The organism is Lutibacter sp. HS1-25 (assembly GCF_004121075.1).
GTDB lineage: Bacteria > Bacteroidota > Bacteroidia > Flavobacteriales > Flavobacteriaceae > Lutibacter.
In genome coordinates this window covers 57672-108240 of sequence record NZ_RHLN01000005.1, presented here as the reverse complement: position 1 = coordinate 108240, position 50569 = coordinate 57672, and the positions used below count along the sequence as shown (strand labels likewise).

47 protein-coding genes (1 of these 47 running past the window's edge) are annotated in these 50569 nt (G+C 30.4%); 28 read left to right on the top strand and 19 right to left on the bottom strand.

Annotation, left to right across the window (positions count from 1 at the left end; translation table 11 throughout):
• Positions 1-1078 precede the first annotated feature (1078 nt).
• From EC396_RS03765 to EC396_RS03755, 3 genes are all read right to left on the bottom strand, one after another.
• On the bottom strand, positions 1079-2092 hold the full coding sequence (locus tag EC396_RS03765; protein WP_129365371.1) for an aldo/keto reductase: 1014 nt from the start codon (positions 2090-2092) through the stop codon (positions 1079-1081).
• 2 nt (positions 2093-2094) lie between these two features.
• Positions 2095-4983, bottom strand: coding sequence for an FAD-binding and (Fe-S)-binding domain-containing protein (locus EC396_RS03760; RefSeq protein WP_129365373.1), 2889 nt, complete (start codon positions 4981-4983; stop codon positions 2095-2097).
• A 215-nt stretch (positions 4984-5198) separates the two neighbouring features.
• Entirely contained in the window at positions 5199-8093 is a 2895-nt protein-coding gene (locus EC396_RS03755; protein WP_129365370.1) for an OmpA family protein, read from the bottom strand.
• Between the two features lie 246 nt (positions 8094-8339).
• Between EC396_RS03755 and EC396_RS03750 the strand changes: the two genes are divergently transcribed.
• The 7 genes from EC396_RS03750 to EC396_RS03720 all read left to right on the top strand — a co-directional run bounded on the left by EC396_RS03750 (position 8340) and on the right by EC396_RS03720 (position 14999).
• The gene (locus tag EC396_RS03750; RefSeq protein WP_129365369.1) at positions 8340-9239 is read left to right on the top strand and encodes a MerR family transcriptional regulator; all 900 of its coding nucleotides are present in this window, start codon (positions 8340-8342) and stop codon (positions 9237-9239) included.
• 62 nt (positions 9240-9301) lie between these two features.
• Positions 9302-10765 carry an NAD(P)/FAD-dependent oxidoreductase gene (locus tag EC396_RS03745; RefSeq protein ID WP_129365368.1) on the top strand — a complete coding sequence of 488 codons (1464 nt, stop codon included), beginning with the start codon at positions 9302-9304 and terminating at the stop codon, positions 10763-10765.
• A 33-nt stretch (positions 10766-10798) separates the two neighbouring features.
• Positions 10799-11638, top strand: coding sequence for a phytoene/squalene synthase family protein (locus EC396_RS03740; protein WP_129365367.1), 840 nt, complete (start codon positions 10799-10801; stop codon positions 11636-11638).
• Positions 11638-12138, top strand: coding sequence for a hypothetical protein (locus EC396_RS03735; RefSeq protein WP_129365366.1), 501 nt, complete (start codon positions 11638-11640; stop codon positions 12136-12138). The genes EC396_RS03740 and EC396_RS03735 overlap by 1 nt, the downstream gene beginning before the upstream one ends.
• Positions 12135-12575, top strand: coding sequence for a sterol desaturase family protein (locus tag EC396_RS03730; RefSeq protein ID WP_129365365.1), 441 nt, complete (start codon positions 12135-12137; stop codon positions 12573-12575). The genes EC396_RS03735 and EC396_RS03730 overlap by 4 nt, the downstream gene beginning before the upstream one ends.
• Positions 12572-13264 carry a lycopene cyclase domain-containing protein gene (locus tag EC396_RS03725; protein WP_129365364.1) on the top strand — a complete coding sequence of 231 codons (693 nt, stop codon included), beginning with the start codon at positions 12572-12574 and terminating at the stop codon, positions 13262-13264. The genes EC396_RS03730 and EC396_RS03725 overlap by 4 nt, the downstream gene beginning before the upstream one ends.
• 448 nt (positions 13265-13712) lie before the next feature.
• Positions 13713-14999, top strand: a complete 1287-nt coding sequence (locus EC396_RS03720) for a deoxyribodipyrimidine photo-lyase (RefSeq protein WP_129365363.1) — start codon at positions 13713-13715, stop codon at positions 14997-14999.
• Positions 15000-15001: 2 nt separating this feature from the next.
• Here the strand turns inward: EC396_RS03720 and EC396_RS03715 are convergent, their stop codons facing one another.
• From EC396_RS03715 to EC396_RS03700, 4 genes are read right to left on the bottom strand one after another with little or no spacing between them, the layout of a single operon-like run.
• A complete protein-coding gene (locus EC396_RS03715) occupies positions 15002-16417 on the bottom strand; it encodes an SDR family oxidoreductase (protein WP_129365362.1) in 1416 nt (471 codons plus the stop codon).
• Between the two features lie 5 nt (positions 16418-16422).
• Entirely contained in the window at positions 16423-17040 is a 618-nt protein-coding gene (locus EC396_RS03710; protein ID WP_129365361.1) for a flavin reductase family protein, read from the bottom strand.
• Positions 17037-18350 (bottom strand): AarF/ABC1/UbiB kinase family protein, encoded by a 1314-nt coding sequence (locus EC396_RS03705; RefSeq protein ID WP_129365360.1) that lies wholly within the window; start codon positions 18348-18350, stop codon positions 17037-17039. The genes EC396_RS03710 and EC396_RS03705 overlap by 4 nt, the downstream gene beginning before the upstream one ends.
• Before the next feature lie 8 nt (positions 18351-18358).
• Positions 18359-19015, bottom strand: coding sequence for a TetR/AcrR family transcriptional regulator (locus tag EC396_RS03700; protein WP_129365359.1), 657 nt, complete (start codon positions 19013-19015; stop codon positions 18359-18361).
• 167 nt (positions 19016-19182) lie between these two features.
• Here EC396_RS03700 and EC396_RS03695 point away from each other — a divergent pair, with 167 nt between their 5' ends.
• The 8 genes from EC396_RS03695 to EC396_RS03660 are packed head-to-tail and all read left to right on the top strand — an operon-like array spanning position 19183 to position 23213.
• Complete coding sequence (locus EC396_RS03695) at positions 19183-19596, top strand: 6-carboxytetrahydropterin synthase (RefSeq protein WP_129365358.1); 414 nt, start codon at positions 19183-19185, stop codon at positions 19594-19596.
• Positions 19559-20260: a GTP cyclohydrolase I FolE gene (gene folE, locus EC396_RS03690; protein WP_129365357.1), complete on the top strand. Its 702-nt coding sequence runs from the start codon at positions 19559-19561 to the stop codon at positions 20258-20260. Before EC396_RS03695 ends, folE begins: the two co-directional genes overlap by 38 nt.
• 3 nt (positions 20261-20263) lie before the next feature.
• The gene (locus EC396_RS03685) at positions 20264-20485 is read left to right on the top strand and encodes a hypothetical protein (protein ID WP_129365356.1); all 222 of its coding nucleotides are present in this window, start codon (positions 20264-20266) and stop codon (positions 20483-20485) included.
• Positions 20486-20487: 2 nt separating this feature from the next.
• Positions 20488-21171: an SDR family NAD(P)-dependent oxidoreductase gene (locus tag EC396_RS03680; protein WP_129365355.1), complete on the top strand. Its 684-nt coding sequence runs from the start codon at positions 20488-20490 to the stop codon at positions 21169-21171.
• Between the two features lie 5 nt (positions 21172-21176).
• On the top strand, positions 21177-21728 hold the full coding sequence (locus EC396_RS03675; RefSeq protein ID WP_164975199.1) for a glutathione peroxidase: 552 nt from the start codon (positions 21177-21179) through the stop codon (positions 21726-21728).
• A 4-nt stretch (positions 21729-21732) separates the two neighbouring features.
• Entirely contained in the window at positions 21733-22194 is a 462-nt protein-coding gene (locus EC396_RS03670) for a TspO/MBR family protein (RefSeq protein ID WP_129365354.1), read from the top strand.
• Positions 22195-22198: 4 nt separating this feature from the next.
• Positions 22199-22681 (top strand): SRPBCC family protein, encoded by a 483-nt coding sequence (locus EC396_RS03665; RefSeq protein ID WP_129365353.1) that lies wholly within the window; start codon positions 22199-22201, stop codon positions 22679-22681.
• Between the two features lie 25 nt (positions 22682-22706).
• Positions 22707-23213, top strand: coding sequence for a CIA30 family protein (locus EC396_RS03660; RefSeq protein WP_240665626.1), 507 nt, complete (start codon positions 22707-22709; stop codon positions 23211-23213).
• Positions 23214-23223: 10 nt separating this feature from the next.
• Here the strand turns inward: EC396_RS03660 and EC396_RS03655 are convergent, their stop codons facing one another.
• The 7 genes from EC396_RS03655 to EC396_RS03625 form a co-directional block, all read right to left on the bottom strand.
• Entirely contained in the window at positions 23224-23841 is a 618-nt protein-coding gene (locus EC396_RS03655; protein ID WP_129365351.1) for an outer membrane beta-barrel protein, read from the bottom strand.
• 105 nt (positions 23842-23946) lie between these two features.
• Positions 23947-24900, bottom strand: coding sequence for a transketolase family protein (locus EC396_RS03650; RefSeq protein WP_129365350.1), 954 nt, complete (start codon positions 24898-24900; stop codon positions 23947-23949).
• A 56-nt stretch (positions 24901-24956) separates the two neighbouring features.
• A complete protein-coding gene (locus EC396_RS03645; protein WP_129365349.1) occupies positions 24957-25538 on the bottom strand; it encodes a Maf-like protein in 582 nt (193 codons plus the stop codon).
• A 1-nt stretch (position 25539) separates the two neighbouring features.
• Entirely contained in the window at positions 25540-26448 is a 909-nt protein-coding gene (locus tag EC396_RS03640; RefSeq protein ID WP_129365348.1) for a geranylgeranylglycerol-phosphate geranylgeranyltransferase, read from the bottom strand.
• Between the two features lie 3 nt (positions 26449-26451).
• On the bottom strand, positions 26452-26910 hold the full coding sequence (gene smpB, locus EC396_RS03635; protein ID WP_205757903.1) for an SsrA-binding protein SmpB: 459 nt from the start codon (positions 26908-26910) through the stop codon (positions 26452-26454).
• A gap of 119 nt (positions 26911-27029) precedes the next feature.
• The gene (locus tag EC396_RS03630) at positions 27030-27353 is read right to left on the bottom strand and encodes a hypothetical protein (protein WP_129365346.1); all 324 of its coding nucleotides are present in this window, start codon (positions 27351-27353) and stop codon (positions 27030-27032) included.
• A gap of 163 nt (positions 27354-27516) precedes the next feature.
• Complete coding sequence (locus EC396_RS03625) at positions 27517-27849, bottom strand: hypothetical protein (RefSeq protein WP_129365345.1); 333 nt, start codon at positions 27847-27849, stop codon at positions 27517-27519.
• Positions 27850-28074: 225 nt separating this feature from the next.
• Here EC396_RS03625 and EC396_RS03620 point away from each other — a divergent pair, with 225 nt between their 5' ends.
• The 10 genes from EC396_RS03620 to EC396_RS03575 all read left to right on the top strand — a co-directional run bounded on the left by EC396_RS03620 (position 28075) and on the right by EC396_RS03575 (position 41861).
• Positions 28075-31068, top strand: a complete 2994-nt coding sequence (locus EC396_RS03620) for a two-component regulator propeller domain-containing protein (RefSeq protein ID WP_129365344.1) — start codon at positions 28075-28077, stop codon at positions 31066-31068.
• A gap of 80 nt (positions 31069-31148) precedes the next feature.
• Positions 31149-31784, top strand: a complete 636-nt coding sequence (locus EC396_RS03615) for a response regulator transcription factor (RefSeq protein WP_129365343.1) — start codon at positions 31149-31151, stop codon at positions 31782-31784.
• A gap of 152 nt (positions 31785-31936) precedes the next feature.
• Complete coding sequence (locus EC396_RS03610) at positions 31937-33241, top strand: nitrate/nitrite transporter (RefSeq protein ID WP_129365342.1); 1305 nt, start codon at positions 31937-31939, stop codon at positions 33239-33241.
• Between the two features lie 63 nt (positions 33242-33304).
• Positions 33305-34642, top strand: coding sequence for a DEAD/DEAH box helicase (locus tag EC396_RS03605; RefSeq protein ID WP_129365341.1), 1338 nt, complete (start codon positions 33305-33307; stop codon positions 34640-34642).
• A gap of 9 nt (positions 34643-34651) precedes the next feature.
• Positions 34652-35965 carry a DEAD/DEAH box helicase gene (locus EC396_RS03600; protein WP_129365340.1) on the top strand — a complete coding sequence of 438 codons (1314 nt, stop codon included), beginning with the start codon at positions 34652-34654 and terminating at the stop codon, positions 35963-35965.
• Positions 35966-36115: 150 nt separating this feature from the next.
• The gene (locus EC396_RS03595; RefSeq protein ID WP_129365339.1) at positions 36116-36832 is read left to right on the top strand and encodes a 3-ketoacyl-ACP reductase; all 717 of its coding nucleotides are present in this window, start codon (positions 36116-36118) and stop codon (positions 36830-36832) included.
• Between the two features lie 500 nt (positions 36833-37332).
• The gene (locus tag EC396_RS03590; protein WP_129365338.1) at positions 37333-38883 is read left to right on the top strand and encodes an SDR family NAD(P)-dependent oxidoreductase; all 1551 of its coding nucleotides are present in this window, start codon (positions 37333-37335) and stop codon (positions 38881-38883) included.
• A gap of 168 nt (positions 38884-39051) precedes the next feature.
• A complete protein-coding gene (locus EC396_RS03585; RefSeq protein ID WP_129365337.1) occupies positions 39052-39939 on the top strand; it encodes a carbon-nitrogen hydrolase in 888 nt (295 codons plus the stop codon).
• A 1-nt stretch (position 39940) separates the two neighbouring features.
• Positions 39941-40981 (top strand): agmatine/peptidylarginine deiminase, encoded by a 1041-nt coding sequence (locus EC396_RS03580; protein ID WP_129365336.1) that lies wholly within the window; start codon positions 39941-39943, stop codon positions 40979-40981.
• A 31-nt stretch (positions 40982-41012) separates the two neighbouring features.
• Positions 41013-41861 carry a DMT family transporter gene (locus tag EC396_RS03575; protein ID WP_129365335.1) on the top strand — a complete coding sequence of 283 codons (849 nt, stop codon included), beginning with the start codon at positions 41013-41015 and terminating at the stop codon, positions 41859-41861.
• Between the two features lie 276 nt (positions 41862-42137).
• Here the strand turns inward: EC396_RS03575 and EC396_RS03570 are convergent, their stop codons facing one another.
• Positions 42138-42707, bottom strand: coding sequence for an acetate uptake transporter family protein (locus EC396_RS03570; protein ID WP_129365334.1), 570 nt, complete (start codon positions 42705-42707; stop codon positions 42138-42140).
• Between the two features lie 170 nt (positions 42708-42877).
• Here EC396_RS03570 and EC396_RS03565 point away from each other — a divergent pair, with 170 nt between their 5' ends.
• Positions 42878-43834 (top strand): aldo/keto reductase, encoded by a 957-nt coding sequence (locus EC396_RS03565; RefSeq protein ID WP_129365333.1) that lies wholly within the window; start codon positions 42878-42880, stop codon positions 43832-43834.
• A gap of 172 nt (positions 43835-44006) precedes the next feature.
• Here the strand turns inward: EC396_RS03565 and EC396_RS03560 are convergent, their stop codons facing one another.
• The 4 genes from EC396_RS03560 to EC396_RS03545 are packed head-to-tail and all read right to left on the bottom strand — an operon-like array spanning position 44007 to position 49094.
• Complete coding sequence (locus tag EC396_RS03560) at positions 44007-45389, bottom strand: TolC family protein (protein WP_129365332.1); 1383 nt, start codon at positions 45387-45389, stop codon at positions 44007-44009.
• Between the two features lie 8 nt (positions 45390-45397).
• A complete protein-coding gene (locus EC396_RS03555; RefSeq protein ID WP_129365331.1) occupies positions 45398-46750 on the bottom strand; it encodes an HlyD family secretion protein in 1353 nt (450 codons plus the stop codon).
• Positions 46751-46753: 3 nt separating this feature from the next.
• The gene (locus EC396_RS03550) at positions 46754-48424 is read right to left on the bottom strand and encodes a peptidase domain-containing ABC transporter (RefSeq protein WP_129365330.1); all 1671 of its coding nucleotides are present in this window, start codon (positions 48422-48424) and stop codon (positions 46754-46756) included.
• On the bottom strand, positions 48414-49094 hold the full coding sequence (locus EC396_RS03545) for a TetR/AcrR family transcriptional regulator (protein ID WP_129365329.1): 681 nt from the start codon (positions 49092-49094) through the stop codon (positions 48414-48416). Before EC396_RS03545 ends, EC396_RS03550 begins: the two co-directional genes overlap by 11 nt.
• Before the next feature lie 254 nt (positions 49095-49348).
• Between EC396_RS03545 and EC396_RS03540 the strand changes: the two genes are divergently transcribed.
• The gene (locus EC396_RS03540; protein WP_129365328.1) at positions 49349-49651 is read left to right on the top strand and encodes a hypothetical protein; all 303 of its coding nucleotides are present in this window, start codon (positions 49349-49351) and stop codon (positions 49649-49651) included.
• 88 nt (positions 49652-49739) lie between these two features.
• On the top strand, positions 49740-50569 hold the 5' portion of the coding sequence (locus tag EC396_RS03535) for a SulP family inorganic anion transporter (RefSeq protein WP_129365327.1). It continues 763 nt past the right edge of the window; 830 of the gene's 1593 nt are visible here — the first part of the coding sequence; its start codon is at positions 49740-49742; its stop codon lies beyond the right edge, outside the window.

Below are 50569 nucleotides of genomic sequence, written 5' to 3'. Positions count from 1 at the left end.
TATGCGGGGATCTGTTGCTACAAATACTAAAAAGTATCTTTGAACTACACAATTAACAGATTACATTTAATTAACTCTATTATTCTTTTTTTACTCACTTTTTTTTATTGTTTTTTATGTGTTCGTGATGTGCTTCGCAGTTCATCGATAAAATAGAAATCGACTTTAGGAGATTCACGAACACTTAATAAAATAACAAATGGGTGAGCTAACCAAAAAAATCTAGTCTGATGTTATTTTTCTATAAAATTATCAAATACTTTTAACCATCACGCCCAGGCTCCCGGCGCCAGCTGGCTCTATCACTAAAAATGTTCACTGAACATTTTTTTAACGCTCTGCCCTTCTTTGGACGCTGCTCCGCCCAACACTAAAGAATTTGATATTTTATAACGAAAAATTCCATAGGACGGGTGTTTTATCAATACAAAAGCCAATAACCAGTTTTAAGTTTTAAGTCTAAAGTTGAAAGTCGAAAGCTAGTTTTCAGTAGCAGTATTCAGTAACAGTTTTAAGTTTTAAGTTTTAAGTCTAAAGTTGAAAGTCAGTTTTCAGTAGCAGTATTCAGTAACAGTTTTAAGTTGAAAGTCTAAAGTTAAAAGTCTAAAGTCAAAAGCAATTATTCAACTATAATATTCCCCTCTTGAGAGGGGTTAGGGGTGTGTAATTATAAATTAGTTTAATTATTAACAAAACTAAACACTAGCGAAAAATTGCTTTTCCCCAACCCTAAAGGGAGTCAATTTTTCAACAGGGAAGTATTCTGCATCTAGCTACCGACAGATTTCCAGTCAAGCTGAAAATGACGTATTGCCACGTCACTTAGCCCTAGCGCCATCAGGCTCTATCGCTAAAAATGTTCACAGAACATTTTTTTAACGCTCAGCCCTCTCCTTGAGGAGGGCAGGGAGGTGTATTTTTTAAACAAAATAGCAATAATTGAAGTATTCAGTAACAGTTCTAAGTTTTAAGTTTTAAGTCAATACTAAGTATTAATTATTAATTTTTCATTATTAACTTTTCATTATTAATTATTCATTATTAATTATTCATTATTTAGCTAACAGCCAGTTTTAATCTAAAGAACACTTTCAATTTTCTCTAATTCTTCTTTTGAAAATTCGGTATTGTCAATGGCTTTTAAACTGTCTAAAATTTGAGCGGTTTTACTAGCGCCAATCAATACTGAGGTAATGCGTTGGTCTTTTAAAATCCACGCAATTGCCATTTGAGCCAAACTTTGACCTCTTTCTAAAGCAATGGTGTTTAGTTTTTTAATTTTTGAAAGTTTTTCGTTGATTTGTGCTGTTTTTAAATAACGACCATCTTTTACGGCTCTTGAATCTTCTGGGAAACCATTCAGGTATTTATCGGTTAAAGTACCTTGTGCCAAAGGCGAAAAAGCAATTGCGCCAACTCCTTCTTTTTCAATTAAATCAAGTAAGCCATCTTCAACCCAACGATCCATCATACTGTAACGTGGTTGGTGAATCAAGCAAGGTGTTCCTAAATCTTTCAATATTTTGAAGGCTTCAGCAGCTCTTTCTGGCTGGTAATTTGAAATTCCTACATACAAAGCTTTTCCTTGTCTTACCATCAAATCTAGTGTGACCATTGTTTCTTCCAAAGGAGTCTCGTAATCTGGTCGGTGGTGGTAAAAAATATCAACATAGTCTAAATTCATACGTTTTAAACTATCATCTAAGCTTGAAACCAGGTATTTTTTAGAACCAAAATCACCATAAGGTCCAGGCCACATATCGTAACCTGCTTTTGATGAAATGATCAATTCGTTTCTATATTTTTTAAAATCCTTTTTTAGAATTTTTCCAAAAGTAGTTTCTGCAGAACCATAAGGAGGTCCGTAATTATTGGCCAAATCAAAATGGGTAATACCATTGTCAAAAGCACATTTTAGTAGATTTCGTGCATTCTCAAAATCATCATTTAAACCAAAGTTATGCCACAATCCCAACGACAATTCGGGTAATAACAAACCACTTTTACCAGTACGTCTGTATTTCATTTTTTCATATCTATCGGCATTTGCAATATAATTTTGCTTGTCTTGAGGGCGGTATATTTTGCTCATAATTAATTAAGTGCTTCTTTAAGTATTGTTATTGGATGTTTGCTTTCTCTTTTTGTACCATCTTTTATTTGATGTCTACAACTGGTTCCTGACGCTGAAATTACAATATTTTTAGCAGTATTTCTAACTTTTGGAAATAAGGTATCTTCACCAACTTGCATTGAAATTTGGTAATGCTCTTTTTCGTAACCAAAAGAACCTGCCATACCGCAGCAACCTGAATTTAAGATGGTTGGCTTGTAATTTTTAGGGATGTTTAACATGCTAAAAGTTGCTTCAGAAGTGCTTAATGATTTTTGATGACAATGTACGTGAATTTTTATTTCTTGCGAATTGACTGTGAAATCATCACTTTTGATATGGCCATTTTCAAATTCTTTTTTGATGAATTCTTCAAAAGTAAAAGTGTTTTTTGAAATTTTTTCAGCAGCAATTTTATCTGAAGCCAAACGTAAATAATCGTCTCTAAAACCTAAAATCGCCGAAGGTTCAATACCAATTAAAGGTATTTCATTAGTAACAAGGTCTTTAAATATGGCTATATTTTTATCAATAACAGTTTTTGCAAGGTCTAAAAATCCTTTTGAAATGGCACTTCTACCACTTTCTTCGTGCTTAACAATACGCACTTTATAGCCTAGTTTTGTTAGCAATTCAATAGCATCAATCCCTATATTAACATCGTAATAATTGGTAAATTCGTCACAAAATAAATAAACTTCACCATTTTTAAAAGTCCCTTTTTGAAGCTTGTTTAAATTGTTTTTAATCCATTTTTTTAAAGTGAACTGATGCAATTTAGGAATGCTTCTTTCTGTTGCAATACCGATAACTTTTTTAGTTAAATGGTTGTTTAATAAGATGTTTGTGATTGCAGGAACGATACTTCCCAATTTGTTATAAGCTACATTTTTGGCAAATAACTGCGTTCTTAATGAGGGTTTGTTTGCCTTTTGGTATTGGTATAAAAACTCTGCTTTTAAGGCTGCAATATCTACATTGCTAGGACATTCACTAGCACAGGCTTTGCAACTTAAACAAAGGTCGAAAACATCTTTTAATTCGGCATAATCAAATTTATTGATTTTATCGGCATTGGTTAAAAATTCGCGCAAAGCATTGGCACGCGCACGTGTGGTATCTTTTTCGTTTTTAGTAGCTCGGTAACTTGGACACATTGTACCACTTGCAGAAACAGGTTTTCTACAATCGCCCGAACCATTGCATTTTTCGGCAACTTTTAAAATACCTTCACTATCTGAAAAATCCTGAATGGTTTCAATATGAGGTTCAATTCTATCTTTTTGATAGCGCAGATTTTGATCCATAGGAAAAGCATCTACAATTTTACCTTGGTTAAAAATATTGTTGGGATCAAAAGCAGTTTTAATGCGTTTTAGCAGTTGGTAATTTTTAGAGCCAATCATAAATTCAATAAACTCAGCGCGCACAATACCATCTCCGTGCTCACCACTTAGCGACCCTTTGTATTTTTTAACCAATTGCGCTACTGCGGTGGTAATGGTTCTAAACAATACAACATCATCAGATTTTTTAAGATTTAAAATAGGACGGAGGTGTATTTCTCCTGCACCAGCATGTGCATAATACACAGCATCTTGTCCGAAATTTTTCATCATTTCGGTAAATTCGGCAATATAATTTGGCAAATCGCTCATTTCAACAGCCGTATCTTCAATACAGGCAACCGCTTTTTTATCGCCAATAATATTACCCAATAAGCCCAAACCTGCTTTTCGCAAATTGATAGCTTTATTGATGTCTTCTCCGGCTAAAATTGGATAAGCATACCCAAATTGATGCTGTTTTAAATCAGCTACCAAATTTTCAGCCAACAACCAGGTTTCATCTGGATTGTCAGATTTTACTTCGAGCATTAAAATGGCTTTGGGATCGCCTTCAATAAAAAGCCTGTTTTTAGCTTGTTCACGGTTATTTTTTGTACAATCTAAAATGGTTTTATCCATTAATTCGCACATATACAAATTGTGTTTCATCGCCACAACAACGGCTTCCATACTTTTTTGAATGCTTGTAAAATGCGCTGCCACCATCATACTATGCTGTGGTGGTAAATCGTCTAATTGTAGGGTGATTTCGGTTGTAAAAGCCAAAGTTCCTTCGCTTCCACATAACAATTTAGCAATGTTTATAGGCGTTTCAGTATTGCTAAAAACAGCAGTATTTAACAAAGCATCAATTGCATAACCTGTATTTCGCCTGTGGATTGTAGGTTTTGGAAATTCATTTTTAATTTCCTGTTGTGTTGCTGCATCACTCAATTCATTATAAATAGTGTTGTAAATGTTGCTTTCCAGGCTATTTCCATTTTTTTTCTGAAGAAATTCATCTTTAGTTAAGTCGTTAAAAACAACTTCAGAACCATCACTTAAAATGGTTTTCAATGCCAAAACTTTATCACGTGTTACACCATATTTTATGGAAGTTGTGCCAGATGAATTGTTGCCAACCATACCACCAATCATACAGCGATTGCTGGTGGAAGTATCTGGACTAAAAAACAATCCGTGAGGTTTTAAATACAAATTAAGTGCGTCTCTAACAATTCCAGGTTGAACGGTAATTGTTTTATTTTCGACATTCAACTTTAAAATTTGCGTAAAATGTTTAGAAACATCAACAACAATACCATCGCCAACACATTGCCCGGCCAGTGAAGTACCAGCCGTTCTGGGAATTAAAGAAATATGGTTACTGCTTGCAAAAGCAATCAATAGTTTGATATCTGCCGAATTTTTAGGAAAGGCAACTGCTAACGGAATTTTTCGATATACAGAGGCATCAGTAGCATAGATACTTGTGTGCAATTTATCAAAAAATAATTCGCCATTTAATGCTTCAGAAAGCATTGTAAGTTTTTGAATATTCACTAAATTAACTTGTTTGAGTAGCCAAATATAAAAAATAAGACCGACAAAAATCACACATTTACAAAACGTTGGTGAACAATTTTAGGTGTCTGTTGAATAGGAGGCAGGTGTTTTAAATTTTGATTTGTGTTTGTGATAAAAAAACAACCGCTCAAAAAATAAACGGTTGTTTTTAAAATGAAGTAAGCTAATAATTACTCTTGAATTATTACAAATTCAGTTCTTCTGTTAAGTTCGTGTTCTGCATTTGTACAAGGTACTCCGTTAGCACATTTGTTGATTAATTTGGTTTCACCATAACCTTTGGCTTTTATTCTGTTAGCATCTATACCTTGTTCAATCATATAGTTAGAAGTAGAACTCGCTCTTTTTTCTGATAAAATTAAATTGTAATTATCAGGTGCTCTACTATCGGTATGAGAAGCAATTTCAATTTTCATAGTTGGATATTTTTTAAGAATACCAATTACTTTATTGATTTCTATTTCAGCAGCTTCACTAATTTCGTCACTATCCAAATCAAAATAAATAACATCTGTCTTGATCATTTTCTCGTTATTGACAGCTATAAATTCAACAACTGGCTCTAAATTGATATTTTTAACATTGTTAAAGTTGTTTTTGTTATTGGTATTTAAAACGATTGTTGAATTTGTAAAGCCTTCTTTTGTAGCCATTATTTTGTAAGCAGTTTCACAATCTACATTAAAAGTATAGGCATTATTTGAAGTGATTTGCGTTTCGGTTAATACGTCATTTACATACAAACTGATTTTTACATTGTTTAGTTTTTCATTGTTTTTGCTGTTAAAAACAGCACCAGCAATGGTTTGGTTACATTCAATAGGATTTAGATTGATATTGATAGCATTTTCAAAATTGGCGTTGTTGTTGGTTAAAAGAACAACTTCAGCAGGCAAATAACCTTCTTTTTGAGCCATTATTTTGTAAGAAGTTTCACAATTTACATTAAAAGTATGCGTGTTATTTGAAGTAATTTGCGTTTCGGTCAATACGTCATTAACAAATAAACTGAATTGCACATTGCTTAATTGTTGCTTAGTTTTATCGTCAATAACCAGAGCAACAATGGTTTGTTTGCATTCAACAGGGCTTAAATTAATATTGATAGCATTTTCAAAATTTGCGTTGTTGTTGGTTAAAAGAACAACTTCAGCAGGTAAATAACCTTCTTTTTGAGCCATTATTTTGTAAGCAGTTTCACAATCTACATTAAAAGTATGCGTGTTATTTGAAGTGATTTGCGTATCAGTCAATACATCATTTACAAACAAACTAAATTGCACATTGCTTAGTTGTTGTTTTGTTTTTTGGTCAATTACCTGTGCTACAATGGTTTGTTTGCATTCAACAGGAACTAAATAAAGGTCTGTATTGTTTTTAAATTCGGGTTTGTTGCTGGTTAATATATTGGCTTCAGCAGGTAAATAACCCTCTTTTTCAGCTAATATTTTATAGGTAGTTTCGCAATCGATATCAATTAAATAATTGCTATCCTTTAAAAGTAGCGTTTCAGTTAATACATCATTTACAAACAAACTAATTTGAACATTTGTAAGCTGTTGTTTTGTTTTTTGGTCAAATAGTTGTCCTGCAATGGTTTGATTGCAATCTTTTGGAGTTAAAAATAAATTGATATCCTCTAAAAAGTAAGGTTTGTTATTGGTAATTACATCGATTTCAGAAGGCAAGAAACCATCTTTTTCAGCAACAATTTTATAATTATCTTCACATTTAATTATAAAACTAAATTTAGATCCCACTTGTGTAAGTTGCGAAGTTTCCAAAACACCATTTAAAAATAAATTTACGGTTACCTGAGCAAGTTGTTTGTTGCTTTTTTCATTAAATACAAATCCGGAAATACTGTGATAACAATGAATAGGCGTAAGTGCAATATTTTGAATATTTATTTCATTTGATGTATTATTTGCAAGTAAATTGATTTCAATAGGTTTGAATTCTTCTTTTTCAACTACTAATTTATAAGCTTCATTACAAGGTACCTTAAAGTTGTATTTCGAATCGGTTTTAACAATTTGAGATTCAATAAGTTCATTTTTAACATACAAGCTAACGGTGGCTTCTGTAATAGGATTGTTATCCGATTCATTAGAAACTATGCCCGAAATGTTTTGCATACATTGTTCGTCTATTATTTTAAAAGCGTAAATATCTACATCGCCTTTACCTTCTTTTCTGTTTGAAGAAAAATAGCCAGTATTTGTTAAATTGTTGATAATGTAATTAAAATCGTCGTATTTACTATTAATTGGTGCAGGTAAATTTTCAACAGATTGGTATTTTCCTTCAACAAAATCACTTTTAAAAATATCGTAATTACCCAAACCATTATGACCATATGAGGCAAAATAAAGTGCGTTGTTTTGATCTATAAAAGGAAAAATTTCATCTTCTTTGGTATTGATATTGCTTCCTAAATTTTTAGGTTCACTATAGGTGTTATTAGGCAAAATATCAACTACATAAATATCGTTTCCGCCAAAACCTCCGGGCATATCTGAAGCAAAAAATAATTGTTTACCATTTTTGCCAATTGCTGGATATCTTAAAGAATAACTATTGTTGTTAAATGGTAAAAATGAAATGTTAGAAATCTCAAAACGTTCGTTAATACTAGCTTTTGCAAGTTTTAAAGACTGAAATCTGGCTGAATCCCTTCTTGAGATATCGTTGTTGTAAAAATTATTCCAGGTAAAATAAATTGTTTTTCCATCGGGTGTAAAGGCAATATCTGATTCAAAAATTTCAGATTTACTATTTGCTGAAATCTTACCATTTTCAATAATATCGCCATTTGAAGTAATGGTACCTTGGTAAAATTCTAAAAACATTTGATGGTTACGTGCTCGTCTGTCTTTTGAAAAAACTTTGTCATTTTCAACCTTTTTTGAAGAAACGTAAATCACTGTATTGGAATTTAAATAAGTGATTCCAAACTCAGCATCTACCGTGTTTACAGCAGTATTGAATATTTTAACTTCCTGTTTTTGGGCAAACAAAGAAAGTGTAAAAAGCATAAAAAATACAAGATATTTACTATTCATTATAAGGTGATATTGCTTTGAATTAACGATTAAGGTTACTAATAAAGGTAAATAATATGAAAAATAATAATTAACACATAAAATTTTTGATTACAATGGCTTTTTAGTGTCGGTAAAGGTAAAAACGATTTAGATGAAATGGCAAATTTAAAAAATTAAACAGTTAATTTTTTTTTGATGATTTTAAGAAGCCTATTGTATATTTAAATTATTACACTATATTTGTTGAATAAAAACAGATATACATTGAACAATATTAAAACTGAATTCACGATAAAAGACTTAGAAAGTTTTTCGGGTATCAAAGCGCATACCATCCGTATTTGGGAAAAAAGATACAATCTTTTAGAACCAAATAGGACAGATTCTAATATTCGTTATTACGATATTTTAAATTTGCAGAAGCTTTTAAATGTATCATTGTTAAACAATCACGGCATTAAAATTTCTAAAATTGCTGATTTGTCAGATTCTCAAATACTTGCAAATGTAAGAGAGGTGATTTCAAAAAATGGTGTAGAAAGCCAAAGCTCAAATATGTTAAAATTGGCGATGCTTAATTTTGATGAAGCTTTATTTGTAAAAACTTATAACGGCTTGTTAACCAAGTTGTCGTTTAGAGAAATTGTTAAAAAAGTGTTTTTACCTTTTTTAAATGAAATTGGTATGTTATGGCAGATTAGTTCTATTACGCCAGCACACGAGCACTTTATTACCAATTTAATAAAGCAAAAATTTTATACAAATATTGAGTCGGTACAATTATCTGAACCTTCAAGTAATAGTAGACTATTTGCTTTGTATCTGCCTTTAAACGAAATACATGAGTTAGGACTATTGTATTTGCATTACGAATTGTTATTACACGGTTATAAATCTATTTATTTAGGTCAAAGTGTGCCAATTAGCAATTTGGCTGATGTGCTTAAAGTGCATGAAACTTGTTGTTTTGTTTCTTTTTTAACTGTTGAACCTTCTAAAATAACTGTTGATGAATATATAGATGCTGTATCAAATGAGGTGCTAAATAGCTCAAATAGTGAATTGTGGTTATTGGGACTAAAATCATCTGAAGCTTCAAAATCTAAGTTAAATTCAAATATTAAAGTGTTTTCTAAAATAGATGATTTGATAAAATTGTTGTAATTTTTTTTAAATAATTTGTTTTTGTTTAAAATATTACTATATTTATTAAACAATGTAAAAAAATGAAAGAAAAAGTAATTATTATTGGCTCTGGGTTCTCTTCATTATCGGCTTCATGCTATTTGGCACAAGCAGGATATGAGGTAACAATTTTAGAGAAAAATCATCAGGTAGGTGGAAGAGCAAGGTTGATTTCAAAAGAAAACTTTAAATTTGACATAGGTCCAACTTGGTATTGGATGCCCGATGTTTTTGAAAAATTCTTCAACGATTTCAATAAAAAACCATCAGATTATTACGCATTGGAAAAACTAGCTCCTGCTTATCAGGTTTATTTTGACAAGCTATCATCTATAACAATTTCTGATGATATTGATGACATTTATGCTGTTTTTGAAAAAGAAGAAAAAGGAAGTTCGGTTTACTTAAAAAAGTTTTTAAAAGCGGCTCAATACAATTATGAAGTTGCGATTAATGATTTGGTTTACAAGCCTGGAGAGTCTATAACTGAGTTGATTACTTTTGAAACCATTCAAAAAGCAAATCAGTTTTTTCAAAGTATCAGTTCTGAAATAAGGAAAAATATAAAAAGTAAAAAACTTATTCAAATACTTGAATTTCCGGTGTTATTTTTAGGTGCAAAACCTTCAAATACGCCTAGTTTTTACAACTTTATGAATTATGCCGATTTTGGTTTGGGAACTTGGCATCCAAAAGGAGGGATGTATGAGGTTGTTAAGGGTTTTGTAGATTTGGCAGTTTCTTTGGGTGTTGATATAAAAACCAACCAAACCGTTAAAAAAATAATTGTCGAAAATGGGAAAGTTCAAGGTGTTGAAGTTGGGGATGAATTTTTATTGGCTGATATTGTGGTAAGTGGAGCCGATTATCACCATTCAGAAACATTATTAGACGAAAAATACAGAATGTACTCTGAAAATTACTGGAGTAAAAAAACTTTTGCACCGTCCGCTTTATTATTTTATATTGGGTTCAATAAAAAAATAAAAAATGTTTCACATCACACGTTATTTTTCGATAGCGATTTTGATAAACATGCTGTTGAAATATACGATACGCCTAAATGGCCAAAAGACCCGTTGTTTTATGCTAGTTTTCCTAGTATAACAGACCAAAGTTTTGCTCCTGTTAACCAGGAAGCAGCAACTTTTTTAATACCAATTGCTCCAGGGATAGGAGATACTGCTGAAATTCGTGAAGCATATTTTATTAAAATTATGGAAAGATTGGAAAATCTTACCAATCAAAAATTGATGGATTCGGTTGTTTTTAAGCAATCATATTGTATCAACGATTTTGTAAAAGACTATAATTCGTACAAGGGAAACGCTTATGGTTTGGCAAATACATTGATGCAAACAGCGGTTTTAAGACCTAAAATTAGAAGTAAAAAAGTTAAAAATTTATTTTTTACTGGTCAGTTAACAGTACCAGGACCAGGTGTGCCTCCGTCTATAATTTCAGGGAAAATTGTATCGGATTTGATATTAAAATACAACAAATAATACTACTAAACTACTAACAAAAAAAATAAAACTATGAAACAACTATTTGATGAAGTTTCGTTTGCGTGTAGCAAAAATGTGACAAAAAAATACAGCACTTCTTTTTCGTTGGCTGTAAATATGTTATCTCCAAAAATAAGAGAAGATATCTATAGTATTTATGCTTTTGTTAGGTTTGCTGATGAAATTGTTGATTCTTTTCACGACTATGACAAAGAAAGTTTGTTAAACGAATTTGAAGCAAGTTATTACAAAGCTTATGAGCAAAATATCAGTTTAAATCCAATTTTAAACAGTTTTCAGCTTACGGTTAAAAAAAATCATATTACAGATGATTTGATTCAATCGTTTTTAAAAAGTATGCGAGCAGATTTGAAGAAAGAATCTTATGAAACCGTTGAAGAATATAATAGCTATATCTATGGATCTGCTGATGTGGTTGGATTGATGTGTTTGAAAGTTTTTGTAAATGGTGATGAAGAAAAATATGAAAGTTTAAAAGACTCCGCTATGAAATTGGGTTCTGCTTTTCAAAAGGTGAATTTTTTAAGGGATTTAAAAGATGATTACGAATTGTTAAATCGTTCTTATTTTCCGGGAATTAATTTAAAAGAATTAAGTCCTACAGAAAAAGAAGCTATCATTGCTGAAATAGAAGCTGATTTTAAAGAAGCTTTTGCAGGCATTAAAAGATTGCCTCTTGAAGCAAAATTTGGCGTTTACACTGCTTATGTTTATTACAAAAGATTGTTAAAAAAGCTGAGTAAAACACCTTCAAAAGAAATTTTGAATACACGTATAAGAGTTTCTAATCCAGTTAAATTAAGCTTGTTAGCTAGGTCTTTTGTGGTTTATAAATTAAATTTATTATAATGAAAATTGTTGCTTTATTTTTTTTAACCATTGCATTTTTAACATCAAACCCAACATTGGATGCTGTTAGAAAAGAATTTCCAAACATCACTTCGGAAGCGCAAGCTGATGATTTTATTGCGGGTTTAAGTAACAGTAATACTGCTGAAGCAAAAGGCTATATTGCTGCAATGAATTTTATGAAATCGCGTTTTGTTGGTTTTCCTTTTACCAAATTGAAGTACTTTAAACTTGGTAAAAACCAATTAGATGAAGTGATAGCAAACAATCCTAAAAATTTAGAAATGCGCTATATTCGTTATTTAATGCAAAAGCAAATTCCAGATTTTTTAGGCTATCATCAAAATATTGATGAAGATTTTAAAGCAATTATAGCTGGATTTAAAAAGTATGATTTGGCAACTTCTTTAAAAATAAAAATAGTTAGCAATATGTTGCTGGTTGATAATTTAACTGAAACAGAAAAGAGCGAATTAAACAAATTAAAACAAAATTTATGATGTTTGTATTTATTACTTTAGGTACATTTTTAATAATGGAATGCGTAACCTGGCTGACACATAAATATGTAATGCACGGGTTTATGTGGTATTTTCACGAAGATCACCATCAGCCAAAATACCAAAACTGGTTTGAACGCAACGATGTGTTTTTTATCATTTTTGCAATTCCTAGCATTGCCTTGTTTTACTTTGGTGTGCAGGGTGGTTTGAATTATTTGTTTTTTATTGGTTTGGGAATTATGTTGTACGGAATGGCTTATTTTTTAGTGCATGATGTTTTAATTCACAAGCGTTTTAAGTGGTTTAATAAAACATCAAACAAATATTTGGTAGGCTTAAGAAAGGCGCATAAAGTGCATCATAAACATTTAGGAAAAGAGCACGGTGAGTGTTTTGGTATGTTGTTTGTACCATTCAAATACTACAAAGTATGACCTATTTGTATTTGGCGCTAAATATTGCAAGTTTTTCAGTGCCTTTTTTGTATAGTTTCGAAAAAAGAATGCGATTTATCAAATGGTGGAAATCGGTTTTTTTAGCCATTTTTTTAGTTGCAATTCCTTTTTTAATCTGGGATGTTATTTTTACCAAGTATGGCATTTGGGGTTTTAATCCGAAATACCATTTAGGGATTGCTATTTTTGGTTTGCCTTTAGAAGAAATCCTCTTTTTTATTTGTATTCCGTATGCAAGTATTTTTACACATTATGCTTTTCAATTTTTTTTTCCAAATACAAAATTATCAAACAAATTTACCAAAGCAATCACCGTTGTACTACTTGTATTGGCTGTAATTGTATTGCTTGTAAATTTTCCAAAAGCTTATACAACAGTAGATTTTAGCTTATTTTCCTTGCTCATGTTGTATGCCCTGTTTTCTAAAAGTAAAATTTTAAATACATTTTATATTACTTTTTTATTGGTGCTGATACCATTTTTTATAGTAAACGGTTTGCTTACAGGTAGTTTTATCCATCAAGAAGTTGTTTGGTATAACAATGCTGAAAATATGGGGATTAGGGTTGGGACTGTGCCTGTTGAAGATGCTTTTTATGCTTTTAGTATGCTGTATATGGCGTTGATTTTAATTGAAAAATTTAAAGGGAAGTTTATTAAGAGGTAAGGATATGTGATATTAGATTTTAGATTTAAGATTTACGAAGTTAGATATATGATCTTAGATTTAAGATTTACGATGTTAGATATTTGATATACGATATTAGATTTAAGATATTTGATTTAAGATTTACGAAGTTAGATATATGATCTTAGATTTAAGATTTACGATGTTAGATATTTGATATACGATTTAAGATTTACGATGTTAGATATTTGATATACGATATTAGATTTAAGATATTTGATTTAAGATTTACGATGTTAGATTTACGATTTACGATTTACGAAGTTAGATTTAAGAAATTAGATGTATGGTGCAAGATATAAAGTGCTATTTAGTAAGTAATTAACAACTATTTTTAGTGTTTATTCATACTGTAATTTTGAGTTGTTTTGATTGAAGAATAAAATTTTGAATAAAATTAAAGAGTAAAACAGGAATCAAACAATTTATTATGAAAAAAGAAGTGAGTATTTTTTGGTTTAGAAGAGATTTAAGGTTGAAAGACAATTGTGCTTTGTTTCATGCTTTAAATTCAGATTTTCCTGTACTTCCTGTTTTTATTTTTGATGCTGCCATTTTAGATGAATTGAAAAATGATGATCCTAGAGTTCAGTTTATTCATCAAACATTGGAAAAAATTAATGTTGAATTACAAAAATCAGGCGCTTCTTTGCTTATCAAAAAAGGGAATACTGCAACTGTTTGGCAGCAATTATTAGAAGATTTTGATGTAAAAAATGTTTTCTTCAACAATGATTATGAGCCTTATGCAACTAAAAGAGACACTGAAATTACAAATCTTTGCAAAGAAAAAGGAGTACAGGTATTTACATACAAAGACCAGGTTATTTTTGAAAAAAATGAAATCACAAAACAAGATGGGAGTCCGTACACCGTTTTTACACCTTATAAAAACAAGTGGTTGTTAAATTACCACAATTCAAACATTCAGCAATTTCCTTCAGAAAAGTTAACTGAAAATTTTTTAAAAGAAATAGTTGAATTTCCTTCATTAAAAGAAATCGGATTTAATGCCAATGAAATTCAGGTTCTACCAATCAATACAACGTGCATAGACAAGTACGATTTAAACAGAGATAAGCCATCAAAAGCAACATCTAACTTGTCGGTTCACTTGCGTTTTGGTTTGGTAAGTATCAGAAAGTTAGTTGCACATGCTGTTAAAACCAATGCAACTTTTACCAGTGAATTGATTTGGCGTGAGTTTTTTATGCAGATTTTATGGCATTTTCCAAAAGTTGTAAATGCCAATTTTAAGCCGAAATATGATTTTATCAAATGGCGAAACAATGAAACTGAATTTAAATTGTGGTGCGAAGGTAAAACCGGTTATCCAATTGTTGATGCTGGTATGCGACAGCTCAATAAAACTGGGTATATGCACAATCGTGTTAGAATGATTGTTGCCAGTTTTTTAAACAAACATTTGCTTATAGACTGGCGTTGGGGTGAAGCTTATTTTGCTGAAAAACTATTGGATTATGAGCTGTCTGCAAACAATGGAAACTGGCAATGGGTTGCAGGAACAGGTTGTGATTCAGCGCCTTATTTTAGGGTTTTTAATCCGGAAGCACAGCAAATAAAATTTGATCCTCATTTTGAATACATCAAAAAATGGCATCCAAATTACAAAAACATTCCTGAGATGGTAGCGCATAAATTTGCTAGAGATCGTTATTTGGCTGTTGTAAAAGAAGCTTTGATGCAACAATAATATTATACCAATTTAGAAATCATACCATTAAAAATAAACCAATGAAAAGGTAAAACAGCATACCAATACAATCTGCCAGCAATTCCTTTTGGTCTAAAAGTAGCTGTTTGGTACAATATATTGTCTTCAATTTTAAATTCTAACCAAGCTTCGCCAGGTAATTTCATTTCAGCGTATAACAACAATCTTTTTTTGTTTTTATCCGCATAAATTACACGCCAAAAATCGAGTGAGTCACCAACTTGAAGTTCGGTTTGGTTTGTTCTGCCGCGTCTAAGTCCAATTCCACCAAAAACCTTATCCATAAAACCCCTAAATTTCCAAAGTGTATTGGCATAATACCAGCCATTTTCGCCACCAATAGCCCATATTTTATCAATTGTTTTTTGTGAATTTTCAACTTTACGATGTTTGATATCGTTATAGCAACCATATTTTGGCACATTGATATATTCGTGCGCTTTGTGTTGAAGAAGTCCGCTAACAAACGAATCTTTCCAACTGGAAACAATACTGTTTTGTTCAATTTTTATAAAGGCATTTTTAACAGCTTTTTTATAAGAAATTGGGTGTACATTTAGCAATTGATTGATATTACTGGGTTTTCCTATAATTTCTATACCCATACTATTTACCAATGAAGACGCTAGTTTGTAAGAAGTTGATGTGATAAAATACAACCAATAAGAAGACAATTTGGGTGTCATTATAGGCACTGTTAAAATATACCTTTTTAAACCTCTTATCTCAGCAAATTGCAGCAACATTTCTTTGTAAGTCAGTACTTCTGGACCAAAAATATCAAAAGATTTGTGGTATAACTTTTCGTTACCGTTAGCCTTTAGCAAAAAGGAGAGTACATCTCTAATAGCAATGGGTTGGGTTTTTGTCATCAACCATTTAGGAGCAACCATAACAGGCAGTTTTTCAACCAAATCTCTGATAATTTCAAATGAAGAACTTCCTGATCCAACAATAATACCCGCTTTAAAAGTTGTTAAGGCATATTTTTTTGAATCTAGTATGTTTTCTACGTTTTTTCTTGATAGCAGGTGTTTAGAAAGTTTGGTATCGTTGGTAATTCCGCTTAAATAAATAACTTGTTTAACTGTTGTTGTTTCTGCAAAATCTTTAAAGTTTTGTGCACATTTTTCTTCTAACGCATGAAATTCTGTTGAAGAATTTGACATAGAATGAATTAAGTAATAAGCAACATCAAAATCTTTAGGAATATTTTGTAAAGTTTCGGGCTTTAAAAAATCGGATTCTGCAATTATAAGATGCTCATCTTCATTTTTAAACGGATACGCTCTTGAAGCATCTCTAACAGAGCAAATAACAGTATGACCTTCATTTAAAAGTAACGGAATTAAACGTTTGCCAATATAACCGGTTGCACCTGTAACAAGAATTTTCATAGGGTTTAAATTTTAGGTCTTTGATATTCAAAGCGTTGTTTTAAGTTTGGTATGGCATAGCCATCTAAACCGTTAATTGTTGCTATTGCAGCATTGGATAAATTGATAAAACCATCTTTTTCCAATGCATTTTCTTTGATATAAAGTCCTTGTATTTCTCCAATAACAAGTTTGGTATTGTTGACCTTGATATCATATTCTTCAACATATTTCATAGCTAATTGTACGGGACAATTTTTAACAAAAGGTGCGTAAAAATTATCTTTATAGTCTGTTTCTAAATCGGTTACATCAAATTCTGAAATATTTTTATCATATTTTGCAGAAGTGTGATGCGCATCTTTTAATATTTTTTGATGAATGTGATTGATTGTAAAATAGCCAGTCTCCAAAATGTTTTCATAGGTATTTCTTAAAACCGTGGTTGGTCTTAAAAAAAAGCCTAATAGTGGTGGAGCAGAACCTATGTGCGTAACTGAACTAAAGATAGCTACATTTGCTTGATTATCAGCGGCTTTTGTTGCAATTAAATTAGCCGATTTATAACCTGCACAACTGTTAATAAGGTTAATTTTATACAGGTGATTTAAATCGTTAATTTTATCAGTGTCGAAATAAATCATTGTAAATTTTTAAAATTATCAATCTTAATATCCTTTGCTTTTAAATCAAACATTAAATTATACAGTCCAAAAAAAGTTCTGTTGATGTAAATAAAATGCTTAGATCCTCTGTTGCCGTTCATATTTTTAAGTTCAGTACTTTTAGAATAACGTTCACCCAAGTCTGCTATTTGTTTAAAAAATACAGGATTTGAAAAATCAAAAGTTTCTTGATGAAATGGTTGCGTAAACAAACTTAGCATATCATAAAACATTGCTGTAAAAAATACCAATTCTTCTTCAGAATCATCGGTTCTTAATATTTCCAACTCAAACAAAGTATCTTTAAACAATTGGGTGTTGTTGATGTTTTCTTTTTTTGCCAATTCAAAATAAGTAATGTAAAATTCATCAGGAATGGTTTTCATACAGCCAAAATCAATGGCAATTAATTCGCTGTTTTCAGAAATTAAAAAATTACCAGGATGCGGATCTGCGTGTACTTTTTTTAACTGATGAATTTGATACATATAAAAATCCCACAAAGCTTGTCCTAATTTATTTGATTTTTCCTGATCTTTATTGTGTGCTGTAAATTCAGACAAATGTTCGCCTTGCATCCAATCCATTGTAAGGATTTTTTCTGAAGAAAATGCTTCATAATATTTAGGAAACAGCAAGTTAGGAATGTGTGCACAAGCAGCAGAAATCTCTTTACTTTGTTTCATTTCTAAAAAGTAATTTGTTTCTTCAATAAGCTTATCTTCAACTTCTTTAAAGTATTTATCTGAATCTTTACCTTTAATATTGAACATGCTTATTGCTATGGGTTTTACCAAAGCCAAATCGCTCGAAATACTATTTGCAATGCCCGGATATTGAATTTTAACGGCCAGATTTTTTCCGTTTTTGGTTGCTTTGTGTACCTGACCAATACTTGCCGCATTTACAGAATTTGAATTAAAAGTGTCGAACAGTTCATTTGGCGATTTTCCAAAGTAATTTTTAAAAGTTTTTACAACCAAAGGAGCAGAGAGTGGTGGCACAGAAAACTGTGACAGTGAAAATTTTTCGACATAAGCTTGCGGTAAAATGCTCTTTTCCATACTCAACATTTGAGCAACTTTTAAAGCACTTCCTTTCATTTTTTTTAAACCATCATAAATATCTTCAGCATTGTTTTTATTTAAGCGTTCTTTGGCTTCAATTTCCGGATTTATCATTTTGTCTCCATAATATTTCAAATAGTTTACACCAACTTTTGCACCTGTTTGTACAAGTTTAGAAGCTCGTTGTATTTTTGAAACCGGAATTGTATCTATAGTTTTCATAATTGTTTTTAATTAAAGTTCATTTTTTCCTTGTACAAAAATTTACCAAGGTCAATCATACTTTTTAAAGGTGTTGTTGCTATAATATCAAAACTGGTATTAACCGACTTTTCGATAAAAATATCTGTTTTTTCAAAAGCGATGGAACTGTCGTTTAACCAAAACTGCATTGTGATTAAAAGTTGTACCCAAGCACTTTCCTGAATGCTTTTTTGTTGAAACTGTGTAATGTTTTTTTGCTTAAAATCAATGGTTTCAATTTCAAGTCCATCTATATAATGTGTAAAACTCTTTTTTAATTCAGAAAGCGTTTTAAGTTTGCTTAAATGGTTTTTATTGTTGTTTAACGCCATTAAAACATAACTTCTGTTAGCTGAAAGATTTTCGAAAAAAGTAAAATAAAAGCTTAGTAATTTATTACGAGCATCAAATGTTGGGTATTCTTCACTGTTTTCTAATGCTTGTAGTGCATTGTTAAAAAAAGCTTTAAATATTGCTTTTTCAAGAGATTCAAACGAACCAAAATAATTGTAAAAGATTGATTCTTCAAAATTGGAAGCTTTTGCAAATGCGTAAACAGATTTAGGTGAAGCTTCGTTTTCCAACACATAGTTCATATAACTTGCTATTATTTCAACTTCTGTTATTTTTTTATTTTTAGCCATGATAATTTTGTTTAATTAAATATTATGTAAATTAAACAAAATAAAACTATAATCCAAATTACTCTTCATAGTTAATACTTATTAAGATATAAATAAAATAGATAGCTAAAGTTTTTTATTAACGATAATAATGTTTAATATTGTGTAGAAATAATTAAACAAAAATAATGAATCACAAATCAGCTGTTACCAGAAAAGAACATTTTAATGCTGCTCACAGATTGCACAACAATAGGTGGTCTGACGAAAAAAATACGGAAGTATTTGGTAAATGCAACAATCCTAATTTCCACGGTCATAATTATGAACTTGAAGTGAAAATTATTGGAGAAATTCAAGAAGATACAGGTTATGTTATTGATACAAAAATATTATCAGACATTATTAAAGTAAATATTCTTGAGAAATTTGACCATAAAAATTTAAATCTTGATGTTGAAGAATTTAAAGTATTAAATCCAACAGTAGAAAATATTGCTATGGTAATTTATATGATTTTAAGACCTCTATTAGAGGAAAAATACGAACTAAAAATTAAGCTTTATGAAACACCTAGAAACTTTGTTGAATTTCCCTATTAACGGAAATAAATTAAACGGTTTTTCGTTTGATGAAATAGGAGATGATCATTTATATACAGGAATTGAAACACCTTTAAACCAGGATGCATTTTTGTTAAGTGATGATGAAAAAAAAGAAAAAATATCCGATTTATTTGCTCAAATAATGCAGGTAATGGGACTGGATTTAACCGATGATTCTTTAAAAGGAACTCCGGAAAGGGTTGCAAAAATGTATATTGATGAAATTTTTTCAGGATTAAATCCGGCTAACAAGCCAAAAATAGCCTTGTTTGACAATAAATATCAATACAATCAAATGCTGGTTGAAAAAAACATTCAGTTTTATTCAAATTGCGAGCATCATTTTGTGCCAATTTTTGGAAAAGTACATGTTGCTTATATCTCATCGGGTAAAGTAATTGGACTTTCAAAAATAAATAGAATTGTACAGTATTTTGCAAACAGACCACAAGTGCAAGAGCGTTTAACCAACCAAATTGCAAGAGAATTGGCTGAAGTTTTAGAAACGGAAGATATTGCAGTGATTATTGATGCAAAGCATTTGTGTGTAGCTTCAAGAGGTATAAAAGATGATTCGTCTGCAACCGTAACCAGTTATTATGGAGGCGCATTTAACAAGCCTGAAAAAATTGTTGAATTACATAATTATTTAAATTTATAAAAAATGGATTTAGTAGAAAAAGCATTGGAATTTGAGCAACGTAAAATTTCATTAAAAACAACCAACGAACGCATTATTGCTTCAAAAGAAGTAAAGGCGCTTATATTGGGAATTAATGAAATTTATAAAAAAACAAAAAATCCGAGTTTAATGGATTTGATGAAGCGATTGACGATTATTAAAAAGAAGGCCGAGAAAAGACTGCTTATAACAGTAAGGGTGTAAAAATGAAGACAATTGTTATTATTGGCGGAAGTAAGGGTATAGGTGAGGCTATTTTAATCAATCAACTTGATTCACACAAAGTTGTAAATATAAGTCGGTCAAAACCTTCAATTATTCACAAAAATTTAGTACATTATAACTGTGATATTTTAAGTGATGAATTGCCTGATTTAGATGAAGTTGACAGCTTAATTTACTGTCCGGGAAGCATCAATTTAAAGCCGTTTTCAAGATTTAAAATAGCAGATTTTCAGTATGATTTTGAGATTAATTTTTTAGGAGCCGTTAAAGCAATTCAGAAATATTTGCCAAAATTAAAAGACGCTAACAATGCAAGTATATTGCTTTTTAGTACGGTTGCAACTAAATTAGGAATGCCGTTTCATACCAGTATTGCATCTTCAAAATCTGCTGTTGAAGGACTTGTAAAATCATTGGGTGCTGAATTGGCTCCTAAGATTAGGATCAATGCCATTGCACCAACAATTACAGACACAAGTTTGGCTGAAAAATTATTAAGAAATGATGCTATGAAAGAAACAATAACAGAACGTCACCCTTTAAAAAAATATTTAATACCACAGGAAGTTGCTGCGATGGCTGATTTTTTAATTTCACAACAATCGGGATCAATGTCTGGACAAATCATAACTTTAGATTGTGGTATTGTAACTTTTAAAATATAATTTATATGAAATCAATCGCAATAACAACTATTGTGTTTAGCTTGTTTTTTTCAACAACATTAACAACAGATAATTCAAATTCTATGAAAACTTCAATTTACACTATTCCTATTAAAAGTATTACTGGTAAAAAAATAGATTTAGCTGCTTTTAAAGGCAAAAAAATATTGATTGTAAATACTGCATCAGAATGTGGGTTTACAAAACAGTATGCCGATTTACAAAAACTACACGAGCAGTACAAAGATAAGTTGGTTATTATAGGTGTGCCTTGTAACCAATTTGGTGGTCAAGAACCAGGCACGCTGGTTGAAATTCAATCTTTTTGTCAGGTTAATTATGGGGTTACATTTTTAATGACAGAAAAGGTTGATGTTAAAGGTCAAAATCAGCATCCTATTTATAAATGGCTTACAGACAAAGAATTAAATGGCGTTGAAAATAGTTCGGTTTCCTGGAATTTTGAAAAGTATTTATTGGATGAAAACGGAAATTACATAGCTAATTTTGGTTCTTTGGTTAACCCAATGAGTGAAAAAATAACAAAACAACTCTAATCTAATGAAGCATTTTGTGTGGATCTTATTATTTTTATTGTTAAACTTTTCAGCGCTGGGTATTGGTAGCTGGCTTATGAACAACGGTCCTACTTCAAATTGGTATATAGCACTAAACAAAGCGCCTTGGACACCACCAGGATGGGTTTTTGGAGTTGCTTGGACAACCATCATGGTTTGTTTTTCAATATACTTATCTTATTTGGTAAACTTAAAACAAAGCAATGTTTTTTGGCTGTTATTTATAGTTCAATTTGTTTTAAATGTCTCGTGGAATTTTGTGTTTTTTAATCAGCATCAAATGGGTTTTGCACTCATAATAATTATTTTACTTACCGTTTTGGTTGGTTATTATTTGTTCAGCTTTCTTTCTGAAATGGGTTTAAAATCACTTTTAATAGTTCCTTATTTTTTGTGGCTGCTAGTTGCAATTAGTTTGAACGCTTATTCATATATAAAAAATTAAAATAATGGAATTTTCATCAAAAGGAATTGTTTATCGTTTGTCTTCAAAACAAAAATTACCAATTTCTGTAGATCAGGCTTGGGAATTTTTATCTAATCCAAAAAATTTAAAAACCATAACGCCTAATTATATGAGTTTTGATATTATTTCTGGAGCTGACAAACCAATGTTTGCTGGGCAAATTATTCAATATATAGTAACACCTGTTTTTGGAATTAAAACCAATTGGGTTACCGAAATTACACAAGTAGTTGACAAACAGTATTTTGTTGACGAACAACGGTTTGGGCCTTATGCTTTATGGCATCATAAACATTTTATAAAACCTATTGAAGGAGGTGTTGAAATGGAAGATATTATAGATTATAAAGTTCCGTTTGGTTTTATTGGCAGATTGGTGCACCCTATACTTGTAAAACCAAAATTAACAGAAATATTTAACTATAGAACTCAAAAATTGGTTGAGTTGTTTGGTAAACTAACATAAATAAATGCTTACAAAATTTATAATAATGACAATGATAATAAGTAATAATATGCTCATTTTTGATTTCAACAAGTCAAGTAATATTTCTGATTGGAGGTTGGTTAATGATGTGGTGATGGGAGGTCGCTCTACAAGTGAATTTTATTTAAATGAAGAAGGATATGGTGTTTTTGCAGGAAATGTTTCTTTAGAAAACAATGGTGGATTTTCATTTTTACGTTACAGATTTGATGAAAAAAATATTGAAGGCTATAAAAAGATAATTTTAAGATTGAAGGGAGACGGAAAAGAATATCAGTTTAGAACAAAATCTAATAAAAACTCACAAGAATCATACAAAAAAACATTCAAAACCACTGGGGAATGGCAAACAATAGAAATTTTTCTCTCAGAGTTACAGCCTGTATTTAGAGGTCAGAAATTAAACATTCCTAATTTCTCTTCAAATAAATTGGAAGAAATTGGTTTTTTGATTGGCAATAAAAAAAACGAATCGTTTAAACTAATTGTAGACATTATTACTTTAGAATAATGCAATCTTATTATTTTTTATGTCCAAATTTATAAGATAAACTTACTATTAACTGGTTAGGTGTTGTATCAAGTTTAAATGAAGATTCTGTATTATTGTCAATAAAAGTAGCTTCATTTTTAGTAAATCCACGATCGTAAATTAAATCAAGGCCAATTCTACCTAAAATTAACGCTAAACCAATATTTAAACCTACGGTAGCTTCTTGTTCAATATTTTTATATTTTACATTTTCTAAACCGCTGTTTATAATGTATTTAAATGCAGGACCCACAACAAAACTAATCGGTTTTATAATTTTAATACCAACCAATACGGGTAAATCAAAACTTTTTTGTCGAAAATCTGAAGAAGTACTGTTGTCAATATTGTAGTTGCTATTGGTTTGACTGTAAACTAATTTTGGGCGTATGTACACGGCACCTAGATTTAAATTTCCAAAAACACCAACATTAAATCCAGTTCCACCTTTACCTCGTTTATCAAGTACATTTGTAGCTTCATCAATTAATTTACCATTTGATGCGTAAATTAAACTCCCTGTTAAACCCCAGCCTGTTTTTTGAGCATTGATACTGGTTGTAAAGATTAAAAATAGTATTAGAGAAGTTAGAAATCTTTTTTGCATAGTTATTTTTAAATATTTATTTTTTAAAAATACTAAAATTAGCAATTACATTCAAAAAAAAAGCCATCTAAATTTTCAGATGGCTTTTATATAATTGTAAAAAAATTATTTTCTTTTTATTACTTTTTGAACAGCTTCAACAATGGCTTTGTCATTTAATTTGTATTTTTCCATTAATTGAGCTGGCGTTCCAGATTCACCAAAACTATCGTTTACAGCAACAAATTCTTGAGGAACTAAATTATTTTGAACCAATACTCTAGAAACACTTTCGCCCAAACCACCAATAATATTGTGTTCTTCAGCAGTTACAATACAACCTGTTTTTGAAACAGATTTTAAAATAGCTTCTTCGTCTAAAGGTTTGATTGTGTGAATATTGATAACTTCAGCACTAATTCCCATAGCTTCTAATTGTTCGCTAGCTTGTAAAGCCTCCCAAACCAAATGTCCGGTTGCAACAATAGTTACGTCAGTTCCTTCGGTTAACTTAATGGCTTTTCCAATTTCAAATTTTTGATTGTCTGGCATAAACACAGGTACAACTGGGCGACCAAAACGCAAATATACAGGTCCGTGGTGATCAGCAATTGCAATGGTTGCAGCTTTTGTTTGGTTGTAATCACAAGTGTTAATTACTGTCATACCAGGTAACATTTTCATCAACCCAATATCTTCTAATATTTGATGTGTAGCACCATCTTCACCCAAGGTTAAACCAGCGTGAGAAGCACATATTTTTACATTTTTATCAGAATAGGCAACAGATTGACGAATTTGATCGTAAACTCTACCGGTAGAAAAGTTAGCAAATGTACCTGTAAAAGGAATTTTACCACCAATTGTAAGTCCTGCTGCAATACCAATCATATTGGCTTCAGCAATACCTATTTGAAAAAAGCGTTCTGGGTTTTCTTCAATAAATTTCTCCATTTTTAATGAACCAATTAAATCGGCACATAAGGCAACCACATTTGGGTTGGTTCTTCCTAATTCTGCTAATCCAGCACCAAATCCTGATCGGGTATCTTTTTTCTCTGTAAAAGTGTATTTTTTCATTCTTAACTTTATTATTTAAAAAACGGTCAAAAATAGTGATATTTATTGAGTAAATCCTAGAATTTCAACAATTCTTGATAAAGTTTATGAACAGGGAAACCCATTACATTAAAGTAACTACCAACAATCTTTTCAACCCCTATAAAACCTATCCATTCTTGTATTCCGTAGGCTCCAGCTTTGTCAAACGGGCGGTAATTTTCAACATAATAATTAATTTCTTCAACAGTTAATTTGTTAAAATAAACAATTGTAACGTCAGAAAACACAACTTGTTTGGTTTTTGTTTTTAAACAAACAGAAGTTATTACTTCGTGGTTGCTATCAGACAATTTAAGCAGCATAGCAATTGCATCATCCTTATCTTTTGGTTTTTCAAGCGCTTTGTTATTGTGCCAAACAATGGTATCTGAAGTGATAATTAAATCATTGTCGTTCAATTCGTTGTCAAAAGCACTGGCTTTTAAAACAGCCAGATAGTCTGTTATTTCTGAAGCTTTTAAGTTTGAAGGGTAAATTTCATCAACAGGTTTTACTTTTATTGAAAAATGAAGTCCTAATTCTTTAAATAATTCTTGTCTTCTTGGCGATCCAGAAGCTAAGTTAACATTGGTATTTTTAAATTTTTGTGAAAGCATTTTAAATGGTAATTGAAAAAATGATTAATGAACTGATTCCTAAAAACATAATGATTTTAAGTAAAGTACTTAAATTGTGATACTGCTTTTTTTTCTTGGCTGATTTTAATTTTACGATAAAATAAGACAGCGGGGCAAGTACAAAAAAGAAAGTGTACAATATTGTAAAATGGTATATTTGGTTGTATTTAATAATGATATAGATTAAAAATACAATTAAAAACAGGGTAAGTACAAAAGCAAAATTTCGGGTTCTAACACGACCAATAACAATGGGTAATGTATTCATTTTTAAACTATAATCTCCATTTATATCTTCTATATCTTTAAGTAGTTCACGTATTAAATTTAAACCAAATGCAAAAATAAACAATGAAGTTAAGAGTTGTGTTGTTATAACTAGATTGTTGGTTTTAATTGAAAAATCAAGATCAAAAAAAGGCAAAATAACAACACTAATGGCAGTTAAACCAGAGACCAATAAATTACCTAAAAGAGGTTTTGATTTTATTTTTTTTGAATAAAAGTAGAGTAGTAGCGGACTCACAAAAAAGATGAATGCGTAGGAGGGTTTTTCAATTTTAAGACATAATAAAACGCCTAATAAAACACCTGTAATATTTGTTGTTTTATACCATTGCTTGGCAGTTTCAATGGTAATTGTTTTGGAAACAATAGTTTTTTTAGGTTTGTTAATCACATCGCACTTTACATCAAAAATATCATTGATAATATAACCAGCAGCTGTAATGCATAAAACAGCGCTAAGCAACAATGTAAAATCTAGCGTTGAAAGGATTGTTTTTAAATGTAATGATTTGAATAGAAGTAATTTAAAAATTAAAAAAACATAAACTATGAGCAACAAATTTTTCCATCTAACAAGTTTTAAATAGGTTGCTAAAATCATTTATTAATTAAAATTTTTCTTGATACGAGCCAAATCAACTTTATTGTCTCTATCTTTAATTACTTCGCGTTTATCATATAATTTTTTTCCACGACACAGTGCTATTTCTAATTTTGCCCAACCTTTTTCGGTTAAAAATAAGCGAAGTGGCACAATTGTTAAACCAACATTTTGCACTTCCTTTTGAAGTTTTTTTAATTCACTTTTATTTAAAAGTAATTTTCTTTCGCTTTTAGGACTGTGGTTGTATGAATGTCCGTATAAATATTCTTCAATAAACATATTGATTACAAACAATTCACCTTCATCATTAAACTCGCAAAAACTTTCGGTTATACGCGCTTTACTTTCTCTAATAGATTTAATTTCAGTGCCTGTAAGTTTAATTCCAGCAATATATTTATCTAAAATCTCGTATTCAAAACGAGCTTTTTTATTTTTTATGTTGATATTTTTCTGCATAATTTCTACAAATGTAGTATAATTTTAAATCTGCGTTTTAAGTTGGTGCAAATTTACAAATAAAAAAACTCAAATCTTATGAGATTTGAGTTTCTTCGTTTCTTTATAAAGGATTTTAATTATTCCTTTAATATAATGTCTGGCATCATATCATAGTAATTTTTTACTGCTTTCATACGCATTTCTTCTAAAAGCAATTCTTTGTTGTTGTAATTTAAATTATACTGCTGAATATCATTGGCTACATAGGTATAATTTGTTGTATTAGACGCTTCTTTTACATCATTATTTGTTTTTACATCAGCTTTATTATCAGTAGATTCAAATGGAGAATGTTTATCTAGATCACTATAATTTTTATGTGGAGGATTGTCTAAACTTGCAGCAAACAAGCTTGAAGTTCCTATTGCGATGGCTATTGCCATAAATACTAATTTTTTCATAACTAAAGTGTTTAAATTCTATGATATAAAGATACAACGTGTTTTAAGGTTTATCAACTACATTATAATGTAGGTTTTAGGTAGGTTTATAAGAATTATCAGTTTATTTAATTCAAAATACCTTAAACCAAACCGATTTAAGGTATTTTAAATAATTTAAAATTTATTGCTTGTTAATACGTAAAGGCAATGTAAATACCCTGTTTGCTTCTCCAGGAGTTTGAATCATCTTATGATTCATAGTTTTTGCAATATAGTTTCTAATTTCTCTATCATTAGAATCGATATTCAATATAATAATATCACCTTCAGAACTAAATGTAAAGGTAATATCTACTACCGTTTCTTGATCTAGTTTAAAGTCTGGTTCACTAAATAAATCTGTTACTTGTACTCCAATTAGTTTTGCTGGAATGTCTGGAACAACTGGTGTTGCAAATAAACTTGTTGTTGCTACCAATGCTACTGCGAATAATAATACTTTTAAATTTTTCATGATATTTAATTTTTTTTGGTTAAACTTTTTTGATTTTATATTTACGTTTTATACAGCTGTAATTCAATGTTTTATTTATTGTAAAATTAGGTTACAAATACACTTATTGCAACTACATCTAAATGTAGTTTTGGCTACTAGTACTGTATTTTGATACTATTTATTAAAAAATTACACTACCTTTCATAGACTTTTAATAATTAATAAAGCTTAATACAATACTTTATGAGGCTTATAAAAACTATTTATTTATATGTTATTGTTTTTGGTTTTTTGTGCCATTTAAACGCGCAAGAGTTCAATGCGATAGAAAATGTAACTTTTGACACTAAGTTGCAAAATCACAACATAACCAGTATTGAGCAAGATGGAAATGGTTTTTTATGGATTGGAACAAATTTTGGACTTTACAGATATGACGGATATCATTTTATATCATACAATATCTACACAAAACCTTCATTGTCAAACAACAATATAAGAACCTTAAAAATTGTTGACAATGAATTATGGGTTGGTACAAAAGGAGGAATTACAATTATAAATACCAACACTAAAAATGCCATTAATTATAAAAAAGACACTGTTAACCCCCAAAGCATTGCGAATAACTATGTTACTAAAATTTTTAAAGGCAATCAAAATTCGTTATGGATTGGCTATGCTACAAATAAATTTAGCAAATATTTAGGCAACCATAAATTTCAAAACTTTAAAATAAACAATGTTAGCAAATTATGTCAAGTAAATGATATTATTGAAGTTTCTGAAGATAATTTGATATTAGATATTATTGATGGAAATCCTCAGGTAAAAAAAATAATATCAATTCAAATAATTGGAAATCAAACAATACAAAAAGAAATTTATACAGAAGATGTTAATTCTACTGTGATTTTTAAGTCGGGATCCAACATTTATTCATTATTAAAATCAAAACTTTATGTATATGATGCTGCTACAAAAAACTTCAAATACCATTCAACTTTTGATAAAAACATTTCAAGCTATAGCGGATTGGCACTGTCCGATAATTTGTCGAATATTTTTATAGGTACTAATTTAAGTAGTTTTTATAATTTTAATTTAAATGATAAAAATACTATTTCTGAAACGTTTGTTGGAAAAGACAATACATTGGTAAATGTTTTTTTTATAGACAAAACCGGATTGTTATGGGTTGCAACTACCGATGGTTTGTATAAATTAAAAAAGAAACACCTTTTATTTGATCACTATTTATATAAAAAAAACGGTTTGCATACAGTAAAAATGAGATCCATAATTCAAGATTTTTCAGGTTCAATTTATGCAGTAGGAAACGATAGTTTATACCACTACAATCCAATTAAAAAACAATTTGAAAATAAAAAATGGATAAACAAAATAAAAACAACCCCTTATGCTTTATTGGCCTACGACGAAAATAATTTTTTAGTAGGGACACAAGGCAATGGGCTTGGCATTTACAATAAAAAAACAAATATTTACGATTCTTTTTACCAAGCTAATAAATTACTACCGCCAAACACGCATGTTTTAAAAATTTACAAAGATTTAACCAATGTATTGTGGTTAGGTACTGCAAACGGACTCTATTATTTTAATAAAGCAACTGATAAAATGTATGTAGTTTTAGGAGATGAGAATGGAATAAGCTATTTAAAAAACGACATAATTTATGATATTGTACCTTTTAAAAACGATCAACTATGGATAGGCTCTAGTTCTGGATTGTATCATATTCAAATCAATTACAATGTAAATCCTATAAGTGTTAAAGTTTCTAAAATCCAAAATATTCTACACGAAATCCGTTCAATTTTAACCGTTAAAAACACCTTATGGCTTGCCACTCAGTCAAATGGGGTTTTTAAATACAAAATAGATACAAAAGAAATTGATAAAATAACTGAAGAAGATGGCTTGGTTAACAATACCGTTTATTCAGTGCTTCCAGGTGCTAAAAACGAACTTTGGTTTGGTACTTTAAAAGGCTTATCAAGATATGATACTGTTAACAAACAAATTCTTAATTTTTTTGAATATGATGGTTTGGCTGGCAACGAGTTCAATACATCGTCACAATTGAAAACTAAAAATGGCATCCTTTTTTTTGGTGGTCAAAATGGCATATCAAGTATTGATCCTAAAACTATTGAAATTAAAAAAACAAATTTCAAACTCAATATCACAAATATAAGCTGGTACAATTCAGATAAAGATTCAACTTATTTTGCTAATATCGATAACAACAATTTAACTACGCTAGAACTCCCAAATAGCAATGCTTTTGTAAATTTCGAATTTTCTTTAAGTGATTATTTTAAACCACAAAACAATACATTTAAATACCGTTTAATTGGTTTGCATGATGATTGGCGTATGTTTAATAAAACCAATATTTTATCTTATACAAATCTACCTCCAGGCGATTATACTTTAGAAGTAATGGCGGCAACAAATTATTGCTTATGGAACGAACAAATAATTTCACTACCCATTATTGTAAATCAAATATTTTATAAAAAATGGTGGTTTTTAATGTCTTTAGCGGTTTTATTGTTGTTATTTTTATTTTTATTTAGAAAATATGAACTCTATCATTTAAAAGAATTAGAAAAGCTACGGTTTAGAATTTCAAGAGATTTACATGATGAATTAGGTAGTACTTTAACGGGTATTGCAATTCGTTCAGAAATAATAAAAGAAAAACTTGACAGCAAAGAAAAAGATGATTTTTTAAGTGATATAGCTAAGCAAAGTAGAGAAGCTGTTGACACTTTAAGTGATGTTGTTTGGGCAATAGACTCTAGAAACAATGCACTTGTTAATTTAACAGACCGTATGCAGGATGTGCTTTTTTTACTGCTCTCTCCACTTAACATTACATTTTCTTTTAAAACTGTTGATAGTCAAAATTCAATTTACTTAAACCAAGATTACAGACGTCATGTTTTTTTAATTTTTAAAGAAGCTATAACAAACATTATCAAACATTCAAATGCAACGCATGTAAATGTTACTATTAAAAAAGACAAATATTTTTTAATTTTAACCATTCACGACAATGGAACAAAAGTGATTGAGTCTAATGTAACTTTAAATGGAAACGGTATTAAAAACATGAAATCTAGAGCTGAAAAAATCAAAGGAATATTAAACTTTAGCAAAAAAAAAGGTTTTACTGTTGAATTGATGTTTGACTACCTTTATTAAAATTACACATTAACATGTAGTTTTTAGTAACTATATTATATGTATATTTATAAAATCCCCTTTAATTGAAATAAAATAAAATGAAAATTCTGAATATTGCAATCGTTGAAGATAACAGGGTAATTAGGGAAGGGATTGAACAGTACTTTAGTGAAGATCCTTTATTTACCTGTAAAATTGCTGTAGATTCGGTAGAAGAATTTCTAAAAAACGTAAAGGATTGTCCAGATTTAGATGTTGTTTTGTTAGATATTAATTTACCCGGTATGAGCGGTATTGAAGGTATTCACCATATAAAACATCAGTTTCCAAATGTTTCAATAATTATGCTAACCATTTATAAAGATGAAAAACATGTTTTTGAAGCTTTAAAAGCAGGTTCTGATGGTTATTTATTAAAAAACACACCATTAAAATCTATTAAGCAGGGTGTTCAACAAATTTTAGAAGAAGGAGCTCCAATCTCACCGGTAATTGCTAAAATGGTCATCAGCTTTTTTAATCCTCAAAATAAACACAAGGTTGATGGTTTTGAACTTTTATCGTCACGTGAAATAGAAGTTTTACATGCTTTATCCGAAGGTTTACCATTTAAAAATATTGCCGATAAATTATTTATAACCATAGACACGGTGCGATTTCACGCAAAAAATATTTACAAAAAACTTCAAGTAAATAGTAAGTTAGATGCTGTTAAAAAGTACTTAAACAGGTAGTTGTATATTAATAAAGGTTTAAAAAATACTTGAATTAAAAGCAACAATTATTAAAACTGAATACAATCACTGTAAACTTCATAAATCTCTTTTTTCAAAACAGGATGGTGATAAATTATAAGATGCTTACATTTGTCTGCTCAAAATAATTTATGAACAATTCCAACAAGTTTTCGTTTGTCAATCCAGTTAAATTTCCATTTTTTTACGGTTATGTAATTCTATTTATTGGTACAATAGGTGTTTTTGCAAGTGTACCGGGGCAAACAGTGGGTGTTTCTGTATTTACAGATCCTTTAAAAGATGCTTTAGAACTTACCAGAAATCAATTTAGCAATGCGTATATGATTGGTACTTTTATTAGTGCATTTTTTGTAGGAAAAGCAGGTGTTTTGTTCGATAAATTTGGAGCTCGTTACGTTGCTTTTTTTGCCACTGTTATTTTAGGAATTGCATTGTTGGTATGTTCAGTTTCTGTACAAATAAGTGAAACAATTCAGCAACTATTAAATATAAATTCTTGGATTGTTCCTTTTGTTGTAATCACAATTTTGTTTTTCTTTATGAGATTAAGTGGTCAGGGTATTTTAACAATGGCTTCTCGTAATATGATTATGATGTGGTTTAACGCCAATCGTGGTAAGGTTAATTCTGTAAGCAGCATTGCTATTTCCTTAGGTTTTTCTAGTGCGCCTTTATTTTTAAATGGCTTGATAGACAATAATGGTTGGCAACAAAGTTGGCAATTGATAGCTTTGAGTTTATTTATTTTTAGCTTTTTTATTTTACAGTTTTACAGAAACAAACCCGAAGATTTTAATTTAAATCCAGATGGTGCTCTAAAAATTATTAAAAAAACAAAAACGCCAATTGTTGAGCATAATTTAACTTTAGATGAAGCTAAAAAAACAAGGGCATTTTGGATGTTTGGCCTCATATTGGCTTTCAATAGTTTTTTTATTACGGGTTTTACTTTTCATGTTGTTTCAATATTTGCAAGTCAAGATTATTCAAAAACCCAAGCTATTGCCATCTTTTTACCCATATCAATCATTGCAGTTACGGTTTCAACAATCTGTAATATCATGAGTGATTACGTACAGCATAAAATATATTTATTTATCATGCTTTTTAGCGGTTTAATAGCTTCAATTGGTTTGATATTTTTAGATTCTACCTTTGGTATTTACTTGTTAATAGGCGGTTTAGGTATATTGGGTGGGTTATTTGGAGTTATCAATGCTGTAACCTGGCCACGTTATTACGGCAGAAAATATTTAGGAGCAATTTCAGGAAAAGTGATGAGTTTTTTAGTGTTTGCAAGCGCTGTCGCTCCAAGTTTGTTTAGTTATTGCTTTACAAATTTGGGTTCGTATAGTTATATTGGCTATCTAAATTTGGTGTTTTTAACCTTTTTAATAATAGGTTCTGTAAAAGTTGAAAGACCGCATAAATAGGGCTTTTAAAACAATTTTATAGCAATCGCTAAAAAAGAACCTATCTTTGCCGAAATTTATTTTATGTCAAAACAGTTTTCCGAGTTAGGAATTATAGCACCACTTCAAAAAAGTTTAGCCGATTTAAATATTTCTAAACCAACTGAAATTCAAGAAAAAGCAATCCCAATTTTATTAAATCAGCAAGAAGATTTTGTTGGTTTGGCAAAAACAGGAACAGGAAAAACAGCTGCTTTCGGCTTGCCTTTATTGCAATTAATTAATGTTGAAAACACCGCTATTCAAGCTGTAATTATTGCACCTACAAGAGAACTCGGACAACAAATTTACAATAGCTTGGTATCTTTTTCGACCAATTTACCGGCTATTTCTATTGCTTCAATTTGCGGTGGAATTCCAATTAAACCTCAAATTGAAAGCTTAAAAAACAACACACATATTGTTGTTGCAACACCTGGTCGTTTGATTGATTTGATTAAAAGAGGTGCTATCAATATTAAAAACGCGCAGTATTTGGTATTAGATGAGGCTGACGAAATGGTGACTTCATTAAAAGAAGGCTTGGATGAAATTTTAAAAGAATTACCTAAAAAAAGAAGAACTTTTTTGTTTACGGCAACAATGCCCGGAACCATTAAACAACTGATACAGAATTACATGTCTAAACATGTTATTGAAGTAAGTGTTGATATGAAAACTACTGGTCATCAAGGTATTGACCATCAATATGTTGTTGTTGATCCTATTGAAAAATTAGACGTTTTAATGCATTTTTTAAATTCAAAAGAAGGCGAAAGAGGTATTATTTTTTGTAAAACAAAAGCGGCAGTTAATAAATTAGCTAAAAACCTAGCCATTAATAAATTTTCGTCAGGCGCTATTCACGGTAGTTTAACACAACCTATTCGTGATCGTATTATGGGACAATTTAGAGAAGGTCATATTAAGATTTTAATCGCAACCGATTTGGCTTCTCGTGGTATTGATGTAAAAGACATTGCTTATGTGGTGAATTATCATTTGCCTGATGTGCCCGAAACATATGTACATAGAAGTGGAAGAACTGCAAGGGCAGGTGCAAACGGACTTTCATTAACGGTTTTGCAACCTGAAGAAGTTGCAGATTTGGCTGAATTTGAAACTGAATTGGGTATTGTTTTTTCAAAATTCAAAAAAGCTGATGCGCAAAGTATTGAAGAAAACAATGCTTTATTATGGGCTAAAAAAATATTTAAAACAAAACCAAATCACGAAGTTTCTGAGGAATTTAAAAATAAAATCAGAACTGTTTTTCATCATTTAACAAAGGAAGAGTTGATTGAGAAAATTTTGGCAAACCATCTTTCTCAAAATAACAATACAACTACTAAAGAAGTGGTTGTTAAAAAACGTAAAAAGTAAGCTGTAAATATGGCAAACAATATAAAAACACAACAGGATATTCTTGAAAAATTGAATATTTTTGAGTTGAATGAAATGCAAAAAGAAGCAATTCCTGTAATTGAAAATAATACAAACACTGTCGTGCTTTCACCTACAGGAACTGGTAAAACCTTGGCTTTTTTATTGCCGATAATTGAAAATTTAGATCCGGAAAGTAGTGAAATTCAGGCTTTAATTTTAGTACCTTCAAGAGAGTTAGCCATTCAAATAGAGCAAGTTATACGCAGTATGGGCTCTGGCTATAAGGTAAATGCAGTTTATGGTGGTAGATCTATGGCAAAGGATAAAATTGAGTTAAAACACATTCCTGCCATATTGATTGGAACACCAGGTAGAATTTCAGATCATTTTTTAAATGAACGTTTTTCGAAAAAATTTATAAAAACACTGGTTTTAGATGAATTTGACAAATGTTTGGAAATTGGTTTTGAAAATGAAATGAAAGAGATTGTTGGTTATATGTCAAACATCAATAAACGCATCTTGACTTCAGCAACAAAAGGCGTGAAAATCCCTAGTTTTGTTCGACTTGATAAGCCTGTTATTATTGATTATTTAAAAGAAAAAACCGCTTCAAAATTAAGTGTAAAAACAATTGTTTCGACTTCAAAAAACAAATTAAGTGCGCTTTTAGATGTAATTAATAACAATACAAGTCAGCCAGGTATTATTTTTTGTAATTTAAAAGACAGTGTTGAAATTGTAGGTGATTTTTTAACCAAAAATAAGATTAGTTTTGGATGTTTTACTGGCGGAATGGATCAAAAAGACCGAGAACGCTCTTTGATAAAATTTAGAAATGGTACTTATCAAGTAATTGTTGCAACCGATTTAGCTGCAAGAGGCATTGATATCCCTGAGGTTAAATACATTGTGCATTACGAATTGCCTATGAATGGCGATGATTTTATACATAGAAACGGTCGAACTGCAAGGGTTTCTGAAACTGGAACAGCATATATTTTAAAATGGGACAAAGAAAATTTACCAGATTTTATCAATAATAGTCAGATTGAAAAATTAGCTTCAAAAAGAGTAAATAACACACCTTATTGGGAAACTTTATTTATTTCTGGCGGAAGAAAAGATAAAATTTCAAAAGGAGATATTGCCGGAATGTTTTTAAAACAAGGAAATATTTTAAACGAACAATTGGGTGTTATTGAGTTGAAACAAGATTGTACATTTGTTGCTGTACCTGTTTCAATTGCCGATGAACTTGTTGAAAAATTGAACAATACTAAATTAAAAAAGAAAAAGGTTCGTGTTTTTATTGTTTAATAGCGTGCTCATATTGAGTTAAATATCACTCAAATAATATATTATTTTACAAGAGCTCATTTATTTTTTAAATGGGCTTTTTTTATTTCTCATTCAATAACGTAAATTTGAATCAAAATTAACTTTAATCGTAAAATTAAATATTGCATTATGGAATCATTGAAAGGAAAAAAAGCATTAATAACAGGTGCTGGAAAAGGAATTGGAAAAGCACTGGCTTTGGCATTTGCAAAAGAAGGTATTGATGTTGCTTTATTGTCACGTACAACCTCTGATTTAGAAAAAGTTGCAGAAGAAGTTCGTGCTTTTGGTGTCGAAGCTTATGTTGTAGCTGCAGATGTTGCTAGTTTAGACTCTGTTAACAACGCTGCAGCCAACGTTTTAAAATCGTTTGGGCAAATAGATATATTAATTAACAACGCTGGAATTGGAAAATTTGGCAATTTTATGGCTTTAGAGCCTGCTGAATTTGAGCAAATTATACAAATCAATTTAATGGGAGTTTATTATGTAACTCGCGCATTTTTACCACAAATGATTGAAAGAAAAGTAGGCGATATTATCAACATTTCTTCAACAGCTGGCTTAAACGGAAATGCAATGACAAGTGCTTATAGTGCTTCAAAATTTGGACTGATTGGTATGACAGACTCATTGATGAAAGAAGTTAGAAAACACAATATTAGAGTCAGTTGCCTAACACCAAGTACCGTTGCAACTGATATGGCATTGGATTTAAAATTAACCGATGGCAATCCAGAAAAAGTAATGCAACCTGAAGATATTGCTGAATTATTGGTGTCGCAATTAAAATTAAACCGTAGGGTAGTAGTGGTAAATTCTAGTGTTTGGAGTACAAATCCTTAATAGTTTAATGGTTGAAAAGTTGAAAGGTGTAATGGTTAAATGGTTTTCTCTTTAAACTTTTGAAAACTTTGTAAACTCTGTGGGTTATTTGAGGGTTGGAAGGGTTAATGGTTTAAAAGTTGAATGGTGTAATGGTTTTCTCCTTTAACTTATTGAACTCTGTTGGTTATTTGAGGGTTGGAAGGTTTAAAAGTTGAAAAGTTTAATGGTTTAAAAGTTGAAAGGTGGAATGGTTTTCTCTTTAAGCTTTTGAAAACTTAGTGAACTCTGTGGTTTATTTAAGTGTTAATGGTTTAAAAGTTGAAAGGTGTAATGGTTGAATGGTTTTCTCTTTAAACTTTTGAAAACTTTGTAAACTCTGTGGTTTATTTAAGGGTTAATGGTTGAAAGGTTTAAAAGTTGAAGTATCAAAACTTCTAATATCTAACTTCTATTATCTAACTTCAAATATCTATCTTTGCAAAATGGTGCTTCAATAATTTGATGCACCTTTTTTTATGATGGAGAAAGAAAAAACAAGCTTAGAAAACGGAATTACTTCCGAAGAAATAGCAAAATGTATTGCTGTTTTGTCTCAATTGGTAAATAATACCAGTCAGATTTTTGATATTAAAAAAGAACAAAGAACGGAATTGATTAAAGTTGCGGGAATGTTTTCAAGACCCAATCGTGACGAATTTTCACGCAGAAAAAAAGATGGTAAAAAAGCAGCAAAACGCAAGCTAGAAGCCAAAGATAAAACGGCACGTAAAGAAACAGGTATTAGAAGCGCCAGAGAATCGGTTGTTTTTACCGCACCTAAATTATTAGCTGCTAGTGAATTGCATTTAAAAAAAACCATAGAGCTTGAAACACCTAAAAACTGTTATGTCTGCAAAACGGAGTTTACCAAAATGCACCATTTTTACGATACCATGTGTACAGATTGTGGCGATTTTAATTACGCAAAACGTTTTCAAACTGCCAATGTAAAAGGGCAAATTGCGGTAATTACAGGTTCTCGGTTAAAAATTGGTTATCATATAACTTTGATGCTGTTAAGAGGTGGCGCTACGGTTATTGCAACTACGCGTTTTCCTGTAGATTCGGCTTTGCGTTTTTCAAAAGAGCCTGATTTTATGGAGTGGGGTCATCGTTTAAAAGTTCACGGACTTGATTTGCGTCATATTCCTAGTGTTGAGATTTTTTGCAATTTTATAGAGCAAAAATACGAACGATTGGATATATTAATCAACAATGCCGCACAAACCGTACGAAGACCTTCGGGGTTTTATCAGCATTTGATGGAAAATGAAGAAAAACAATTTGAGGCACTTCCTGCAAAAGCACAAGAACTTTTAACCGACCATCAAAATTGTTTGCAGGAACTAAAAATATTAACATCAGGAGCTTCTTCCAATCAAAATATGCCAGTAACTTGGCACGGACCTGAACCAGGAATCGGGTTGAGTTCATCGGCTAAATTATCTCAAATTCCTTATAGTTTTGACAAAGCTTTGGTTTCAAAAGAAGTTTTTCCTGAAGGTGAGTTAGATGCAGATTTACAGCAAGTTGATTTAAGAAAAGTCAACAGTTGGCGTTTAAAATTGGGTGAAATTGAAACTACTGAAATGATTGAAGTTCAGTTGGTTAATTCTGTTGCGCCATTTGTTTTATGTAACCGTCTTTCAGAAGTCATGAAAAAAGACCATACAGGAATGAAACACATTATCAATGTTTCGGCAATGGAAGGTAAGTTTTACAAAAATTTTAAAGAAGACCGCCATCCGCATACCAATATGGCAAAGGCAGCTTTAAATATGTTAACACATACTGCGGCAGGAACTTTGGCAAAAGATGGTATTTTTATGAATGCCGTTGATACAGGTTGGGTAACAGATGAAGATCCGGCAGAATTGTCTAAAAAGAAACAAGAATTGTTTGATTTTCAGCCACCATTAGATATTGTTGATGGCGCTGCAAGGGTAGTTGATCCTTTGTTTGATGGAATTAACACTGGGAAACATTGGTGTGGTAAATTTTTAAAAGACTATAAACCAATTGCTTGGTAAATTAATAATTAATATTGAAAAATGAATAATGTACAATTATGATTATTATATTTTTAAACAATTAACCTTTTAAGCTATAATAAACCACAGACATTTACACCGTTAAACCATTCAACCTTCTAACCAAATAAAATAAATTCATTATTTTTGCAATCAAAATAAACGTATATGCCTAATAAAACCTATAAAATTGCTGTACTTCAATTAAATTTGAATGATGTAGCTGAAAACAATTTAAAAAAATGTATCAAATGGGTAAAAGATGCTGCACAACAAGGTGCAGAAGTTATTTCGTTACCAGAATTGTACAGTAGCCATTATTTTTGTCAGAGTGAAGACACAGCAAATTTTGCGATTGCTGAAGAATTGTACAGCACTTCATTTATTGCATTTAGTGCTTTGGCAAAAGAATTAGGTGTGGTAATTATTGTTCCTTTCTTTGAAAAAAGAATGGCTGGAATTTACCATAACAGTGCATATATTATTGATACTGATGGAACAGAAGCTGGTTTATACCGTAAAATGCACATTCCAGATGATCCACATTTTTACGAAAAATTTTATTTTACACCTGGTGATATTGGTTTTAAAACATTTCCTACTAAAAAAGGAAAAATTGGTACACTTATTTGTTGGGATCAATGGTATCCAGAAGCTGCACGTTTAACCGCTTTACAAGGTGCAGAAGTGTTGTTTTACCCAACAGCAATTGGTTGGCATCCTTTAGAAAAGGAGGAATATGGCGAAAATCAACACGGTGCTTGGATGAATGTTATGAAAGGTCATGCTGTTGCAAATGGCGTTTATGTTGCTGCTGCAAATAGAGTAGGTTTGGAAAAATACATTCCGGGAACAGAAGGTATTCAGTTTTGGGGATCTTCATTTATTGCAGGACCTCAAGGTGAAATTTTAGCACAAGCATCACATGATAAAGAAGAAATTTTAATTGCTGAAGTTGATTTGGATTTACAAGAAAATGTTCGTCAGAATTGGCCATTTTTTAGAGACAGACGCATTGACGCATTTGGTGATATTACAAAAAGAGCGATAGATTAATATGGTAAATTCAACTAGAAGGTTTCCTGCTGAATGGGAAAAACAACAAGGTGTTTTATTGTGTTTTCCTCACAACGGAAGCGATTGGCCTGGGAAATACGAAGCAATTAAATGGGCTTTTGTAGAGTTTATAAAAAAGGTTGCTACTGTTGAAGAAATTGTTTTGGTAGTTGCTGATAAAAAACTGCAAGACAGGGTTTTAGAGATGTTGGAAACTGCACATGTAAATGTAAAAAACGTTTCGTTTATAATCCATAAAACCAACAGAAGCTGGATGCGAGATTCAGGACCTATTGTGGTTGAAAATGAAAATGGAAGAGAGGCTTTAAACTTTAATTTTAATGGTTGGGCAAAATATAATAATTACTTATTAGACAAGCACGTACCTTTAAAAGTTGCGGATTTTTTAAACATACCGTTAACACAAGTTATGTACAAAGGCAAACCTGTTGTTGTTGAAGGAGGTGCTATTGATAGCAATGGAAAAGGCACTTTATTAACTTCAGAAGAATGTTTGCTTCATCCATCTATTCAGGTTAGAAATGAAAATTTTACCAAAAAAGATTACGAAGCTGTTTTTAAAGAATACTTAGGAATTACCAATGTAATTTGGTTGGGTGATGGTATTGAAGGCGATGATACGCACGGACATATAGACGATTTATGCCGATTTGTTAATCCAACAACCATTATAACTGTTGTTGAAGAAAATAAAGAGGATGCAAATTACAAACCTTTACAAGACAATTTAAAACGTTTACAACAGGCTAAATTAGAAAATGGTGAAGCACCAAAAATTGTAACCTTGCCAATGCCAAAACGGTTGGATTTTGACGGAATTAGAATACCAGCCAGTTATGCGAATTTCTTGATTATAAACAAATGCGTTTTAGTACCTACTTTTAACGATTCTAATGATAGAATTGCCTTAAATATTATTGCAGACTGTTTTCCTGATAGAGAAATTATTGGTATTAGTGCCATAGATTTAATTTGGGGATTTGGAACTTTACACTGTTTAAGTCAACAAATACCTGTTTAAAATTTGATGAAATACCTTAATACACGCGTTTATGGATACTAAAAAATCCATAAAATATATGCTTATTAGTACTTTTGCATTTGCCTGCATGAATGCAACTGTGAAATATTTAGAAAATGTAAGTGCTTATCAAATTGTATTTTTTAGATCGTTAAGTTCGTTGTTTTTTACGTTTGGTTTTTTATTAAAAAATCGTGTTCCAATACTTGGGAACAATAAAAAACTGTTGATTTTAAGAGGTTTGGTAGGTGTTACCTCAATGACGCTTTTTTTTATGTCTATCAAATACCTTTCGGTTGGTACAGCTGTGTCTCTTAGGTATTTAGCGCCAATTTTTGCAGGTATATTTGCAGTGTTTTTTATGAAACAGAAAATTTGGCCTTTGCAATGGTTGTTTTTTATAATGGCATTTTTAGGTGTATTGGTTTTAAAAGGATTTGATTCGCAAATAAATTCTACGGGCTTGATATTGGTCATTATTGCATCTATAACAAGTGGCTTGGTTTATAATATAATTAGCAAAATAGGTAAAAGTGAAAACCCTGTTGTAGTGGTAAATTATTTTATGGTAATTGCAACATTAACAGGACTTATTTTATCGTTAAATAGCTGGGTAAATCCGGTTGGAATTGAATGGGTTTTACTATTTAGTTTGGGAGTTTTTGGGTATTACGGTCAAGTATTTATGACCAAAGCATTTCAAAATGGAAAAACGGATCAAATAGCACCTATAAAATATGTTGAAGTGGTATTTACAGTTGCTTTTGGATTTTTATTTTTTAATGAAATTTATTCGTTTTGGAGCTTGTTAGGTATTTCGTTAATTATTGGATCGTTGGTGTTAAATGTAATTTACAAGGCACGTAAAGACCGTTTGTAAGTTGCAGTTTACAATTGCAGTTTACAACAGTTGCAGTTGTTTTAAGATTTCTGTACATATTTGTATTACTTTATTTATTGTTGAAACCGCGCTAGGGATTGCAGCGGCATCCTTTTTTACAATGTAACGCAGTGAAATTGTAAAAAAGATATAGCGAAAAGCCCGACCTTTACGGAGCGCCATTGTAAAAATTAAAAGTCTAAAGTCTGAAATTTAAGGCAAAAAAAAGGCATTGCTCTAAGAACAATGCCAGTTATAAAAACTAGTTTTAGTCAACTATCCTTTTTTTAACAATGGTTCTCCAACGCTTAAAATAGTTCTTCCAGCCACATCATTAATAATGATTGCAGCCATCATATACCAAGCAGCTAAAGCGCAGACAATTAACACAATAGCAGCGGTTGATATCAATCCTGGAAATCCGAAATGAACCAAATCTAACAATATAAAACCTGCTAATAATGTTGTAAATGTAAAAGCCATAGCTTTGTGAATAAACAAAGAACCGATCCATAAAATTACAGTAAAAAGTGTCCAAGCTATTAAGTAAAAGCCAACATCAGTACCAGAAGAAGTGTAGATTTGAAAATAATTTAAAATCCAAATAATGCCCAATCCGATCCAAAATGAGCCATAAGCTGAAAATGCAGCAAAACCGAAGTTATTTCCCATTTTTTGCTCCATAAAACCGGCAATCATTTGCGCCAATCCACCAAAGATAAATCCCATTGCTACTACAGGTCCCAAACCACATAATTCTAAGTTATGAAATTGTAATAATAATGTTGTTAAACCGAAACCTCCCAGACCTACAACAGCTGGATTTCCTAATTTTACTGTACTCATATTTTTCTGCTTTTATATTTTTTTAAAGTCACGCAAAATTACTCATAATAGCTTTGTATTATAACTGATTTTTATCAGTAAAAAAGGTTATTTACGATAGCGTTTTCGTTAAGGTAATTTGGTTAAATTTGCAGCACTTATTAAAATAAATTGGAACAACAACTAGCAATATGTCAAAAACAAAAATTGGATTGGGTTTAGCGGCTTTGGGGAGGCCAGAATACATAAATATTAACGATGGTAGTTCGCAAGATAAATCGTTTAAAGCATTTGAAGAGAATGCTTTAAGTGCGCTTGATTTTGCCTATAAACATGGTATTCGTTATTTTGATACAGCGCCTTCTTACGGTAAAGGAGAGGCTTTTTTAATAAACTGGAATTCTAATTGTAAGCACAATGATGTGACTTTAAGCACAAAATGGGGTTATACATATGTTGCAGATTGGGAATTGGGTTATAGCGGAGCACATGAAATTAAAGAGCACTCTTTAGAAAAACTTGTTGCACAGTGGGAAATATCAAAAGAATTATTACCTGCATTAAAAATATACCAAGTACACTCTGCAACTTTTGAAAGTGGCATTTTAGAAAATAAAGATGTTTTAAATAAACTTTACGAAATAAAAAAACAAACCGGTTTACAAATTGGTATTACTACAAGCGGTGCTAACCAAAGCCAAATTATTGAAACTGCTTTAAAAATTAAGATTGAAAATGAGGATTTGTTTGATAGTTACCAAGTAACTTACAATATTTTAGAACAATCGACTCATACTATTTTGAAGCATTTACTTGGTATGCAAAAAACGGTTATTGTTAAAGAAGCTTTAGCCAACGGTCGATTGTTAAAAAATGAAAAATTTAGTCATTATCAAAAACTTTACAGTGTTTTAGATACTTTGGCTAAAAATTACCAAGTTGGTATTGATGCTATTGCACTTAGGTTTGTGATGGATTATTTAGAGCCAACATACCTGCTTAGTGGTGCATTTAATAAAGAGCAATTGGAACAAAACATGAAAGCTCAAAATTTTAAACTTGAAACAACTGAATTAGATTTGCTAAAATCTTTTAAAATAGCACCTCAAGATTATTGGGAAGAAAGAAATAAGTTGCCTTGGACTTAATAATTGGTTGATACAAACTACTGAAAAAGTAATATTTTACTAGAATTTATAAAAAATGCTTCAAATAAAATTTGAAGCATTTTTTATAAGTTACACCATAATTTGGTTTTTTTTTTTTTTGATCTCAGCTTTAAATTATATTAAAGTTTTTAAAATGCTAAAAAACAAACAATTACAAATCTGCCAAAACCCTTAATAAACTAGATTTACTATTAAAAAGTTGATATTCGCTGTCAATTTTTTTAAGTTGACTTTCAATTAGTTTTACCTCTCTGTAATTTACAAGAAACAAAGAACCTTCGCCTAAAGTAAATTTACGCTCTTCGCTTTTAACCAATTGCTCGTAGTCTTTAACCAAATTAAGCAAAATATTGTATTGAGCAGTATACGATTCAATTTCTTGCAAAGTACTTTGAATCTTGTTTTTTAAAAATACTTTGTTGGCCGAAATATCAAACTCTATATCTTGTAATTTTAGTTTTGCCAATTTTAAGTCTGCGCGTTCCTTTCTTAAAAATAAAGGATAGCTCATATTTAAGCCTGTTTTATAGTTTGAAGTATTAAAAGTTTCGGTATTATTTGAAGATAAAAAGTTGTATTGAAAATCAATTACAGGTAGTAAGTTGTTTGTTTTTAATCTTTTATCTAAAATTAAACTTTCTTTTTTAAGTTGAAGCTGTTGAAGTTTAGGATTGTTATTTATAAGTTCATCATCTATATTTAAAATAGAACTATTTAAAACAATATCAATTTTTTGAATTGTTAAATTATCAGGAATCATATTTTCCTCTAATTCTAAAGGCAAATCGTTTTCTAGCCATAAATAGTTAGACAATTCTAATTTAGATTTTATCAATCCGATTTTGGCTTTTTCTAAATCCAGCAACCTGTCTTTAAAATTGATACTAGCTTCAAGCGTATCAATAGCAGGTTTATCGCCTTCAATATAGCTTCTTTTTACATTTTGAAGTCTTGTTTTGGCATTCAACATATAATTGTCAAAAACCAATGTTGCCTGATAGTTTTTTAACCAATTAAAGTAAGTATTAATGGCGGTATATAAAATTTCGTTAATTACAATTTTTTGTTTTGCTTCAGCCTGATCAACATATAATTTGGCTTGTTTTAAGGTAATCATTCTATTGTTGGTTAACAAACCTTTTGCTAATGATACCGAAACACCAAAACTGTACAAACCATCTTCTGGTGTTTTATTTTCAGGATTTAAATAAGTTCCATCATTATTTTCGTAATTGGCTTTAAATTCTACGCCATACCAAGTTGGAATTTTAAAAGAAGCATTTAACTTATCGTAATAATCCGTGCCTTTAAACTTTTTATTGCTGTAATCAACCTCTAATTTGGGGTCAAAAGCGCCTCTAGATTTTAATAATTTATATTCACTTTCGCTGGTAATTAATTGTGCTTGTTTTACAACAGGATGGTATTTTTTTACATAACCTAAATATTCTTCTAAGGTTAAAATATTGTCGCTTACCTGTGTAAAAGCAGCACTGCAAATTAAAAATAACGAAATAGTAACCAATCTTTTCATAATGCCTTTTATTTCTTTTTTGAACTTTCGTTTTTATTTTTTGGCTGGTAAAAGTTAGGAGGGAAGCTGTTTATTTGTCGCCATATTTCGAATCCAATTGGGACATTTTCTAACAAAGCAATAGTTCTTGCTCCAGAACCAACACGAATGGCATCTGGCCATTTCACATCGTTGGTATCGGGAGATAAAAGCACACGATATTTACCATTATCACTAATAAAATTTTCAATGGCTACAATTTTAGAACCATAAGTTCCGTAAGAAGAATTTGGCCATCCGCTAAAAACAATTGCCGGCCAACCGTCAAACTGCACACGCACTTTTTCGCCAATATGAATCAATGGTAAATCTATTGGATTTACATATATTTCTATAGCCAATTCGTAATTTGAAGGCATAATATTTACCAATTGTTCACCTTCTTTAAAAGTTTCTCCAATACCAGATTTAATGGCTTTGTTAATTTGACCATCTTGAGGTGCTGTAACGTATAATAAACTGCTACGTTTTTTATAATTAACAAGATCAGTTTCAAGTTTAGACACTTCAACTTCAGTATTTAAACCACTTGATTGCGCTGTAAACAAATCACTTTTTGATTTTGCTAATTTATCTTGATACGTTGCTTCTATAGTAGCAATTGAAAGCACACTATTTAAAGCTTCATTTTTAGTGCTTAAAAATTTATTTTGCTGAGATATTAATTTAGCATTTGCCTCTTGTAATTTATTTCCAATATCTTCAACATCTTTAACCGATTTTAAGCCTTCTTGTTGCAATTTAACAGCACGATTGTATTGTATGTTGGCTATGTTGGCTTTTATTTTTTCAGCTTCTAAGTCAATACTATCACTTTTAACTTTTAATTGCGCTTGTATCACTTTGTTTTTTGCCTGTTCTAATTTTAAATTTCGTTCTTGTTGTAAGGCTGAAATTTGATTGTTTAAGGCTATAACCTTGTTTTTATAAGCTTCAACAGATGACGATTTAGCGGTAAGCTGATTGTCGGTTCTTTCAGCTAATTTCTCATCAAAATATTCGCTTTTCACTTCAGAAATGCGCAAAATGGTATCACCTTTTTTTACAAAATCACCTTCTTGTACGTACCATTGCTCAATGCGACCTGGTATTTGAGATTGTAAAGTTTGCGGACGTTGATCTGGCTTTAAGGTTGTAACAAATCCATTGCTAGATATATTTTGTGTCCAAGGTAAAAAGGTTATTATTAGCAAAATGATAGAAAAAAACAGTAAAAATCGTTTAAATCCTTTATGGTATTGCTTTGAGAATATTTCTTTTCCAGACTTAAATGATTTTAAGTCTATATTGGTTGCAACTTTATTATTTGAAATGTTTAACATAGTCTAAATTTTATCAACATTAATAATAGCCCCATTTTTAATTGTAATTTGTTTGTTACAATTAAGTTTCCAGTTTTCATTATTGCTAATTACAATTAAGCTCCAAGGCTGAGAACTATCGGTTAAGAATGAAGTTATTTTTTTAGCTTCATCTTTATGAAATTGATCTAAAGGATTTTCTAAAATCAGCATTTTAGGTTTTTTAATAATAGCTCTTGCTAAAATTATTTTTTTAGAAACAGTGTATGGAATTTCTTTACCTTCAGGATTCATAATGGTATTTAAACCTTTGGGTTGTTGCCTTAAAAAATCTATCAATTCTAACTCTTCAAAAGTTTTAAAAATAGCTTCATCAGTAATATCTTTGTTTCCAAAGGTGACGTTTTCTCTAATAGTACCTTCAAAAGGTGTTTCTAAAGTTAGAGATATTCCTAGTTTTGAACGGTAATCATTGATAAATAAACTTTCTATTGAAAGATTATTGACAAAAATATGACCCGAGGAAGGCATTATCAATCCACAAAGAAGTTGAAAAAGACTAGATTTGCCAGAACCACTTTCACCGTTTAACAAAATTCTGTCTTTTGGATTTATAGTAAAAGAGATGTTATTTAAAATAGGTTTTTTTCGTTCAGCTACCGTGTATGTTAAATCTTGAAGTTCTACAGTAAAATCGGTATTTTCTGCTATTATTTCACCATTTTGAGCTTCAATTGGCTTGTCTACAATTTGACCTAATTTTTCAATTGAAGTTAACACGTCATATAATGATTCTAAACCTAAAATTAATTTTTCGACAGAATTAATTACTAAAAGAATAATGATTTCTGCAGCAACAAATTGACCAATATTCATACGTTGTTCTAATACTAAAAACCCACCAATAACCAACAAACCAGCAGTAATTAAAACTTTAAACCCAATCATTTGTGCAAACTGAAAAATCAATATTTTAAAGTGATTTTCACGAGAGTTTATATAATCATTTACCAAAATATCTGTTTTTTGTAAGGCTAAACTGGTTCTTCCAGAGAGTTTAAAGCTTATTACAGCACGAGCAACTTCTTGAAGCCAATGCGCTACTTTATATTTACTTTTAGATTCACTTAAACTTGTATCCAATCCTTTTTGTGCTGTATATTTAAAAATAATGAATATTAATAATAGGAGTAATAAGCCAAAAATGATAAAAAATGCGTGATAAAATGACAATAAAATCAATGCAAATATGATTTGCAATAATGCCGAAGGTACATCTATTAAAATTTTAGACAATCCTTTTTGGATAGTTAAAGTGTCAAAAAAACGGTTGGCCAATTCTGGAAGATAGTAATTGTTTAACTCGTCCATTTTGATTTTTGGAAAACGATAACTTAGCTCAAACGAAGCTCTGGTAAAAATACGTTGTTGAATGGTTTCAATAATACGCATTTGCATCAGTTTTAAAATACCTGCAAAAGCAACACCAGTGGTTACCAATAAAATTAAAACAACCCAAGAAGCTGATATAACGGCGCTTTGTAATAAATTAATAATGGCTTGAATTCCTAAAGGTAAAGACAATGCTATAATCCCCTCAAAAATAGCATAATAGCTTATTTGGTAAACATCTTTACGTTCTAATTCTAACAACTTTGTAAATCGTTTCCAAGGTGATAATGTTTTATGCTCCATTACTTAATGTATTTAGGATTAAATTAGTAAAAAAATCTGTTGGTTTTGTGTTATTATCACAATTTGTTATAGACTTAAAATGAACTTTTAAAAACTGTTGATGCAAGGCTCCTTCAATAACAGTACTTGCCAAACTAAGCGGAAATGGATAGCTATTGTTACACCCTTTAATAATATCTGAAATTCTTTGAACCACCCTTTTATAAGGCGAAAAATATCCTTCATTATTTTCTATATCAACATTTTTAGTCAAAAAAGATTTAGAACTTTCATTTATCATAATTAAATTAAGTAAAACCTCATTAATATGACTGTATTTATTGTCTTGCTCAGTAGTTCTGGTAACTACATTTATGGCTTTAAGTAATTTTTCTTCAGCATTATTTACACTATAAGTTTCCATAACAAGTTGATATTCTATCCAACTCCAATACCAAGAGGTAAGATACATTAAAAGTTTGTGTTTACTTTCAAAATACCTGTAAATAGAGCTTTCATTGGAATTAATAAATTGTCCTAATTTTTTAAAATTAAAATCTTCAAATCCAATTTCTTCAATTAAAACAATACTATTTTTAATAATTTTTTTTCCAAGGGATGAAGATTCGGGATCTTTTAAATAAATACCCTGCGGAATTTCTATTCTAATATTTGATAGTAGTTTATCCATTTTGTAAATATTTTATACGCAAATATAATAGTAATACTATTAAAACACATATTTTATTTACAAATTTTTAAATGAATTGATAAAAATAGGGTAGTGATGATGGGTTTTTATATTACGATAACTTGATATTTAAAATTTGATTAATTCATTAAAAAAGATGATTTAATAATTATTTAACATCTATTTAGGTTAATTTTAATATTTATTTAAGTTTTATGTTAATATATTTGCAAAACAATAAATTATTATAGCTTTTGAAAATACGAATTACCATTTTTTTCTCAATCATCTTTATAGCTTCTATAGCTATACCTACTGTTGTAGGTTTATCAAATAAAAATTCAGATGTTTCTGTTTTTTTTAATTTGAATGAAAATGAGCACGAAAAAGAAAATAGTGAGGAAGTTAATTTAAAAGAAATAAAACTTTATACTTCATATTTTATAACAGATTTTGACACTGATGTTGAGAAAGAAAAATGTATGCGTTTTTATACTAAAAACTACATTTCTCAATATCCAAAAGTACAAACTCAACCGCCTGAGTATTTGTCATAATTCTATATTTCAAAATTAAAAATTAGTATCAAAAAATTAAAATCTTAGCTCTAAACACACAAGTTTAGAGTGGTAAAAAATTTATTTTATGTTTAAAAATCTTAAAAGCGATTTTCCTGCTAGTATAGTAGTGTTTTTTGTAGCATTACCTTTGTGTTTAGGTATTGCATTAGCAAGTGGCGCTCCATTATTTTCAGGGGTAATATCAGGAATTGTTGGTGGAGTAGTAGTTGGAGCCCTTAGTGGATCTAAAGTAGGAGTGAGTGGACCTGCAGCCGGTTTGGCAGCAATTGTATTAACAGCAATAGCCTCATTGGGTGGTTATGAAAACTTTTTAGTTGCCTTAGTTTTAGGTGGAATAATTCAAATGGTTTTTGGTGTTTTAAAAGCCGGAGTTATTGGATATTATTTTCCTTCATCAGTAATTAAAGGAATGCTAACGGGTATTGGAATTATTATTATTTTCAAACAAATTCCACATTTCTTTGGCTATGATCTTGAACCTGTAGGAGCTGATAGTTTTATAGAAGCTTCTGGAGAAAATACATTTTCTGCAATTTTTAATATTGTTGATAATATAACATTAGGATCGTTAATTATTGGTGTAATTACATTGCTTTTAATTTTGTTTTGGGATAATATTTTAGCAAAAAAAGCAAAGTTTTTTACAGTAATTCAAGGGCCATTAGTGGCAGTAGTATTAGGTATTGTTTATTACTTATTTACCAAAACTAATGAAGCACTTTCTATATCACAAACGCATTTAGTAAATGTGCCTATACCTAAAGACGTTAGTTCATTTATCAATCAATTTAGTTTTCCAAACTTTTCAGTAATTACAAATCCAGATGTTTGGGTTGTAGCCTTTACAATTGCATTAATTGCAAGTTTAGAAACGCTTTTATGTGTAGAAGCTAC

Excerpts from the sequence above, each read along its gene's own strand:
- EC396_RS03765 (WP_129365371.1), bottom strand. The coding sequence starts at position 2,092 with ATGAGCAAAATATACCGCCCTCAAGACAAGCAAAATTATATTGCAAAT.
- EC396_RS03760 (WP_129365373.1), bottom strand. The coding sequence starts at position 4,983 with ATGCTTTCTGAAGCATTAAATGGCGAATTATTTTTTGATAAATTGCAC.
- EC396_RS03755 (WP_129365370.1), bottom strand. The coding sequence starts at position 8,093 with ATGAATAGTAAATATCTTGTATTTTTTATGCTTTTTACACTTTCTTTG.
- EC396_RS03745 (WP_129365368.1), top strand. The coding sequence starts at position 9,302 with ATGAAAGAAAAAGTAATTATTATTGGCTCTGGGTTCTCTTCATTATCG.
- EC396_RS03740 (WP_129365367.1), top strand. The coding sequence starts at position 10,799 with ATGAAACAACTATTTGATGAAGTTTCGTTTGCGTGTAGCAAAAATGTG.
- EC396_RS03735 (WP_129365366.1), top strand. The coding sequence starts at position 11,638 with ATGAAAATTGTTGCTTTATTTTTTTTAACCATTGCATTTTTAACATCA.
- EC396_RS03730 (WP_129365365.1), top strand. The coding sequence starts at position 12,135 with ATGATGTTTGTATTTATTACTTTAGGTACATTTTTAATAATGGAATGC.
- EC396_RS03725 (WP_129365364.1), top strand. The coding sequence starts at position 12,572 with ATGACCTATTTGTATTTGGCGCTAAATATTGCAAGTTTTTCAGTGCCT.
- EC396_RS03715 (WP_129365362.1), bottom strand. The coding sequence starts at position 16,417 with ATGAAAATTCTTGTTACAGGTGCAACCGGTTATATTGGCAAACGTTTA.
- EC396_RS03710 (WP_129365361.1), bottom strand. The coding sequence starts at position 17,040 with ATGATTTATTTCGACACTGATAAAATTAACGATTTAAATCACCTGTAT.
- EC396_RS03705 (WP_129365360.1), bottom strand. The coding sequence starts at position 18,350 with ATGAAAACTATAGATACAATTCCGGTTTCAAAAATACAACGAGCTTCT.
- EC396_RS03700 (WP_129365359.1), bottom strand. The coding sequence starts at position 19,015 with ATGGCTAAAAATAAAAAAATAACAGAAGTTGAAATAATAGCAAGTTAT.
- EC396_RS03695 (WP_129365358.1), top strand. The coding sequence starts at position 19,183 with ATGAATCACAAATCAGCTGTTACCAGAAAAGAACATTTTAATGCTGCT.
- folE (WP_129365357.1), top strand. The coding sequence starts at position 19,559 with ATGAAACACCTAGAAACTTTGTTGAATTTCCCTATTAACGGAAATAAA.
- EC396_RS03685 (WP_129365356.1), top strand. The coding sequence starts at position 20,264 with ATGGATTTAGTAGAAAAAGCATTGGAATTTGAGCAACGTAAAATTTCA.
- EC396_RS03680 (WP_129365355.1), top strand. The coding sequence starts at position 20,488 with ATGAAGACAATTGTTATTATTGGCGGAAGTAAGGGTATAGGTGAGGCT.
- EC396_RS03675 (WP_164975199.1), top strand. The coding sequence starts at position 21,177 with ATGAAATCAATCGCAATAACAACTATTGTGTTTAGCTTGTTTTTTTCA.
- EC396_RS03670 (WP_129365354.1), top strand. The coding sequence starts at position 21,733 with ATGAAGCATTTTGTGTGGATCTTATTATTTTTATTGTTAAACTTTTCA.
- EC396_RS03665 (WP_129365353.1), top strand. The coding sequence starts at position 22,199 with ATGGAATTTTCATCAAAAGGAATTGTTTATCGTTTGTCTTCAAAACAA.
- EC396_RS03660 (WP_240665626.1), top strand. The coding sequence starts at position 22,707 with ATGACAATGATAATAAGTAATAATATGCTCATTTTTGATTTCAACAAG.
- EC396_RS03655 (WP_129365351.1), bottom strand. The coding sequence starts at position 23,841 with ATGCAAAAAAGATTTCTAACTTCTCTAATACTATTTTTAATCTTTACA.
- EC396_RS03650 (WP_129365350.1), bottom strand. The coding sequence starts at position 24,900 with ATGAAAAAATACACTTTTACAGAGAAAAAAGATACCCGATCAGGATTT.
- EC396_RS03645 (WP_129365349.1), bottom strand. The coding sequence starts at position 25,538 with ATGCTTTCACAAAAATTTAAAAATACCAATGTTAACTTAGCTTCTGGA.
- EC396_RS03640 (WP_129365348.1), bottom strand. The coding sequence starts at position 26,448 with ATGATTTTAGCAACCTATTTAAAACTTGTTAGATGGAAAAATTTGTTG.
- smpB (WP_205757903.1), bottom strand. The coding sequence starts at position 26,910 with ATGCAGAAAAATATCAACATAAAAAATAAAAAAGCTCGTTTTGAATAC.
- EC396_RS03630 (WP_129365346.1), bottom strand. The coding sequence starts at position 27,353 with ATGAAAAAATTAGTATTTATGGCAATAGCCATCGCAATAGGAACTTCA.
- EC396_RS03625 (WP_129365345.1), bottom strand. The coding sequence starts at position 27,849 with ATGAAAAATTTAAAAGTATTATTATTCGCAGTAGCATTGGTAGCAACA.
- EC396_RS03620 (WP_129365344.1), top strand. The coding sequence starts at position 28,075 with ATGAGGCTTATAAAAACTATTTATTTATATGTTATTGTTTTTGGTTTT.
- EC396_RS03615 (WP_129365343.1), top strand. The coding sequence starts at position 31,149 with ATGAAAATTCTGAATATTGCAATCGTTGAAGATAACAGGGTAATTAGG.
- EC396_RS03610 (WP_129365342.1), top strand. The coding sequence starts at position 31,937 with ATGAACAATTCCAACAAGTTTTCGTTTGTCAATCCAGTTAAATTTCCA.
- EC396_RS03605 (WP_129365341.1), top strand. The coding sequence starts at position 33,305 with ATGTCAAAACAGTTTTCCGAGTTAGGAATTATAGCACCACTTCAAAAA.
- EC396_RS03600 (WP_129365340.1), top strand. The coding sequence starts at position 34,652 with ATGGCAAACAATATAAAAACACAACAGGATATTCTTGAAAAATTGAAT.
- EC396_RS03595 (WP_129365339.1), top strand. The coding sequence starts at position 36,116 with ATGGAATCATTGAAAGGAAAAAAAGCATTAATAACAGGTGCTGGAAAA.
- EC396_RS03590 (WP_129365338.1), top strand. The coding sequence starts at position 37,333 with ATGGAGAAAGAAAAAACAAGCTTAGAAAACGGAATTACTTCCGAAGAA.
- EC396_RS03585 (WP_129365337.1), top strand. The coding sequence starts at position 39,052 with ATGCCTAATAAAACCTATAAAATTGCTGTACTTCAATTAAATTTGAAT.
- EC396_RS03580 (WP_129365336.1), top strand. The coding sequence starts at position 39,941 with ATGGTAAATTCAACTAGAAGGTTTCCTGCTGAATGGGAAAAACAACAA.
- EC396_RS03575 (WP_129365335.1), top strand. The coding sequence starts at position 41,013 with ATGGATACTAAAAAATCCATAAAATATATGCTTATTAGTACTTTTGCA.
- EC396_RS03570 (WP_129365334.1), bottom strand. The coding sequence starts at position 42,707 with ATGAGTACAGTAAAATTAGGAAATCCAGCTGTTGTAGGTCTGGGAGGT.
- EC396_RS03565 (WP_129365333.1), top strand. The coding sequence starts at position 42,878 with ATGTCAAAAACAAAAATTGGATTGGGTTTAGCGGCTTTGGGGAGGCCA.
- EC396_RS03560 (WP_129365332.1), bottom strand. The coding sequence starts at position 45,389 with ATGAAAAGATTGGTTACTATTTCGTTATTTTTAATTTGCAGTGCTGCT.
- EC396_RS03555 (WP_129365331.1), bottom strand. The coding sequence starts at position 46,750 with ATGTTAAACATTTCAAATAATAAAGTTGCAACCAATATAGACTTAAAA.
- EC396_RS03550 (WP_129365330.1), bottom strand. The coding sequence starts at position 48,424 with ATGGAGCATAAAACATTATCACCTTGGAAACGATTTACAAAGTTGTTA.
- EC396_RS03545 (WP_129365329.1), bottom strand. The coding sequence starts at position 49,094 with ATGGATAAACTACTATCAAATATTAGAATAGAAATTCCGCAGGGTATT.